The following is a 56255-nucleotide window of genomic DNA, read 5'->3' as shown; positions in this document are numbered from 1 at the left end:
TGGGGTTGAGCCCAAGCATGCCCAGCGAGCCTTCTTTGTTTGGGTCCGAGCCGATGCCAATCGTGTAAATCTTCACCTGTTGTTCGGCCGCCAGACGCGCGGCGGTGACCGGATCAATCTGCCCGCCATTGTTGGCGCCGTCGGTGACCAGCACCAGCACGCGGCTCTGCGCCGGGCGTAGGCGCAAGCGTTTCAAGGCCAGGCCAATGGCATCGCCGATAGCGGTATTTTTCCCGGCGATGCCGATCCGTGCTTCATCCAGCCAGACGCGCACCGTGTGGCGATCGAAGGTCAGCGGGGCTTGAACAAATGCCTGACTGCCAAACAGGATCAGACCGACTCGATCTCCTTTGCGGCCTTGCAGAAAGTCACCCAGCAAATGCTGCACCAGAACCAGCCGGCTGACTTCGTCGCTTTTCCATTCCATGTCCGGGTAATCCATGGAACCGGAAACATCCACGGCGACCAGAAGGTCCCGACCACTGGACGGCAATGGCAGCGGTTCTCCCAGCCATTGCGGGCGGGCAGCCGCGACCAGCAGCAGTAACCAGATCAGGATGAACGGCAGTTGCTGGCGCCAGCCGGGCAGGGCGACTTTGGCGCGCCGCCCGACCAGTTCTTCCAGATCACCCAGGAAGCTGACTTTGAGTGCTGCTTCGCCGCTGTCGGCACCAGGCAACAGCAGCCGCATCAGCCACGGCAGGGGCAGCAGAGCGAATACCCACGGCCAGGCGAACTCAAACATGTTTGCGAATCCAGGTTTCAACGGATTGCGTCAGGCCATTGATGGCCTTGTCGTCGAGTTTGCATTCGGGCTTGTACACGCCTTCCACCAGCACCATCCAGCGGGTCAAACCGGCAGCCGGGCAGCGGTTGTCGAGAAACGCCAGCCATTTGCGGCCATTCAGCGTATGGCTCTGGCTGTATGGATAGTGGTTACGGCACAGTCGTTTCAGCAAACCATTGATTTGTTGCAACCAGGCACCGGCCGGAGCGCCGTCATAAGGCTTGGGCATGTTGGCGAGTTCGGCCAGCGCGGCGACGCGTACAGGGTCCAGCGGCAGTTCGGCACGGCGAACCCGGGTTTTCACTGGCAGCACATGCCGCACTCGCCACAATCCCCAACCGGCCAGCGGAACCAGCAGCAACAGTAACCACCAGCCCGGAGCCAGCGGCCAGAAGCTCACGGCTTGCGGGGCGATCAGCGGTTGCAGTTGGTCCAGCGGGTTCATTTGCGTTTCACCGGGCGCTGAGCGTTCAGGTATTCACGCAGTTGTTCGACCATTTCCTGCTGGGTGCTCAGCGGCATCAACAGCACGCGCAGTTTCTTCGCGAGCATTTCCCAGCGATCTTTACGCGCCTCGCCCTGGGCGCGATAGGCCTGGCGCAGTTCGGGGTTCAGGGTGTCCATTTCCAGCTGCGCGCCGCGTTCTGCAAAGCGCAGCAGGCCGGAGGCGGGAAGGGCATGATCCAGCGGGTCGGACAATGGCAAGAGCAGCAGGTCGCAATGCCGCGACAACAGACTCAGCTGTTGTTCAGCGGCATCGGACAGTGCGCGCTCATCACACAGAACAATTACCAGACTGCCCGGCCGCAGCACCTCGCGTGCACGGCGCAAGGCGATGCCGAGTGCGTCGCGGTCGGCAGCAATTTCGGTGTGCAGCGACTGATTGACCCTGACCATCCGGTTGAGCAATTGCAGCAGACTCTGCTTGCTGCGCCGTGGCTTGATCTCGTAATGCTCGTTGTCGCCAAATACCAGCCCGCCCACCCGGTCGTTGTGGATCAACGCGGCCCAGCCGATCAGCGCCGCAGCCTGGGCGGCGAGCACTGATTTGAACATCAGCCCTGAGCCGAAGAACAGGCGGCGGCTTTGCTCGACCAGGATGAAAATCGGGCGTTCGCGTTCTTCGTGAAACAGCTTGGTGTGTGGCTCCTGAGTACGAGCCGTCACGCGCCAGTCGATGCTGCGTACGTCGTCGCCTGCCTGATAGACCCGGACCTGATCAAAATCCACACCCCGGCCGCGCAGCTTGGAATGGTGCAAGCCAATCAACGGGCTGCGCTGGCTTGGGGTGGAGAACAGCTGGACTTCGCGGACGCGATGACGCATCTCGATCAGCTCGGTGAGGCTGACACGAATACCCGGCTGGGGGATCAGGTAGGGTTGCATGGCTTCACGCAACAGCCACGACATCAAGAATGCGCTGGATCACCCGGTCCTGATCGATCCCCGCGGCTTCAGCTTCGAACGACAGGATGATCCGGTGACGCAGCACGTCGAACAGCACGGCCTGAATGTCCTCCGGGCTCACAAAATCACGCCCGGCGAGCCACGCATGAGCACGGGCGCAACGATCAAGCGCGATGGAACCGCGAGGGCTAGCGCCGTAGGAAATCCATTCAGCCATTTCCGCATCGAACTTGGCCGGGGTGCGAGTCGCCATGACCAACTGCACCAGGTATTCCTCCACGGCATCGGCCATGTACAGGCCGAGGATTTCCTTGCGTGCGGCGAAAATCGCCTGCTGGCTGACCCGGCGCTCCGGCTTGGTTTCGCCGTTCAGCGCTTCACCACGGGCCTGAGCAAGGATCTTGCGTTCTACCGAGGCGTCAGGGAAACCGATCTTGACGTGCATCAGGAAACGGTCGAGCTGCGCTTCAGGCAGCGGGTAGGTGCCTTCCTGCTCGATAGGGTTCTGGGTGGCCATGACCAGAAACAGTGGCGACAGGTCGTAGGTACTGCGACCGACGCTGACCTGGCGCTCGGCCATGGCTTCAAGCAGCGCGGACTGGACCTTGGCCGGTGCGCGGTTGATTTCGTCCGCCAGCACTAGGTTGTGGAAGATCGGCCCTTGCTGGAAGACGAAGCTGCCGGTTTCCGGACGATAAATCTCGGTGCCGGTGATGTCGGCGGGCAGCAGGTCGGGGGTGAATTGAATACGATGAAATTGCGCTTCGATGCCTTCTGCCAGTTCTTTGATCGCTTTGGTCTTTGCCAGACCCGGAGCACCTTCGACCAGCATGTGGCCATCGGCGAGCAGGGCGATCAGGAGACGTTCGATCAGTTTTTCCTGGCCGAGAATCTGCGTGGAAAGAAAGGTTCGCAGCGCAATCAGCGCTTCACGATGTTCCATCGGTGACTGTTCCTGGCAGGTAATCAGCGGCGTCATGTGACACCGAAGCTGGGGGCGTTACTTTAATCCATAGAGGGGGGTGGCGACTAACGGCTGTGGGGTTTTTTGTGAGGTTTTGAGGAAAATGCTACAAAGAGTTAGGAGTTGTCCTACAGGAATGGGGTTGCATTGGCGTTGGTGCGTTGGTGCGTTGGTGCGTTGTTGTGTACATATCCATTGTTGGGTAACGGCTGATAGTGGTTGCGCTTTTACAGCGCGTCACTTTTGAACATCCGGAAGCCGGCCCAGACAAAAGTAACCAAAACGCTCTTGCCCCATCACTCGGTCCCTCGCCTAGGCTCGGGATGCCCGCCCGCAGATCTGAAACCGTGGGCCGCCGCAATGGGCCATCCATGGCCCGGTGCGGCTAACCCGGCGTCCTGCCGGGTTGCCCACGGTTTCAGATCTACGTTCGGCCAGCGTGATTTAACGGGGCGCCTCAGATCAAAAGCACGGCGGCCTGATAGCCGACCTGATTTGTAAGTTTGCCGGGCTTCTGTAGGAGCTGCCGAAGGCTGCGAGGCGGTGTGTCAGATAACGAATGCGTTGGCCGTGGTGGCGTCTCGCGAACAAGTTCGCTCCTACCAGTCCGAGGCGTTACCGCCGTTTTCGCTCTGCTTTTGATCTGCTTTTGATCTGCTTTTGATTTTGATCTTAAGCGCCCCGTTAAACCACGCCGGCCGGAATTCGACATTACTGTGTGGGGCAAGCCGGCAGGGATGCCGGTTTAGCCGCCTCAGGCCATGGATGGCCGGTGGCGGCGGCCCCACGCAGTAATGTCGGATTACGGGTATGCCGAGCGACAGCGAGGGACCCAGTGGTGGGGCAAGAGCCTTTTGGTTACTTTTGGGCCCCAAAAGTGACGCGCTGTAAAAGCGCAACCGATGTAAGCCGTCACCGCAAAAATGGATATGTACGCCCAATCATCAAGCCCCGGCCAGCTCACTCACATAAACCCCAACACCCTCAAGAATAATCACCAGCGTCTCTTCAACCTCCTGCAACTCATCAGCCGCCATGCCATGGCTGATTTCATACAGATGATGCCCATCAAGCGCCTTGCCATCGGCCGGATCAAGCTCGACCAGCAGACGCTCTGCACTGAACGTCACCTTGAGCTGCGAAACCGTAAGCACCTTGTCATCACGCACAGTGATTTCAACTTCCTGCTCATCCGGAAAGCGCGTCAGCGAAAGCAGATCGCCGTTTTCACCGTGGCAGCAGAGCAGCGCCATGTCGTCGTATTCGTCATCGCACGGGTTGACGATGAAACTGGCAGTCTTGATTTGCATGAGCGTTCCTGGCTGTAAAAACGGGCGAGCAGCAATTTTGCCAGCGATTGGCAGGCAATGCCCAAGAGTTTCCTGCAACCAGATGACCGAATATGTCGCAGCACGACAAGTAACTGCCCGTCGGCTCTCGTTAAGCTGAGGGGGCGGATGAACGGTAGTGGGAGAAATCCTGCCCTGCGTGTTTTTTTCGGCACCGGCTTCAGAAAAGCAAATGTGACGAGTCGTTCGCGGCAAGCGTTAGTTCTTTGGCTTATGCTGTGCCTCTGCCGTTTCATCCAGGCACAGCATGTGCAGGCAACACTTCCTTCAAGCTTCCTTCTAAAAAAGCACAAGCGGAGTACCTCAGATGGCGTTCTTCACCGCAGCCAGCAAGTCTGACTTTCAGCATCAACTGCAAGCAGCACTGGCGCAGCACATCAGTGAACAGGCACTGCCACAAGTGGCGCTGTTCGCTGAGCAATTCTTCGGCATCATTTCCCTTGATGAACTCACCCAGCGCCGCTTGTCCGACCTGGCAGGCTGCACACTGTCAGCCTGGCGTCTGCTTGAGCGTTTCGAACACGATACTCCGCAGGTCCGCGTTTATAACCCCGATTACGAACGCCACGGCTGGCAGTCGACGCACACGGCGGTCGAAGTGCTGCACCATGACCTGCCATTCCTGGTGGACTCGGTACGTACTGAACTGAACCGTCGCGGTTACAGCATCCATACGCTGCAAACCACCGTCCTGAGCGTGCGACGTGGTAGCAAAGGCGAACTGCTGGAATTGCTGCCCAAGGGCACCAGTGGCGAAGGCGTGCTGCAAGAATCCCTGATGTACCTCGAAATCGACCGCTGCGCCAACGCCAGCGAGTTGAATGTGCTGGCTCGCGAGCTGGAGCAAGTGCTCGGTGAAGTGCGGGTTGCGGTAGAAGATTTCGAACCGATGAAAGCCAAGCTGCACGAGCTGCTGGCCGGTATCGATTCAGTGCAATACAGCGTTGAAGAAGGTGAAAAGTCCGAGGTCAAAGCGTTTCTGCAATGGCTGGTAGATAACCACTTCACCTTCCTGGGTTATGAAGAGTTTCAAGTCAGCAGCGAGGCCGACGGCGGCCAGCTGGTGTATGACGAATCGTCTTTTCTGGGCCTGACCAAGCGCCTGCGCGCCGGCTTGACCCGCGAAGACCTGCACATCGAAGACTACGCCGTCAGCTACCTGCAAGAGCCGATGCTGCTGTCGTTCGCCAAGGCTGCACACCCAAGCCGTGTGCACCGTCCGGCGTATCCCGACTATGTGTCGATCCGCCAGATCGACGCGTCGGGCAAGGTCATCAAGGAATGCCGTTTCATGGGCTTGTACACCTCGTCGGTGTATGGCGAAAGCGTACGTGTCATCCCGTATATCCGTCGCAAGGTCGCGGAGATAGAGCGTCGCTCCGGTTTCCATCCCAAGGCGCACCTTGGCAAGGAACTGGCTCAGGTGGTGGAAGTGCTGCCGCGTGATGACCTGTTCCAGACCCCGGTGGATGAACTGTTCAACACCGTGATGTCGATTGTGCAGATCCAGGAGCGCAACAAGATTCGCGTGTTCCTGCGCAAAGACCCTTATGGCCGCTTCTGCTACTGCCTGGCCTACGTGCCACGCGATGTTTACTCCACTGAAGTGCGACAGAAGATCCAGCAGGTCTTGATGGAGCGCCTCAAGGCCAGCGATTGCGAATTCTGGACCTTCTTCTCTGAATCCGTGCTGGCCCGCGTGCAGTTGATTCTACGGGTCGACCCGAAAGTCACCCTCAACATCGACCCGGTGCAGCTGGAAAACGAAGTTGTCCAGGCCTGCCGTTCGTGGAAAGACGACTACGCCAGTCTGGTCGTGGAAAGCTTCGGCGAAGCCCACGGCACCAATGTGCTGGCGGATTTCCCGAAAGGTTTCCCGGCCGGTTATCGCGAGCGTTTTGCCGCGCATTCGGCCGTGGTCGATATGCAGCACCTGTTGAACCTGAGCGAAGCCAAGCCGCTGGTGATGAGCTTCTATCAGCCGTTGTCCGGCGACAAGGCGCAGCTGCATTGCAAGCTGTACCACGCCGACACGCCGCTGGCCCTGTCTGACGTCTTGCCGATCCTGGAAAACCTGGGCCTGCGTGTGCTGGGTGAGTTCCCGTATCGTTTGCGCCACACCAATGGCCGTGAGTTCTGGATTCATGACTTCGCGTTCACGGCCGCTGAAGGTCTGGAAATCGACATCCAGCAACTTAACGACACCTTGCAGGATGCGTTCGTGCACATCGTGCGCGGCGACGCCGAAAACGATGCATTCAACCGTCTGGTGTTGACCGCTGGCCTGCCGTGGCGCGACGTGGCGCTGCTGCGTGCTTACGCCCGTTACCTGAAACAGATTCGTCTGGGCTTCGACCTTGGCTACATCGCCACCACCCTGAACAACCACACGGACATCGCCCGTGAGCTGACCCGGTTGTTCAAGACCCGCTTCTATCTGGCGCGCAAGCTGACCACTGAAGACCTGGATGACAAGCAACTGCGTCTGGAACAGGCGATTCTGACCGCGCTGGACGATGTTCAGGTGCTCAACGAAGACCGCATCCTGCGTCGTTATCTGGACTTGATCAAAGCCACGCAGCGCACCAACTTCTACCAGACCGACGCCAATGGCCAGAACAAAAGCTACTTCAGCTTCAAGTTCAACCCGCGCCTGATTCCAGAACTGCCCAAGCCGGTGCCGAAGTTTGAAATCTTCGTTTACTCACCGCGCGTTGAAGGCGTGCACCTGCGCTTCGGCAACGTGGCCCGTGGCGGCTTGCGTTGGTCTGACCGTGAAGAAGACTTCCGCACTGAAGTGCTCGGGCTGGTAAAAGCACAACACGTGAAGAACTCGGTGATCGTCCCGGTGGGCGCCAAAGGCGGCTTCCTGCCGCGTCGCTTGCCGTTGGGTGGCAGCCGTGACGATATCCAGGCCGAAGGTATTGCCTGCTATCGCATCTTCATTTCCGGCTTGCTGGACATCACCGACAACCTCAAAGAAGGCGAACTGGTTCCGCCCGCCAACGTGGTGCGTCACGACGACGATGACCCGTACCTGGTGGTGGCAGCGGACAAGGGCACTGCGACCTTCTCCGACATCGCCAACGGTATCGCCATCGACTACGGTTTCTGGCTGGGCGATGCCTTTGCTTCCGGTGGTTCGGCCGGTTATGACCACAAGAAAATGGGCATTACCGCCAAAGGCGCGTGGGTTGGCGTGCAACGTCATTTCCGCGAGCGTGACATCAACGTTCAGCAGGACAGCATCAGCGTCATCGGTATCGGCGACATGGCCGGGGACGTGTTCGGCAATGGCTTGCTGATGTCCGACAAGCTGCAACTGGTGGCTGCGTTCAACCACCTGCACATCTTTATCGATCCAAACCCGGAGCCAGCCAGCAGCTTCGTTGAGCGCAAGCGTCTGTACGACCTGCCGCGTTCGGCCTGGACCGATTACGACACCAGCATCATGTCGGCGGGCGGCGGGATTTTTCCGCGCAGCGCGAAAAGCATCACCATCACGCCGCAGATGAAAGAACGCTTCGACATCAAGGCTGACAAGCTGACCCCGACCGAACTGCTCAATGCGTTGCTCAAGGCACCGGTGGATCTGTTGTGGAACGGCGGCATCGGCACTTACGTCAAGTCCAGCGAAGAAAGCCACGCCGACGTGGGCGACAAGGCCAACGACGCGCACCGGGTCAATGGTGACGAGTTGCGCTGCAAGGTGGTGGGTGAGGGCGGTAACCTCGGGATGACCCAGCTGGGTCGTGTCGAGTTCGCGCTCAATGGTGGCAGCTCCAACACTGACTTCATCGACAACGCGGCTGGCGTTGACTGCTCCGACCACGAAGTGAACATCAAAATCCTGCTCAACGAAGTGGTGCAGGCCGGCGACATGACTGAAAAGCAGCGTAACCAGCTGCTGGAAAGCATGACCGACGAAGTTGGCAATCTGGTGTTGGGCAACAACTACAAGCAGACCCAGGCGTTGTCCCTGGCAACGCGTCGTGCTTACGAGCGCATTGCCGAGTACAAGCGCCTGATGGCGGATCTGGAAGCCCGTGGCAAGCTCGACCGCGCCATTGAGTTCCTGCCTGCTGAAGAGCGGGTCAGCGAGCGTGTGGCGGCCGGTCATGGCCTGACGCGTCCAGAGCTGTCGGTGTTGATCTCCTACAGCAAGATCGATCTGAACGAAGCGTTGCTGGAGTCTCGCGTACCGGATGACGATTATCTGGCTCGCGACATGGAAACCGCGTTCCCGCCATCGCTGGGGGCCAAGTACTCCGGCGCCATGCGTCAGCACCGTCTGAAGCGCGAAATTGTCAGCACGCAGATCGCCAACGATCTGGTCAACCACATGGGCATCACCTTCGTGCAGCGGCTCAAAGAGTCCACCGGCATGAGTGCGGCCAACGTGGCGGGCGCATACGTTATCGTGCGGGACATCTTCCATCTGCCGCACTGGTTCCGTCAGATCGAAGCGCTGGACTACAAGGTCCCGGCTGAGATCCAGTTGGCGTTGATGGACGAACTGATGCGTCTGGGTCGTCGCGCAACACGCTGGTTCCTGCGCAGCCGCCGTAACGAGCTGGACGCGGGACGTGATGTGGCGCACTTCGGTCCGCACATCGCAGCGTTGGGTCTCAAGCTCGACGAACTGCTGGAAGGTCCGACGCGTGAGGTCTGGCAGACCCGCTATCAGGCTTACGTCGAGGCCGGTGTGCCCGAGTTGCTGGCACGTATGGTTGCCGGTACCAGCCACTTGTACACGCTGTTGCCGATCATCGAAGCGTCTGACGTCACCGGGCAGAATGCTGCCGACGTGGCCAAGGCTTACTTTGCCGTGGGCAGCGCGCTGGACGTGACCTGGTACTTGCAACAGATCAGCAGCCTGCCGGTGGAAAACAACTGGCAAGCACTGGCCCGTGAAGCGTTCCGTGACGACATCGACTGGCAGCAACGGGCGATCACCATCTCGGTTCTGCAGATGGTTGATGGGCCTGCTGATATCGAAGAGCGCCTGAACCTGTGGCTTGAACAGCACAGCGCCATGGTCGACCGCTGGCGTGCCATGCTGGTGGACATCCGCGCAGCAAGCGGCACGGACTACGCGATGTACGCCGTAGCCAACCGCGAGCTGCTGGACCTGGCCATGAGTGGGCAGGCCATCACTGTTTGATGGTTTAGTCCGGCTGTGATGAAAAACCCTGCATCGTGAGATGTGGGGTTTTTTATTGGGTGGCACGAATGCCTGTTGGAGCGAGGCTTGGTCTGGGCGGCATTCCGACGATAAATGTGACGCAGCGAGAAGTCACACCGCGTTATCGTTCATCGCGAGCAAGCTCGGCTCCTACAGGGGATCGCCGATATCTGTGGGAGCGAGGCTTGGTCTGGGCGGCATTCCGACGATACATGTCGCAGCGAGAAGTCACACCGCGTTATCGTTCATCGCGAGCAAGCTCGGCTCCTACAGGGGATTGCCGATATCTGTGGGAGCGAGGCTTGCCCGCGATACATGAGACACAGCCAGAAGTCACACCGCGTTATCGTTTATCGTCGGAATGCCGCCCAGACCAGGCTCGGCTCCTATAGATATTGCGGCGATTATGGGGCTGGATGAATGCGATCCTGTGGGAGCGGTGCTTGCCCGCGATAAGAACACCGCGATTATCCTTCAGACCGCGTCGCCTTTATCGTCGGAATGCCGCCCAGACCAAGCACCGCTCCCACATGAACCGGGTTTGCCGCGCGACAGCGGGACGCTTTGGTTCAGGTCGGCTTCTAAGGGGCCAAGTTTCGCTCCAACGGGAACCGTAGACGATTCTCGAACTTTGGGTAGGCTTGGAGTTTCGCGCAGGAGTGAGGCGATCTCAACGATTGGCCAATGTCTTGGGACCGGCTTTAGCCGGGGAGACATTGTTGTAACCCATCAATCAGGCAAGATACCTGGCGATTTCATAATGTTGATCACCGCTTATCCTCTGAGTGATGACGACAATATTCGTATTGTTATCATTCGTCCTATTGTGAATGATAGCGCTGCGCATTGGCCCCAGCTCTTCGAACACTGCAATGCCTTTGTCACCGAACCCGTCATCCATTATGCCGAAGGGCATACACCTCGATAGAAAACCTGTGGTATAGATTGTTTGATCTTCAAATAGTATGCGGTAGCCTGAAATGACGATGCGGTTCCCTGCGTCTATCGTAATAGCGGTGGCCAAGGTTTCGTAGTGCTCACCAAGATCGATGTATAAAGGGTTGCTATTATTGAAAGATTGATCAAGGTTGCCATTGGCAAGCAGCTTGACCAGGCCGCAGTGTTGCCTGGTGGTTGGCGGTGGGGCGGTAGAGTCAAAAAAAGCACTCGAAATAATCGTACTTCCGTCTTCAAAAACTTGAACCTGCCTAGGGTAAATGATTTTGTCCGGTGCAGAAAAATGGGCAACTCCCAGCTTGCCAAAGGTTCGATCCAGCGTACCTTCGGCGTCATACCTGACAACAATTCCAAGCCTGCGACCGTCTTCGGCACTCTCACCGTATGAGACAACAGTAATGCCCCCTTTTCGATCAATGCTGTAGTCACGACAAGTCAGGGTTTGATCCACCCCGTCGGGGTCTTTGATTAACACAAGGCCGCTTGTTCCAAACGTTGTATCGAGTGATCCATCAATGTTCATTCTTGCAAGGTATGAAAATGAGTTACCTTGGCGTGAGTGCGCGTAGGCAAGGAACAGTAATTTTCCATCTTCCACGGTAGTCACTTTGTTGCAGTGGGGCCCTTGTCCATTACGAAGGTCGACCCCATTCCAGGAAAACGCATGCTTGATTCCCGGATGTCCAGAATGAATGTCGTCATTGCTGCGGGCCGGGATAGGCAGAGAATACAGGATTGATCCGCTGTTTCCGAAGCTCGTATCCAGCTGTCCTGATGGTGTGATGCGGGCTGCTCCCGTGTAGGTGAGCTGTATTCCGTTGATAACGACGTATGAATATCCCAAACAGGTGATCGCTCCGCTTTCGCTGAACACGAAGTGTTCAATCCATAATGGGTTTGGAAAGATCTCGGTGTCTGACTTTGGTACGGGAATGAATACATATCCATTGCTCCCAAAGCGGGTGTCGACTGAGCCATCTGCCAACAGGCGAGTCACATGAGTTGTATAGCTGGCGCCGTCGCTGATGTAAGCATAAGTTCGCTGATCGGTATTTTTTGTCAGAGGGTCTGCTGCCAGGACCACAGGCGATGCGGGGGCCGAATAGTCAGGGTGTGGAACAGTCACCCTGCCGCCTTCACCAAAACTCAAGTCCAGCTCAGGGGTAGTGAATTTCTTCTTGTTCGTCCTCGATGTTTTGTTGCTCATGATTGCTTTCCATTGCGTTTACCCTGCTTGACTTAGAAGCGTAATAGGAACACACGTTATTTTCCAATGGTGCCGGGCAGGCGGTCTATGGCTTACTTCTGTCGTGTAGGATTAATAATCAACCAGTTAAGAGTGCTTGTAGCGAAGCGTTATATTCATAATCGAGAAATAATCTAGAGATCCTGGGTCCTACTACCTGGCTATAGCCGTTGCATTTAAGCCGGCTGATTTCTAATGGACACTCTTCTTCCGCGTTATCGTTTATCGTCGGAATGCCGCCCAGAAATTGTATTATTCCAGCCCAATAAAAAACCCCGTCACAAGGACGGGGTTCTTTTAACGCTGTGTTTCGTTATTACGCTTGAACAACCGGGATGTTGGCGCTCGCTGCGATGTCACGGAACTCGGCGATCTGATCGAAGCTCAGGTAGCGGTATACGTCCGCTGCCATGGTGTCGATCTGTTTCGCGTATTCCATGTACTCCTCGACGGTCGGCAGGCGACCCAGGATAGACGCAACGGATGCCAGTTCGGCCGAGGCCAGGTAGACATTCGCGCCGTCGCCCAGACGGTTCGGGAAGTTACGGGTCGAAGTCGACACAACTGTCGAGTTCGGCTCAACACGTGCCTGGTTACCCATGCACAGCGAGCAACCCGGCATTTCCATGCGCGCGCCGGCCTTGCCGTAGATGCCGTAGTAGCCTTCTTCCGTCAGCTGGTGGGCATCCATCTTGGTCGGCGGCGACAGCCACAGACGTGTCGGCAACTGGCCCTTGACCTTGTCGAGCAACTTGCCCGCAGCGCGGAAGTGGCCGATGTTGGTCATGCACGAACCGATGAACACTTCGTCGATCTTCTCGCCAGCAACGCTGGACAGCAGACGGGCGTCGTCCGGATCGTTTGGTGCGCAGAGCACTGGCTCGTTGATGTCGTTGAGGTCGATTTCAATGATTTCCGCGTATTCCGCGTCAGCATCGGCAACCATCAGCTCAGGGTTGGCAACCCAGGCTTCCATCGCTTGAGCACGACGTTCCAGCGTACGAACATCGCCGTAACCTTCACCGATCATCCAGCGCAGCAGGGTGATGTTGGAGTTCAGGTACTCGGTGATCGACTCTTTCGACAGCTTGATGGTGCAACCGGCAGCAGAGCGCTCGGCCGAGGCGTCGGACAGTTCGAAAGCCTGTTCGATGCTCAGGTCATCAAGGCCTTCGATCTCCAGGATGCGACCGGAGAAGGCGTTCTTCTTGCCTTTCTTCTCAACAGTCAGCAAGCCCGACTGAATGGCGAAGTAAGGAATCGCATGAACCAGGTCACGCAGGGTGATGCCAGGCTTCATCTTGCCTTTGAAACGCACCAGAATCGATTCCGGCATGTCCAGCGGCATAACACCGGTAGCAGCAGCAAACGCAACCAGACCAGAACCGGCCGGGAACGAAATGCCCATCGGGAAGCGGGTGTGGGAGTCACCACCGGTACCGACGGTATCCGGCAGCAGCATGCGGTTCAGCCAGCTATGGATGATGCCGTCGCCCGGACGCAGGGAAACGCCGCCACGGGTCATGATGAAGTCAGGCAGCGTGTGGTGCGTAGTGACGTCGATCGGTTTTGGATAAGCAGCGGTGTGGCAGAAGGACTGCATGACCAGATCAGCGGAGAAGCCCAGGCACGCCAGGTCTTTCAGCTCGTCACGGGTCATCGGGCCAGTAGTGTCCTGGGAACCGACGGTAGTCATCTTCGGTTCGCAGTACGTGCCTGGACGAACGCCTTTGCCTTCCGGCAGGCCGCAGGCCTTGCCGACCATTTTTTGCGCCAGGGTGTAGCCTTTGCCGGTATCGACAGGGGCTTCTGGCAGCTTGAANAGATCGGTAGGGCCCAGACCCAGCTCTGCACGAGCCTTGTCGGTCAGGCCGCGGCCGATGATCAGCGGGATACGGCCGCCAGCACGCACTTCGTCCAACAGAACCGGCGTCTTCATTTCGAAGGTGGTCAGGACTTCGTCAGTGCCGTGTTTGCAGACTTTGCCAGCATGCGGATACAGGTCGATCACGTCGCCCATGTTCATGTTGCTGACGTCGAATTCGATTGGCAGTGCGCCGGCATCTTCCATGGTGTTGTAGAAGATCGGAGCGATTTTGCTGCCGAAGCAGAAACCGCCAGCGCGCTTGTTCGGCACGTAAGGAACGTCGTCGCCGAAGAACCACAGTACCGAGTTGGTAGCGGACTTACGCGAAGAACCGGTACCGACCACGTCGCCAACATAGGCAATCGGGAAGCCCTGGCCGCGCATTTCTTCGATTTGCTTCATCGGACCGATGGAGCCTTGTACGTCCGGAACGATCCCTTCACGGGCCATTTTCAGCATGGCCAGGGCGTGCAGAGGGATGTCAGGGCGGGACCATGCGTCCGGCGCAGGGGAGAGGTCGTCGGTGTTGGTTTCGCCAGTCACCTTGAAAACGCGCAGGCTGATCTTGTCGGCCAGAGTAGGGCGCTTCTTGAACCATTCGCCATCAGCCCAGGACTGCATGACGCCCTTGGCGTGAGCGTTGCCGCTCTTGGCTTTTTCGGCTACGTCGTGGAAGGCATCGAACATCAGCAGCGTGTGCTTCAGTTGTTCGGCGGCCACCGGGGCCAGCGTTGCGTCATCCAGCATGTCGACCAGCGTGACGATGTTGTAGCCACCCTGCATGGTGCCGAGCAGTTCAACGGCGCGCTTTTTGTCGATCAGGGGAGAAGTGGCTTCGCCCTTGGCCAGGGCAGACAGGAAACCGGCTTTGACGTAGGCAGCTTCGTCAACGCCAGGTGGAATGCGATTGGTGATCAGGTCAACGAGAAAAGCTTCTTCGCCAGCCGGGGGATTCTTCAGCAGTTCGATCAAGCCGGCAGTTTGTTCGGCGTTAAGCGGCTGGGGCACGATACCCTGGGCGGCACGCTCTTCGATGTGTTTACGGTAGGCTTCAAGCACAGTATTACCCTCATCAGTGGTCCCAAATGGGTGTCCGGGACGCTCATCCAGGAATTGCCCGAAAAACCTGCACGACGAAACTTTTTGAGTTCCTTGGCCAGGGTTTTCGGCAATTCCTTACAGAAGCTGTTTTCAAAGTTTTACGCCTGCAGGACGGCTGATGAGTGTTGACGAGGGCTTGAATCCTGCGTCAACACCGGACTGCGGGGTTACTTTGACTGTGCTCGTGACGCTTTGAAAACAGCTTCCAACGGACATTGGCGCCTTAAAAGGCTCGCTGATTCTACGGCAAATCTTCCGTAAAGGTAAGTTAGCCCTACACGTTCGGGGGTGATCGTTGTTAGACAAAGGGCTAATATGCGGGCTCGTTCTCGCCTGTCGTTGCCCTGTTTGCCATGCCCAATCAAATCATCAAAACGCCCTGCGTCGGCCTTTGTTCCACTGTTTACGGGGACCTGGTGTGCCGTGGCTGCAAGCGTTTTCACCATGAAGTGATCCACTGGAACGGTTACGACGAAGACCAGAAGCGCGCGGTGTGGCTTAGGCTCGAACAGCTGTTGGTTCAGGTGATGACCGCCAAGCTGGAAGTGTTCGATGCGGGCAAACTGCGCCTGCAACTTGAACAACGCAAAATCCGTTTTGTGCCCGCGCAGTCCGAGTATTGCTGGGCTTATCAACTGATTGCGCGGGGTGCGCGGGTCATCACCAATATTGAAGCCTACGGTATGGTGTTGATGCCGGAGTTCCGCGATTGGGCATTGCCTGACTTGCGCGATGCCATTGATCGGGAATTTTTCCTGCTGTCCGAAGCTCACTATGAACGCTACATCGCACCGGGCTTTCTAAAGGATGCGTTTGGCAGTTAGGCGCGGGTCTGGATGCCGTTCTTGGATGCCGTTGGTAAACAGGTGATAATGCCCGCCAGTTTCTGGAGTGCTTATGTCTGAACCCATCCAAAGTCAGCCTGTCGACGCCGTTCTCGATGCCACCGGCCTCAATTGCCCCGAGCCGGTGATGATGCTGCATCAGAAAGTCCGCGACCTGCCGGCTGGCGGCCTGCTCAAGGTCATCGCCACTGACCCGTCCACACGCCGCGACATTCCCAAGTTCTGTGTTTTCCTGGGCCATGATCTGGTCGATCAAGAGGCTGCAGACGGGACGTTTCTGTACTGGATTCGCAAGAAGCTGGATTGAGCCCGAAGGATTAGCATCTGCCACAGGACTTTTGTGGGAGCAGAGCTTGCTCGCGATAAGGCCGGATGCGGTTTGATTTGAATCGCATCCGGCCTTATCGCGAGCAAGCTCTGCTCCCACAACGACTGCATTCCACATCAACTTGCTCGTTGACCTTCCTATCCCTCCCGATCAATGCCTAAACTGCCGCCGACCCCAGGGAGTACACCATGCGAATTGTTGCTGACGAAAATATTCCGCTGCTCGACGCCTTCTTTGCCGGTTTCGGCGAGATTCAGCGCTTGCCCGGCCGTTCCATTGACCGAGCTGCGGTAGCGGATGCGGACATTCTATTGGTGCGCTCGGTGACGCCAGTGACCCGCGATTTGCTCGAAGGAAGCCCGGTACGCTTTGTCGGCACCTGCACCATCGGCACCGATCACCTGGACCTGGATTATTTTCAACAGGCGGGTATTCAGTGGTCCAGTGCGCCGGGCTGTAATGCCCGTGGCGTAGTCGATTATGTGCTCGGCAGCCTGTTGACCCTGGCAGAGATCGAAGGCGTGGATCTGACGCAGCGTACTTATGGCGTAGTCGGCGCGGGGCAGGTGGGCGGGCGGTTGATCAAGGTTCTGAAGGCGCTGGGCTGGAATGTACTGGTCTGCGATCCTCCCCGGCAGGCGGCAGAAGGCGGCGACTTTGTCAGCCTCGATGAAATCCTGCAGCGCTGCGATGTGATCAGCCTGCACACCCCGCTGGACAAGGGGGGGGAGCACCCTACCTGGCATCTGCTCGATAAATCGCGCTTGCAGCAGCTTAAACACGGCAGTTGGTTGATCAATGCCAGCCGTGGTGCAGTCGTCGACAACGCCGCCTTGCACGACACGCTGCTTGATCGCGAAGACCTGCAAGCCGTGCTGGACGTATGGGAAGGCGAACCGGTGGTCAACACCGCACTGGCCGACTTGTGCGTGATAGGCACGCCGCATATCGCGGGTTATAGCCTTGACGGACGGCAGCGGGGCACTGCGCAGATTTATCAGGCCTTGTGTGGCTTTCTGGAGCAGGAAGCCTCGATCAGCCTTGCTGACCTGCTGCCTAAACCGTGGCTGGCTGAAGTCACCCTGGACGAGCACACCGATCCGGTCTGGGCTTTGAACACCCTGTGTCGGGGCGTCTACGACCCGCGCCGTGACGATGCCGACTTCCGGCGTAGCCTCGTCGGTTCGGTGAGCCAGCCAGTGGCATTCGATCTGTTGCGCAAACACTACCCGCCGCGTCGCGAGATAGAAGGGTTGAAGGTGCGTATCAATGGCCAGTCCGATGCGTTGCAGCAACTGGTCACTGCACTGGGCGCAGTTGTTGTCCCTGCCTGAATGGTCGAATTCCGGACAGAAAAAACCCGACGGTGACGTCGGGTTCTAAAAAATCGGGTTTTGCTTAATCTTGTTTTTCAGGGGTGACCCAGTTGTTGTCGCATTCCTGACAGGCGGCCTGAACCATCTCTTCAGTAATCACGACTTCACGCCCGTCCTTGTCCAGGATTGCGCCGCCCACGGGCAGCTGCGGGTTGGCTCGTACCACCGGAACTTCATTACTGTTTGCTTGCAAGCTCATGGCCTGTCTCCTTCATCAGGTGTTTGTGCCCAGACTAATCGCGTTCAATGACTCTGCCGTGACATCCCTCGACAACATCAAGCGCGCTTTTAGTCCACCAGAAACCGCACGTAACCGCCAGCTTTCGCTTAGATCATTCCTCTCTAGGGGACTGTATCAGCGGTCATAACTATCCAGACTAAGGCTTATCGCCAGAGTTCATCAGGACCTGCCAGGCGGTAAAAGCACAGAAATCCTTTCTTTAACCGGTGTAGGCTCTGGCTTCAGCCTTTCATGCGGGTTCAGCTTTCATGGCTTCATTGCTTTCCAGTCGTCAGCGTCAGGCCATTCGTCTGGCAGCGCAGTTCATGGCTCCTTATCGCTGGCAAACCGTGGGTGCCTTGCTGGCGTTGATCGTGACGGCGGGTATTACCCTGTCGATCGGGCAAGGCATCAAGATGCTGGTCGATCAGGGTTTCGTGACGCGTTCACCGCATCTGCTCAACCAGTCCATTGGCCTGTTCATGCTGCTGGTGCTGGGTTTGGCAGCAGGCACCTTTGTACGGTTCTATCTGGTGTCGTGGATTGGCGAGCGGGTAGTGGCGGACTTGCGTAAAAAAGTCTTCGATCACCTGATCAACCTGCATCCGGGCTTTTACGAAAATAATCGCAGTTCGGAAATCCAGTCACGGCTGACCGCTGATACCACGTTGCTGCAGTCGGTGATCGGTTCGTCGCTGTCGATGTTCCTGCGTAATGCCCTGATGGTCATCGGCGGCATCGTCCTGCTGTTCATCACCAACCCCAAGCTCACCAGTATTGTGGTTGTGGCGCTGCCGTTAGTGGTCGCGCCAATCCTGATTTTTGGTCGTCGTGTGCGCAGCCTTTCCCGGGAAAGCCAGGACCGTGTCGCCGATGTCGGCAGTTACGTTTCCGAAGCATTGGGCCAGATCAAGACGGTTCAGGCCTACAACCATCAGCAGCAGGACAAGGCGCGCTTTGCCAAGACTGCCGAAGATGCGTTTCAGACCGCTCGCAAGCGTATCTTGCAGCGTTCGTGGCTGATTACTCTGGTGATCGTGTTGGTATTAGGCGCTGTGGCGGTGATGTTGTGGGTGGGTGGCATGGACGTCATCGACGGCACGATCTCCAGCGGTGAACTGGCGGCCTTCGTGTTTTACGCGCTGATTGTGGGGAGCGCGTTCGGCACCTTGAGCGAGGTGATTGGCGAACTCCAGCGAGCGGCGGGGGCGGCCGAGCGGATCTCTGAGTTGCTGCGGGCGAGAAGCGAGATCACGCCTCCCGCCACTGATCTGCTGCAATTGCCGGAGCGGGTCACCGGGCGTCTGGACTTACAGGGCGTGAGCTTCAGCTATCCGTCTCGTCCGGAGCACAAGGCCGTGGACAACCTGACGCTGAGCATTGAGCCTGGAGAGACCCTGGCGCTGGTTGGCCCTTCGGGCGCGGGTAAATCGACGCTGTTCGATCTGCTGCTGCGCTTCTACGATCCGCAGCAAGGTCAGATCTGTATTGACGGTATGCCCATTGCCCAGCTTGATCCGCTGGATTTGCGCCGGTGCTTTGCTTTGGTGTCGCAAACCCCGGCGCTGTTTTTCGGCAGTGTCGAAGACAATATCCGCTACGGGAATGCCAATGCCACGACAGAACAGGTAGAAGCCGCTGCGCGGATTGCTCATGCACATGAATTCATTCTGCAGATGGCTGAGGGTTATCAGACTCATCTGGGTGATGGTGGGCTTGGATTGTCCGGAGGGCAGCGTCAACGCCTGGCTATTGCTCGGGCGTTGTTAGTGGATGCACCAATTCTGTTGCTGGACGAAGCAACCAGCGCGCTGGATGCCCAGAGTGAACATCTGATTCAGGAAGCGTTACCGGGCTTGATGAAAGGCCGAACCACGCTGGTCATCGCCCATCGCCTGGCCACGGTGCAAAACGCCGATCGGATTGCGGTTATCGATCAAGGACGGTTGGTTGCGGTGGGCACGCATCAGCAACTCATCGTCAGCAACCCGCTGTATGCCAGGCTCGCTGCGTTGCAGTTCAATGCGCGGGGGGAAGAGGTGGTTTGAGACGGGTAATGCTAGCTCCGTGGGAGCGAATTTATTCGCGAAGGGGTCAGTACTGTCGACACTTATCTGCCGTCAGGAAAAACCATTCGCGAATGAATTCGCTCCCACAGGATTTCTTGTTTTCTTAGCGATACTCACACAGATAAGCAGTATCAACAGCCACTTTCAGCTGGAACTTGCTATTGGCCGGGACGTTGAACTGGCTCCCGGTGGCGAAGGTTTCCCAATCGGTGCTGTCTGGCAGTTTCACGCTCAGGCTGCCGGAGATGACGTGCATGATTTCGCGCTGTGCAGTACCGAACTCGTATTCACCCGCGGCCATCACACCAATCGTGGCTTGCCCTTCAGCTTGAGTGAAAGCAATGGATTTAACGGTGCCGTCGAAGTACTCGTTGACTTTGAACATGGCGATTCCTCGATAAGGGCTGGAAATTTGGGCGGCCAGTATGCCCAAGCCTGTTCAAGCCGTCACCCGCTTTAGAACGCGAGTGCCAATCAATTAGGAAGAATCAGCGGCAACAGGCGAGCGGTGTTCCGGGCGTCAACCAGGGCCCGGTGTTGCTGACCGTTGAATTGCATACCCGCCAGTTGCAGGGCACCGTTCAGTCCCATGGGCCGCTGCAATTGACGCTCCTTGGCGAAGCGTTGCTTGAGGTTCACGTGGGGCACCGTGCTCAGAAAACTGGTCAGGTTGTGCTGCCGCCACTCCTGCTCCAACTGCTGGCGATCATAGTCACCCCAGCTCGCCCAGCCCACGACTCGCGCCTGATGGTGGCTGATCCAGCGCTCGAACGCGGGCCACACGGTGGTCAGCGGCGCAGCGCTGTCGATGTTGCTTTGGCTGATGTGAGTCAGTTCCTTGCAAAAGTGCGTCAGCAACGGCCGACGTACCGGGCGCACAAAACGCTCGAAATGGTCCAGTTCACGCCCGTCCTGATTGACCAGCGTCGCCCCGATTTCGATGATCTCCATTTCTGCTACCGGCCAGCCGCCTTCTTCGGTCGTGGCCTCCAGATCAATCACCAACCAGTGCGGCATCTGAAGCTCCTGTCCAAAATCATTGATCCATTTCGGATCAAGCGTAGCCACATTCAACCGGATCCGTCCATCGGTGCGACTTCCAGCAAAACTTGTCGCCCTTTGACCTGATCACCGGGTACCACTTGTATCTGGCGAATCACGCCGTCAATCGCAGCGTTGAGCGGGTGCTCCATTTTCATCGCTTCGAGCACCATCAGTAGTTGCCCCTGGCTGACGGTGGCGCCCTCACTGACTAATACATCGACAATCGATCCGTCCATCGGTGCCCTGATCGTGCCGGAACGGGTCACATTCGGACCAGCGACCGCGTCATGCGTGCGATCGGTCAGTTGTAACGCTCCGGAATCGTCGTGCAGCCACAGGTGCTTGCCCAGCAGATAGCACGCCTGTTGGCTGCGCACGCCATCGACCTCGACCCAGGCCGAACGCGCGTCGTAGCTGAGCACATGGACGCTGATCAGCGTGTTCTGAACCTTGAGGTCCAGGCGTGCGCCGTTGCGGGTGAGTTCGACCTCGTGAACCTGCTCGCCCAGCCCCAGCAGATAGCGGCGCTGTTCCGGGCCAGTATTACTCCAGCCTGCCAGTTTGGAAGGGTGACTGCTGGCAGAGCCTTGATAGAACAATGCCGCCGCCACGGCCAGTTGACTGGCGCGGGCCGTCGCGGGGCGCAGGCAAGGGTCGTTGTGCAGGTGCTGCGCGATGAAACCGGTGTCGACGTGGGAGTCAATAAACGCGGGGTGCTTGAGAATGCTGGTCAGCAACCGTTGATTGGTGTTAACGCCCAGCAGCACGCAGCCCTGTATCGCCCGCAGTAATTTGCGCCTGGCCTCTTCCCGCGTGGCGCCGTGGGCGATGATTTTGCCGAGCATGGGGTCGTAGAAAGGGCTGACAGTCTGGTCCTCGCTCAAGCCGTGATCGACCCTGATGCCGTCGAACAGCAAAGGCTGCCACCGCAAGACCCGGCCAGTCTGGGGCAGAAAGCCCTGCGCCGGGTCTTCGGCATACAGGCGCGCTTCAATAGCGTGGCCGTTGAGCTGGATCTGTTCTTGCTGCAAGGGCAGGGCTTCACCAGAGGCCACCTTGATTTGCCAGGCCACCAGGTCCAGACCAGTGATCATCTCTGTAACGGGATGCTCCACCTGCAAGCGGGTGTTCATTTCCAGAAAGTAAAACTGGCCGTCACTGGCCAGCAGGAATTCTACGGTGCCAGCGCCCAAATAGCTCACGGCCCGCCCGGCTTGCAAGGCGGCCGCACCCATGGCCTCACGCAGCCCCGCGTCGACCACGGGGCAGGGCGCTTCCTCGATGACTTTCTGGTGGCGGCGCTGAACCGAGCAATCACGTTCGCCGAGATAAACCAGGTTGCCGTGGCTGTCGCCGAAAATCTGCATTTCCACGTGGCGCGGATTGATCAGTGCCTGCTCCAGGATCAGCTCGCCTGAACCGAAGGCGTTCTGCGCCTCGGAGCGCGCAGTGTTGATCCGTTCGAGCAATTGGTCCGGGTGCTCGACCAGACGCATACCGCGACCGCCGCCACCCGCGCTGGCCTTGATCATCAGCGGATAACCGATGCGTTCGGCTTCGCGGCTCAAGGTCACGTCGTCCTGCTCTGCACCCTGATATCCGTCGATGCAGGGCACCCCGGCCTTAAGCATGGCCAGTTTTGACAGGCGCTTGCTGCCCATCAGTTCAATGGCCTCGGCGCTGGGGCCGATGAACACCAGATTGGCTGCTGCGCAGGCGCGGGCAAACTCAGCGTTTTCTGAGAGAAAACCATAGCCGGGATGAATGGCATCGGCTCCGCTGCGCCGGGCCGCGTCCAGGATGACGTCGATGTTCAGATACGACTGCTGCACCGTCGGCGCGCCGATGCACACCGCTTCGTCGGCCATTTGCACGTGCCGGGCATCACTGTCGGCGGCGCTGAAAACGGCCACCGTGCGATAGCCCAGATTGCGCGCAGTGCTGATCACGCGGCAGGCGATTTCGCCACGGTTGGCAATAAGGATCTTGTTGAATGCGGGCATGGTGTGCTCCCTCGGTCAGCATCGTTAGCGTTGGGGGATCCAGACAGGGTCGCGTTTTTGCATGAACGCCAGCGTCCCCTCCATTCCTTCCGGGCTGCCGACCGCGGCACTGAATGCTTCTGCAGCCTGATCCAGCAATTGAGTCATTGGCGTATGTTCAGTCGCCAGCAGCAACGCCTTGGTAGCGGCATTGGCTCCCGGTGCACAGCGCAGCACTTGATCCAGGACCTCACTCAGACGTTCGGCCATGGCCTGATTATCGCGTTCCACAAAATGCACCAGCCCCAGACGTGCGGCCTGTTCCCCGTCGAAACGGGCGGCGGTCAGCGCCAGCCGTCGGGTTTGCGAAAGGCCGATGCGCTTGACCATGAACGGTGCGATCTGCGCGGGCAGCAGGCCGAGGCTGGTTTCCGGCAGGCCAAATTGCGCCTGTTGATGAGCAATCGCGATATCGCTGACGCACGCCAGCCCCATGCCGCCGCCCAGCACCGCACCGTCGAGCACGACGATCAAGGTTTGCGGCAGGTTTTGCGCGTCTTCAAGCAGGCTGCCGAATGCGCGATTCAGGCTTTTATAAGCGTGCGGGCCGTGTTGCCGGGCCTGCGCCATGTCCTTGATGTCGGCCCCGGCGCAAAAATGCCCGCCCGCGCCTGCCATGACGATGACCCGGGTCAGGCCATCGTCGCGTACAGCGCTGAAAACCGCACGTAACTCGCTGACCATTTGCAGGCTCATGGCATTACGGGCCTGGGGGCGGTTGAGGGTGATGTGCAAAACGCCTCTATGCCGATCGAGTATCAGCGTTTCGTACTCTGGCAGCAGGCTCATGGTTTTTTCCCCGGCAGAATGCCCATCAGCTTGCAGATGATGCCCAGCATGATTTCGTCAGCGCCGCCGCCAATCGACACCAGACGTACATCGCGGTACGCCCGGGACACCGGGTTTTCCCACATGAAGCCCATGCCGCCCCAGTATTGCAGGCAACTGTCGGTGACCTCCCGTCCCAGACGCCCGGCCTTGAGCTTGGCCATGGACGCCAGGCGAGTCACGTCGCGACCTTTGATGTACAGCTCGGTGGCTTGATAGACCAGTGCCCGCAAGCACTCGATTTCGGTTTGCAGCTCGGCCAGGCGGAAATGAATGACCTGATTGTCGATCAGCGCCTTGCCGAACGTGTGGCGCTCGCGGCAGTACTCGATGGTGCTGTCTATGCAGTGCTCCAGGCCTTTAAGCATGTTCGCGGCACCGAACAGGCGTTCTTCCTGAAACTGCAGCATTTGCATCATGAACCCGGCACCCTCATGACCGATCCGGTTACGTTGCGGAATGCGCACTTCATCGAAAAACACCTGAGCCGTTTCCGAACTGCGCATGCCCAGCTTGTCCAGAGGCTGGCTCAGGCTGATGCCGGGGGTATTCATGGGCAGCATGATCAGCGACTTGTTGACGTGGGGTTTGTCATCCGATGTGTTGGCCAGCAGGCAGATGAAGTCGGCACTGGGCGAATTGGTGATCCACATCTTGCTGCCATTGATCACATAGTCGTCGCCGTCTTTACGGGCGCTGGTCTTGAGGCCCGCGACATCCGAGCCCGCCCCGACTTCGGATACGCCGATGCAACCTACCTGTTCGCCCGCGATGGCGGGGCGCAGAAATTCGTCACGCAACTCGTCGGAGCCGAAGCGGGCCAGCGCCGGGGTGCACATGTCAGTCTGCACGCCAATGGCCATGGGGATGCCACCGCAATGCACCGTGCCGAATTCTTCGGCAGCGACAATCGAGTAGCTGTAATCCAGTGCCATGCCGCCGAACTGTTCGGGCTTGGAAATCCCCAGCAACCCCAACTCACCGGCTTTACGGAAAATCTCGTGGATGGGAAAGCGACCGGCTTTCTCCCATTCATCGACATGGGGGTTGATGTCGTTATCGACAAAACTGCGCACCGTACGGCGCAGGGCTTCGTGTTCGGATGTGATGAGCATTTTTTATTGTTCTCCTTACGATTGTTTTCACAGCAATGGCTGACAAACAACTCATCCAATGAACAGCTATCTCCCTGTAGGAGATTGACCTTGGTCCCTGATACGAACACTGGGCCTGTAGGAGCTGCCGAAGGCTGCGATGGCGGTGTGGCAGGATCAATGTCTCGCAGCCTTCGGCAGCTCCTACAGAAAATGCATTTCAATTCAGTGGTTAGTATGTTGTTTGTCTGGCGCGATTCCAGAGCGGTTCTAAAACCGCGCCACCCCAAAACTGTTGCCCTGCAACGGCCTGACCGCCGCTTCTTCACAGATATCCAGCAGGAAACCCAGCAGCGTGCGGCTGTCTCGCGGGTCGATCAGGCCGTCGTCCCACAGGCTGGCGGTGCCGTAAAGCGCGCTGGACTGGCTGTCGAGCTTCTGCGCGGTGACCTGCTCCAGCATATCGAGCATCTTGGGATCAACTTCGATGCCGGCCTTGAGCTGCTTGGCCTCGGTGACGATACGCAGCACCTTGCCCGCTTGTGCGCCGCCCATGACGGCCGTACGGCTGTTGGGCCAGGCGAAGATGAACCGTGGGTCCAGCCCCCGCCCGCACATGGCGTAATTGCCTGCCCCGTAGGAACCGCCGACCACCAGGGTGAGTTTCGGCACTCTGGCGTTGGCCACCGCCTGAATCATCTTCGCCCCGTGCTTGATCACGCCTTGCTGCTCGGACTCGGTACCGACCATGAACCCCGTGGTGTTATGCAGAAATAACAATGGCGTCTGACTCTGGTCGCACAACTGAATGAACTGCGCCGCTTTGCTCGCGCCCTTGGCGGTGATCGGGCCGTTGTTACCGATCACACCGCAAGGCCGACCCTGGATGTGCAAATGGCCACACATCGTCTGGCTGTCGTACTCGCCCTTGAACTCCAGAAACTGCGAGCCATCGGCCAGCCGGGCAAGTATTTCCCGGACGTCGTAAGGCTTTTTCGGGTCGTTGGGGATCAAGCCGAGCAGGTCATCGATGGGGTACAGCGGCTCCTGATAGACCTTGGGCGGACGCACTGGCAGCTGTGCATTCCACGGTAGCAGGCTAATGATTTCGCGCACGATGCGCAGACCGTCGGCGTCGTCCTCTGCCAGATACTCTGCGGTGCCCGCCACCTGAGCGTGCATCTCGGCGCCGCCCAGTTCTTCATCCGTGGCAATTTCCCCGGTAGCAGCCTTGAGCAGCGGTGGCCCCGCCAAAAACAGGCGAGCCTTGCCGCGTACGACCACGACGTAATCGGAAAGCCCCGGTTGATAAGCGCCGCCCGCCGTGGACGAGCCGTGAACCACGGTGATCTGCGGCAAGCCCATGGCCGACATGCGCGCCTGATTGGCAAAGCCTCGTGCGCCTTCAACGAAAATCTCGGCGGCATAGTTAAGGTTGGCGCCGCCACTTTCCGCCAGCGTGACCACTGGCAGACGATTTTCGACAGCGATTTGCTGCAGCCGCAGGGACTTTTTCAGACCGCTCGGGGAAATGGTCCCGCCCCGAATCGCGCTGTTATTGGCCACCACCAACACCCGCACTCCGGACACGTAACCAATCCCGGCGATCAGGCCGCCGCCTGCCTGGCTGCCGTCCTTGTCGTCATGCAGCTTGTAGCCCGCCAGCGAGGACAGTTCCAGGAATGGCGCGCCGGGGTCCAGCAGCAGGTTCAGGCGCTCGCGAGGCAACAGCTGGCCGCGCTGGCGGAATTTGTCTTTGGCCGCGGCGGCTTTATCCAGCAGCACCTGCTCCAGTTGCCTGACTTGAGCAATCCCGATCAGCATCGCCTCACGGTTGGTGGCGAAGCTTGAACTGTGGGTGTCCAGTTGTGACTCAATCACCGGCATGGCTTATTCCTCCCCTTTGAGCACGTCAGGCAAGGTGGCACGATGAAAACCGTTATAAGCCTCGCTACGGGCCGCCGGATAAAGCGGCCAGGTGCGATTGCCCAGACTGGCACCGCCGTCGATACGCAACGTGCTGCCGTTGATAAACGCGGCTGCCGGGCTGAGCAGAAAGACGATGGCGGCGCTGACTTCGGATTCGCTGCCGATGCGTTTGAGCGGCACGTGCTCGCGCAAGGTCGGGATCACTGCTTTGAACGCGCCTTGATAGGTGTCCATGCCACTGGAAGCAATCCAGCCCGGCGCGACGGCATTCACGCGCACTCCCGCGTGGCCCCATTCGAAGGCGGCGGTCTTGGTCAGGTTGTCCATGCCTGAGCGCGCTGCGCCCGAGTGCCCCATGCCCGGCATGCCGCCCCACATATCGGCCAGCATGTTGACGATGGCGCCGCCGTGCTTGCTCATGCTCTGGTTGAAGACTTCCCGGGCCATCAGGAAACCGCCCACCAGATTACTGCGCAGTACGGTTTCAAAACCTTTTTGATTGATCGCCGACAAGGGGGAGGGGAACTGGCCGCCAGCGTTATTGACCAGGCCATGCAGCGGGCCGTGAGCGTCGATGAGTGTGCTGATCAGCGCTTGCACCGACGCCTCCTCGCGGATGTCGCAGCTGTAGCCGTGGGCCTGGCCGCCGTCCTGCTGAATTTCGGTGCAGACCTGCTCGAGCTTTTCCGGCTTGCGCCCGACCAGCAATACATGAGCACCCAGCGCTGCCAGTTCGTGGGCGGTGCAGCGACCAATGCCACTGCCGCCACCGGTGATCAAAATCGTCCGCCCGGCGAAGAGGTCAGGTTTGAACACGGAGTTGTAAGCCATTGATCACCTCTTTTTATAGTTCTCTGTGGGAACTGAGCTTGCTCGCGACAAGAGCACTGCAGATGGCAGGTCAATCACGTCTGGCCTTCTGGACTGAAAGGCATTTTTTGTAGGAGCTGCCGAAGGCTGCGAAGCATTTATCCTGATACACCGCGATCGCAGCCTTCGGCAGCTCCTACAGGTCCTGTGTTTGCCGCGAGGCAGCGCGGTGCTATGACACCGGGCCATCAACTAACCTCATCCGCCACCCATTGCGGCACTGCGATTTCTATCTCCAGCAATTGCTGGGCAAATGCCTTGCCTTGCGGGTCAATACGCAGGCTGGCAACACCGCCGCCACCCAGAGCGTTTTCCAGCAGAAAGTTCAAGCTGTGGCTGCCCGGCAGATACCAGCGCTCGACGCGGCCCTGTATCGGGTCCAGCACATGGCGCATCCAGTCCACCACCACTGCGGTCGTCAGGCTTTCGGCGATCCATGGCAGGTACTCCGCACGCCGCGCCATGACCCCGATATTGCTGTGGTTGCCTTTGTCCCCGGAGCGCGCCACCGCCAAGCGAATCAATGGCACGCTGGCGTCGGCCTGGCCTTGTGGCGCGGGCGGTTGCAGGTCTTCGGCCAGTTCCAGCGGGTCGAGCCGGTGAACATCGGGTAAACAGCAGGGCAGAGCCTGACCGCTCATCTCGACGCTCAGGCTGCAAACCGACTTATCCACCAGAAACGAAAACAGCCGGATCACCGGGTACACCGTGGGCCGGCCACCGACAATGCCGGTCAGTCCCGGGGCCATGCCGGTGGCGGCCTGGGCAATTTCCCGGGAGAACAGAATCAGTGCTTCTTTTTGCGGATGACGGACGGCCAGCTTGATCACCACTTCACGGCTGTCCTGGCGTTTGCCGTGGGGGCCGTAAGTCGCCTCACTGCCCAGTAACTCGATGTTTACTTCGCTGTAAGGCGCCCAGCCGCGTTGCTCGAACATCTCACTGGTCTTGCTGATGATCGCCTGACCGACTCTCTGTGCCTTGGCGACTGCGTCGATGCCCGCCAGCAGGCAACTGGCGGTGCAGCGAAAGCCATCGGGCCAGGTCGCCGAAACCTTGTATTGATCACTGGGTGAAAAACCGCGAGCGCCCTTGATCCGGACCCGGTTCTCGCCGGACTGTTCGAGGTGCACTTGAGTGAAGTCGCACACCACATCGGGCAGCTGATAAGCGCGTGGGTCGCCGATTTCGTACAGCAACTGTTCGCCAACGCTCAACGGCGAAATCAGCCCGCCGGGGCCTTCTGGTTTGCAGACGACGAATGTCCCGTCTTCGCTGACCTCAACAATAGGGAAACCGATGTGCTCGTAGTCCGGCACATCCTGCCAGTCAGTGAAGTTGCCGCCCGTACATTGCGCGCCGCACTCGATGATGTGGCCAGCCAGTGCCGCTTGCGCCAGGCGGTCGTAATCGTCCCACTGCCAGCCGAACTCGTGAACCAGCGCCGCGCTGACCACCGCACTGTCGACCACACGGCCGGTGATCACGATGTCGGCACCTTGTTGCAGGGCGGCGACGATGCCAGGAGCGCCGAGGTAGGCGTTGATCGACACGCACATAGCGGGTAGCGGGGCGCCGCTGAACATCTCGCGGATATCGGCTTTCTTGAGATGTGCGAACTGTGGTTGCAGGTTATCGCCGTTTAAAACGGCGATCTTCAGGGCCACGCCTGAGGTGTCACAGGCCCTTTGCAGCGCAGCGGCGCAAGCGGCGGGATTGATGCCGCCTGCGTTGCTGATCACGCGGATCTTCTGTTCGGCAATGCTGCCGAGGAGCGGTGTCAGGACATCGATGAAGTCTGTCGCATAGCCTGCGTCCGGGTTTTTTATCCGTGCCCCGGCCATCAATGACAGGGTGATCTCGGCCAGATAATCAAATACCAGATAATCCAGCTTGCCGGCTTCAACCAGTTGCGCGGCGGCCGTGCTGGTATCTCCCCAGAAGGCGCTCGCACAGCCGATGCGCAGATGCTTGCTCATGGTCGACCTCCGTGGTCCCGAGACAGTCAGGCGAGACTACCAAGCAAGCGCTTGGTTGTGGAAGTGCTGAAAACGATTTGAGGCGACCGTTGATCAGCCAGCGCGTGATTTATTTATTGGCCTAGCGCTTGCTTGGTTGTGCGGGCAGGCATAGATTGCTGGGCATGTGAGATTGCTTAAAGCGTAATGATTGATTGCGGTCTTGGTTCGGTGTCGTCTGGGCCATGCAGGATCGACTTTTCATGTTGGAGCGAGGCTTGCCCGCGAAGAACGATAACGCGGTGTAGCTGGGTTCATCTCGTCGCCTGATTCGCGGGCAAGCCTCGCTCCAACAGCGATCACGTCGCAAGTTCAGAAGTTCGAGTGCTGTTTGGAGAGAAACCACCGTGAACGAGCAGCAAGCTCTATTGGTCATGCGTGAGTTGGTCGACGCAGGCCAGCTCACTGATCCGGAAAGCGCCCGGGGCAAGTTGTTGCAGGTCTCGGCGCACCTGTTCCGCAACAAGGGGTATGAGCGCACTACCGTGCGTGATCTGGCCAGTGCAGTCGGTATCCAGTCAGGCAGCATCTTCCATCACTTCAAAAGCAAGGACGAGATCCTGCGCGCCGTGATGGAAGAAACCATCATCTACAACACCGCGTTGATGCGTGCCGCACTGGTTGAAGTCAGCACTGTGCGCGAGCGCGTGCTGGCGTTGATTCGCTGTGAGTTGCAATCGATCATGGGCGGCAGTGGTGAGGCCATGGCCGTGCTGGTTTATGAATGGCGGTCGCTGTCAGCTGAAGGTCAGGCACACGTTCTGGCGTTGCGTGATCTCTATGAACAACTCTGGCTAAAAGTGCTGGGGGAGGCCAAGGACGCCGGTTTCATCAAAGGAGATGTGTTCGTGACGCGGCGCTTTTTGACAGGTGCGTTGTCCTGGACGACGACCTGGTTCAGGCCTCAAGGCAGCATGACGCTGGATCAATTAGCGGATGAAGCGCTAATGATGGCACTTAGGGATAATTAACCCCGCTTTGCACTATTTGCTCATTGTTTTAAAACCAAAAAACACCTAGGGTTGATCAATTTCAGGGGTGCGCAGTCTTGAAGTTTTTGTCTGTGCGAATGGCTTCGCGAGCCTTGTGGGTAAGCGCTGCAGCACTACTCGCCATGCCGGTGAGTGCTGCGCAGGTAGTAAGAATTGGTGCGGCGCATTTCCCGCCTTACACCATCCGGCCGGAAAAAGGTGCAGACACCGGGCTGTTGCCTGAGCTGGTGGCGGCCCTGAATGCTGCCCAGCGTGATTATCAGTTCGTGCTGGTACCGACTTCTATTCCGCGCCGGTTTCGTGATTTCGAGCAAGGTCGCATCGACATGGCGATATTTGAAAATCCCGATTGGGATTGGCAGAGCATCCCCCATGAAGCGGTCGACATGAAGCTCGAAGATGCCGAGATCTTTGTTGCTCGGAAGGTGGAAGGTCGTACCCAGAGCTATTTTGATGATCTGCACGGCAAGCGGTTAGCCCTGTTCAGCGGCTATCACTACGCGTTTGCGCAGTTCAACGCAGACCCGAAGTACCTCAGCGAGCATTTTGAATCCACGCTGACCTATTCCCATGACAGCAATCTGTTGATGGTCATGCGCGACCGTGCGGACATTGCGCTGGTAACGCGTTCGTACCTCAGCGACTTCATGGCGCGCAACCGGACGGAAGCTGCTCAGTTACTGGTCTCGGAGCGAGTCGATCAAACCTACCGGCATTTCGCCCTGCTGCGCCCCAAGGCACCTATCAGCGGCGCGCAGTTCGATCTGCTGCTCCAGCAACTGCGGGACAACGGGCAGATGCTGAAAATCTTTCAGCCGTTTCGAATCGCCGTACTGCCATTGACCAGCCACCGCGCCGTGGCTACCGAGCGCACTCAGGCAAACGCCCAATAAAAAAGACGGTGCCAATGGCACCGTCTTTTTTCAGTTCTAGCGATCCTTGGCTTCTTTGGCATCCATCTCGGCATTGCGCTCGTGGACACGTTTGAGTTGCTCATCGGTCAGTGGCAGCTTCTGCGCAGATTGGCGCAAGACCATCAAACCGCCCACGATCGAACCAATTGCAACCAGCAGAATTAACCAGGCATACCAGGGCATAGGGCTCTCCTTTCTTATGTAACCGTTTGAGCAGCCGCGCCGCCCAATGGTTCAAGTCTAGCCCTGTGCCCTGATCGCGTCGTTATTTAAAGCCCGGTCAGCATCGCGTCAGCCGGAGCGTCGGCGCGTGATTGCGCCGTCAGGCTGAAGTAGACGAAGCCCACCACCATAAAGGCAAGGAAGATCAGGCCGATCAGTGCGTTGAACCAGGCCATCGCAATCAGGCACACCACCGCCAGCGCCAGGGCAATGCCCGGCACGATCGGGTAACCCGGTGCACGGAAGGTGCGCTCCAGCGACGGTTCGGTTTTACGCAGTTTGAACAGGCTGAGCATGCTCATGATGTACATCACGATGGCGCCGAAGACCGCCATGGTGATCATGGCTGCTGTCAGGGTCATGCCGCCGAGATTGACCAGGCCGTCGCTGTAGATCGCCGCGATACCAATCAGGCCGCCCGCGATGATGGCGCGGTGTGGTGTCTGGAAACGCGACAGTTTGGCCAGCGAGGAGGGCAGGTAACCCGCGCGAGCCAGTGCGAAGAACTGGCGGGAGTAGCCCATGATGATGCCGTGGAAACTGGCTACAAGACCGAAAAGGCCGATCCAGACCAGCATGTGCAACCAGCCGGAGTTCTCGCCAACCACGGTTTTCATCGCTTGTGGCAGAGGGTCGTTGATGTTCGACAGGGTGCGCCAGTCGCCCACGCCGCCCGCAAAAAGCATGACGCCCATGGCTAGAATCACCAAGGTCAGGATGCCGCTGACATAAGCTTTTGGAATCGTGCGCTTGGGGTCCTTGGCTTCTTCGGCGGCCATGGCCGCGCCTTCAATGGCCAGGAAGAACCAGATCGCAAAGGGGATCGCCGCAAACATACCGGCAATCGCCGGAGCACCAAAGGTGTCGGAACCGGCCCAGCCGTTGAGCGCGAAATTACTGAAGCTGAACGCCGGAGCGACCACGCCCATAAACACCAGCAACTCGGCCACTGCAAGAATGCAGACCACCAGCTCGAAGGTCGCAGCCAGTTTCACGCCCAGAATATTCAGGGTCATGAACACGATGTAAGCGCCGACCGCCGCCAGCTTGGGATCAAGCCCCGGAAACTGCACGTTCAGATAGGCGCCGATGGCCATCGCAATCGCTGGCGGCGCAAATACAAATTCAATCAAGGTGGCCAGGCCTGCAATCAGCCCGCCTTTTTCACCGAAGGCCCGACGGCTGTAGGCAAAAGGCCCACCCGCGTGAGGGATGGCCGTGGTCAGTTCGGTAAAACTGAAGATGAAACAGGTGTACATCAACGCAACCATCAACGAAGTGACCAGAAAGCCCAATGTCCCGGCCACGCCCCAGCCGTAACTCCAGCCGAAGTATTCGCCGGAAATCACCAGCCCTACCGCAATCCCCCATAAATGCAGCGTACCCAGCGTGGGTTTGAGTTGTGTGTTCATGAGCAGCTCCCTGAAGTCTGTGGAATCATCGAAACATCCTGTTGCAGTCGCCATGCCACTCAATGAACCATAGTCGTATTGGTCCCAAACGCGTCGTTTGCAGAACGGTTCTCGTTTGTGCGCGCCAAGAGGGTGCGGCTTTGGTGCGGGCAGGGCAGGGTTATGTCCGCTTTAGGGCGTATTCATTGGGGAGAATCGATTCAGTTGGGCGGTTCGAATACCGTCTGCTGTAAGGTTCGGATACAATGCGCGCCGATTTCGACTTACCAGAGAACCCGCTCATGTCCGTCTGCCAGACTCCTGTCATCGTCGCCCTGGATTTCCCGACCCGTGACGCCGCTTTGAAGCTGGCTGACCAGCTGGATCCCAAGCTCTGCCGCGTTAAAGTCGGTAAGGAGCTGTTTACCAGTTGCGCTTCGGACATCGTCGAAACCCTGCGTGACAAGGGCTTCGAAGTGTTCCTTGATCTCAAATTCCACGACATCCCCAACACCACCGCCATGGCGGTCAAAGCGGCGGCCGAGATGGGGGTGTGGATGGTCAACGTCCATTGTTCCGGCGGCCTGCGCATGATGGCGGCCTGCCGTGAAGTGCTCGACCAGCGCACTGGCCCGCAGCCTTTGCTGATCGGCGTGACCGTGCTGACCAGCATGGAGCGCGAAGACCTGGCCGGGATCGGCCTGGACGTCGACCCGCAAGTGCAAGTACTGCGCCTGGCTGCATTGGCTGAAAAGGCTGGTATGGACGGTCTGGTGTGTTCTGCGCTGGAAGCCCAGGCCCTGAAAGCTGCACACCCGGCCTTGCAATTGGTTACCCCAGGCATCCGCCCGAGCGGCAGCGCCCAGGACGACCAACGCCGCATCCTGACTCCGCGTCAGGCGCTGGACGCAGGCTCCGACTACCTCGTCATCGGCCGCCCGATCAGCCAGGCCGCCGACCCGGCCAAAGCGCTGGCAGCGGTTGTGGCTGAGTTGGCGCTCTAAAAACCTCATTGACCTATAGGTTTTTTTAAATCCTATAGGTCTGACGGCGCAGTGGTACTGGCTGTACGCCTGTTCTCTGTGGGGGTTCTATGTTGGCCTGCAAGGGTTGATCCCGGTGGGAGCGAATTCATTCGCGAATGCGTCTTGTCAGGCGACAGAAGTGTTGAATCTGCCGGCCCTTTCCCGAATAAATTCGGTCCCACAGGTCCTGCATGAGCTTGATGCTCCCACAGGTGATCTACGTCTACAGGTCTAACACCAATCGCCGCTCATACCCGATCCGCCCCTTGTACGCCTCACCGGTATCCACCCAACCTTGGCCGACATACAAATTCAGCGCCGCCAGATTATCCGCATCCACCGACAACATTAGTTGCCCGATATCCGGCCACGTCGTGCGCGCCACCTGCGGCAACCCCTGCAAAAACACCTTGCCCAGACCTTTCCCCTGAACCCGATGATCTATCTGCAGCGCATGCAACGTCGCCGAGCCTTCCACCGCCCAGTGCGGTAAGAACTCCCCGCGCTTGAGCAGTAAAAAGCCCACCGGCTTGTCATCCGCCAGCAACGCCACACCCTGAATATTCGGACTTGGCCGGACCAGCAAGGTATTCAACGCGCAGTAAATATCCCCGGAAAACGGCAGCTGCTCCGGCAAAATCTCCAGCGCATCCAGTTGCTGGCGCTGCACTTCGTTCAGTGTTTCGTAGCTCACAACTTGCGTTTTCATCACTGCTAAATCGCACCGTCTGACGAGAAAAGTAGGCGGTGCGCAGTATGGCTCAGTGTCTGACAGAAGTGCATGGAGAGGGCGGGCTAAATATCTGCTTCTCAACGACTGTTAACGCATCACAGCCATCGCTCAACAGCATCAATGCGGCATTGGCGATGCAACGCACGTCGCACTCGTCTGCGCCGTCCAGCGTTTCCAATAAATGCCGCGCCATGCGAAGGCGCCGGTCTGCGCTGGCAAACAGAAAATCCAGCGGTGCCTGGGTGTCCATGTGCATCACCGGGCTGTCTGTGTTGTTGCTCTTGAGGGGGACGAAGCGATTCATGCTGCACCTCCCCGAACGGATGGGGCAGGAGGATTTGGAGTGATCTTGAACATTAATGGCATTCTCTTTGTGAGGTGGAGCTGCCAAAAACTCACTTCCACATGAGTGGGTGGCAGCTGTGCGCGGGTGTGGAAGACCGGTCAAAGAGAACCCGGCGCACCCGAAGGTGCCCCAGCGCACAGCCGCCATAACACAGCCATCGGACACCTTATGGCCCCGATGATTGGTAAAAGCTTCTGTACTCTTTGAACAGCCGGGCTTCCACACCCGATCACTGATGTGCAGTGACGGCGCGACTATAAGCCCCGATTCCGAGCGCTGCAAGCTACCCAGCCCCCGTCACACAAGTGCTTGAGCGCTATCGAATTTTTATCCCGCATTACGGGTTGTAACTTCGCGCCAGACCGGTACAATGGCGCGGCTCGCCGACAGGTGAGTGTCGTTATGGTGACCCCATCGGTCCCCCCGCAACGATTACCCGTGAACCTGGTCAGATCCGGAAGGAAGCAGCCACAGCGGGAACATTGTGTGCCGGGGTGTGGCTGGTGGGGTTACCACCTATCTCTAAAGCTCGCCAGCTCTGGCGGGTTTAGCAAAAAATCCAATTCTGATCAGCGTTCAGGTTTTCCTGAATATCGTGCTGCATCGTCTGTGAATCTATTTACGCCGCTATCTCCTTAAACATACACCTGCTTTGTTATCTTCCCCGGAAAGTATTTATCCACCAGTGCATACAGCGCCGCCGCCGTTTCAGCGTCCACCACGCCGTCATATTTTTTCGGGCGGAAATGCAGCTGGAATGCCCGGATCAGCTTCTTGTATCCACTTTCAGTCATCGCAGCGGTTGTGTCATACCCGTAAAGGCCTAGTTTCGCGATCATGTCGGCTTTGGCGGGCATGGCGCAGCTGAACTGTGCCTGATAGTTTTGTTTGGTTGCCTCGTCATACCAGGCGCCAATACCGGCATCGTGAAGTTCTTTCCAGGGGAATGCGGCACCGGGGTCGCTTTTTCTGCCGATGGAGATATCACTGTGGCCGACGACGTTAACCGGCGATATGTCCGGGTAACGCTGGAGAATGTTCTTTGCCAGCTCTTTGACTGCCTCTATTTGCGTGGAGTTGTACGGCGGGAACGTGAAAACGCCTTTGTCTTCGGTGGCCACATAAACGATTTCTACCCCGATGGCAGTGTCGTTAAGGTTGTAACGCTTCGCCCATCCGCTGACGCCTGCATGCCATGCGCGTTCGCCTTCATCGACGAGGTTGAAGATGCGCATGTCGGTGAAACCCGCGTCGGTGTAGGTTTTATCGCTTGGGTCCGGGACAAGATAATGCGAACTGACTGACGGGCCGGTGAGCGCAGCGACTGATTGTCGGAAGTTACAGGCGGTGTAATGCATGACCAGAAAACGGGTGCGGTGATTGAAGCTTTTTGTGGCTCTGTAGCTGTTGTAATCGATAGCGTACATCGGTGAATCCTGCTGAACGTGAATGAGAAATCACGCTAGCATCGGGTGTTTTTTGTATGGCTTTAGATATGTATTACATGTTGGTTTTTTGGGTGTTTAAGATATCCGCACGCTCTCTGTAGGAGCTGCCGAAGGCTGCGAATCGGTAAAGACTGACACACCGCTTTCGCAGCCTTCGGCAGCTCCTACAATTGATTATTTTCGCCGTCGGAATCAGTGCTACGAGAGACCATAAAACTTATTCACGAACACCGGGATGCAATTGCGTATGCGGGTTGAAACCATCAGCTACCTGAGGAAAAACGCGGCGACGCTTGACGTATCCGAGCCGATTGTAATAACGAAACATGGTCTTCCAGCCTATGTAATTGAGTCCTGCGCAGCGCGCAAGCACCGAGATGAAACCATCGCGTTGATCAAACTCATGGCCTTGGCATCTCGGGACAAAGAGCAAGGCAAGCTCATCTCTGTTGATGCCCTTATGAGTCGGCTAGCCCTGCATGACTTATAGTGATTGCTCCTTCAAGAGCGCCTGAGGTTGGGTTCACCGGTTGAATCTCGATATTTTGGCTCTTTGAATATTTGTGACCCCTCAAGCGTTTCGAACCTGAGCAAAGTATCTGAATGACTGACCCCCATACCACTCAAGTCATCACCCGTGCCGCCACCCCACAGGACGCACTGTCTATCGGTGTGCTCGGCATGCAGGTTTTTCTCGATACGTATTCCACCGAAGGAATCCGGGACGCAATTGCTCAGGAAGCGCTTGATGCCTTCTTGCCGGATACGATTTCAAAAATCATTGCCCAGCCCGATACGTTGATCGTTGTGGCTGAGGTTAATCATCATCTTGTCGGTTTCGCACAGGTTGCCTTGCGAACTGATCATGAGGTGATTGGCGATTCGAGTGCCGCGGAGTTAAAGCGTCTGTACGTACAGGAAAGGTTTACCGGACGAGGCGTGGGCTACAAGTTGCTTCAACGCGCCGAAGAATATGCGCGGCTTGGAGGTGCGTCATTGCTATGGGCCACGGTCTGGGTTGGCAATGAGTGAGCGGTCGGCTTTTATCCTCGGCAAGGCTACGAATGTCTGGGTTCGACGTCTTTCACTTTTCAAAATGAAACCCATGAAAACCGCTTGTTCGCTAAAAATATAATTTAATGAGTTGAAACGCATCTGAGCTCACCGAGGTCACGAGGCCAGCGATGGCGGTTTGTCTGACACTCCGCCATCGCTGGCCTCGTAACCTCGGTGAGCTCCTACAGGCTACGCGTTTCAGGGCACAATTGATGCGATGTTTGAAAGAGTCACCTTCAAGCAATACCGCCTTCAAACCGCAGATCCTGGCGCAGCGCCTCGACACAGAAATCCACAAAGGAGCGTACTTTGGACGAGCCGCGTCGGCCCTCCAGATACACCACGTGGACCGGCTCCGGTTCGATCTCGAATGCTTCCAGCACACAGGCCAGTTTCCCATCCCGCAGGTGCTCGCGTATCTGGTAATACGGCACCTGGGTCAGCCCCCAATCCTGCACGGCTGCGCCGATGGCAGCCTGGAATGACGTAAGGCTGAGCCTTGAGCCGACGTCTACTGAGTAGTCGTGGCCATCAACTCGAAACTGCCACTGAGGTGCTCGTTCTGATGCGGAGGTCGAGATGGTCGAGTGGTGGCGCAAGTCGTCCGGGTGCTGTGGCGTGCCATGTTCGGCGATGTAGGCGGGGGAGGCGCACACCATGCGCCGCACGCTGCCGACGGGGATTGCCGTCAACGAGGAATCGGGCAGGGGGCCAATGCGCACGGCGACATCAACCCCTTCATCCAGCATCGACACCACCCGATCAACCAGAATTGCGCGAATCTCCACTGCCGGGTACTGACTGAGGAAGCGCGTCAGAACCGGTGTGACGTGCAGCGCACCAAACATCTGAGGCGCCGTGACGGTGAGCAAGCCGCCAGGCAGTGCGTGCAAACCACCCGCTGCGTTTTCCGCTTCAGCAAGGTCGGCCAGCAAACGATGGCAGTCAACGGCAAACCGTTGCCCGGCTTCAGTGAGACGCATGTTGCGAGTGTTGCGCACCACCAGCAACACCCCCAGGCGACTCTCCAGGCTGGCCACTGCCCGCGTGACCGTAGCGGTGGACAACCCAAAGTGCCGTGCGACTCCGGCGAAGCTGGTCTGGTCGGCCAGAGCAGCGAACACTGTCATTTCCTGAATTCGGTCCATGTCCTGCCTGCAGCGTAATGAGTGTTGCGGGAATGCTACCAGCATTGCAGAAATAGAAATGGTGAATTGAGTTTTGTGGTGATTCTCTACAATAGAAGCAGGGAATAGGATAGACCTCAATTCATTCAGAACAGGGTCTCGCCATGAACCATTCCGATCCAGCGTTCGGCATCAGTCGGCGCAAAGTTTTGCAGGCATCTGCGGTAGGCGCAGCGTCTGCTATCGGCGCATCTTTTGTGAGTGCGGCCAGCAAAGGACCAACAACAGGAGGAGCAACTATGGCACTCGACGATAACTTCCGCGTCACCTTCCACACGCAGAAAGTTGGCGAGGTGGAGGTCTTCTATCGCGAAGTCGGCCGCAAGGACGCGCCGGTGCTCCTGTTGCTGCACGGCTTTCCGAGCGCCAGCCACATGTTCCGCGACCTGATGCCATTGCTGGCAAACCAGTACCGTCTCATCGCACCGGATTTACCGGGTTTCGGAAACACTAAAGCGCCGCCGCGCGGGCAGTTCGATTACACCTTCGAAAACCTCTACAAAGTGATCGAAGGCTTTACTGAAGCGTTGGGCCTGAACAAATACGCGCTGTACATATTCGATTACGGCGCCCCAACCGGTTTGCGTCTTGCCGCTGCGAATCCGGAAAAAGTGACGGCAATCATCAGCCAGAACGGCAACGCCTATCTGGAAGGTTTCAGTGATCAGTGGGACCCGTGGCAAGCCTACTGGCGCGACCCTTCGGCAGCCAATCGCGAAGCTTGCCGCCCATCGTTATCGCCGGAAACCATTCGTGACTGGCAGTACGGCACAGGCGCTGACCCGCAGAAGCTTTCACCGGATGGTTACAACCTGGACATCCAGTACATGGCGCGGCCAGGTGCCGAAGAAATCCAGCTGGACCTGATTCTCGACTACCGCACCAACGTGGCGGCATACCCGGCGTTTCAGGCGTACTTGCGCAAACACCAACCGCCGCTGCTGGCCGTGTGGGGCAAGCATGACCCGGCGTTTATCCCGCCGGGAGCAGAGGCTTATCGTAAAGACATTCCGAATGCGGAAGTGCATCTGCTGGACGCGGGCCACTTCGCACTGGAGACCCATGCGCCGGAAGTGGCTGAGTACATCCGCGAATTTCTTTCAAGGAAACTGAACAAGTAAGCAGTCCGCGTACCCGAACAGCGTCCGCTCAACAGACCCCTCTTGCTCGGGCGGACGCACGTTCAACATGACCGCAAGAAAACCCTCGATCTCATGGCAGTAAAGACCAGCCATGGATTTTCCTCTCGTATCGCGGCGATACACCGGCCATCATGGAGCGCTCGTTATCCGGTTCACACAATCTGGATGGCGAAGAGACCCAACGCCATGTGGATGTGTATTGATGGATTTACGCGACCTCTACTATTTCGAAACCATCGCTGATCTGGGCAACCTGGGGCGCGCCGGTGACAAGTTGCATCGCACCCAGCCGGCGCTGTCGAAAAGCATTCAGCGACTGGAAGAAACCCTCGGCACTGCGTTGTTTTTTCGTGAAGGGCGGCGCATGCGGCTCACTCCAGCGGGTGAACTGCTGTTGATGCGCGCCCGGCTTCTGCGTCAGGGCGTGCAGGAAACCCGTCGGGAAATTCAGGACTTTGCCAAAGGTACGGTGGGCAATGTACGCCTCGGCTGCGGCCCGACGGCTGCGGAATATTTGTTGCCGAGTCTGGTGTCGTTGTTACTGGACACTGCCCCTGATCTGACGCTGGAACTCGTCACCGGTCAGAACGACATATTGCTCAACTCGCTGCGAACCGGGCAGCTGGATCTGCTGATCTGCCCGCTGTCGGCGGTGGATGTCGCCCAGTTCGAAACCTTCGCACTGCTGCAGGATGAAGTCGTGGTGGTTGCCAGCGCCGACCATGCTTTGTTCGAGCGCCCGATTGTAATGGCGGATCTGTGCGAATGGCGCTGGGTGCTGGCGGCGCCAACGGTGGCCACCCGGCGCTGGCTGGACAATACGTTTTTCAATCATCAACTGGACACGCCGCAGATTCAGATCCAGACCAACTCCATCAACATGATGCCGCGGCTGATTGCTCACACACCGCTGCTGAGTTTCATTTCCAGGCATAACCTCGGCGTGGGCAAAATTGGCGCGCACCTGCGCGAGGTACCACTGGCAGAAACCACCATGAAGCGCAGCTTCGGTCTGGTGATGCGCCGCGAAGCTTACATCTCGCCACCTACCGCTTACGTCGTCGATCTGCTCAAGCGAGAAGGTACGGCGTTGTTTACCGATCATTCCGATCTGACCTGAGTATTTTCCCAAGTGTTACCCGTCGCCCCAACGAGGGACACAATCGGGTCGATGTATCAATTAAATTCATAGTTGAATAAAAAAGCGGAAATAGATTTATACGAGGAATAGGTTAACCATGGAGGCCATAGCGGTAGATGTCGCGAGCGATGTCTGAACCGATGCCAATAATGAAAACAAGGCACCCTCCATGACGTACACCATTCTTGTCACCGCCGAACGCCTTGCACCCGCGGGGCTGAACATCCTCATGCAACGCGGCTGTCGAGTGCTGTTTGTCAGCGCAGGGCAGGAAGTTGCTGACATCGAACGGCTGATGGCTAGCGAACCGATTGATGCAGTGATCTCGCGGACTTTCGACCTCAGTGAACAGGCGATCGGCGCATGCCCGACCCTGAAAGTCATTTCCAAACACGGCGTTGGCGTCAGCAATATCAATGTTGCTGCGGCGACTGCCCGTGGCGTTCCGGTCTACGTCACGCCCGGTGCCAACGCGCAATCGGTGTGTGAGATGACCCTGGCTCTGATGTTCGCAGCCGCGCGCAAAGTCAGCTGGATGGACAGCGAAATCCGCGCTGGTCGCTGGTCCCGTGCGCAGGACGGTCTGGAACTGAGCGGGCGTACGCTGGGCCTGGTCGGTTTTGGTCAAGTGGCGCGCAAAGTCGCGACGGTATGCCAGGCGCTCGGTATGCCGGTACGGGTTTACGACCCGTTTCTCAAAACCGACAGCGGCCTGCTGGGCGCTGTGGCCGTGGACTCATTGGCAGCATTGCTCAGCGAAAGTTATGTTTTGAGCCTGCATGTGCCGCTCACCGCACAGACCCGCAACCTCATTGGCGCTGCCGAGCTGGCAATGCTTCCCGAAGGCGCGCTGTTGATCAATACCGCGCGCGGCGAGGTGGTAGACGAAGCCGCCCTGGTCCAGGCACTGCGCAGCGGCCAGTTGTACGCGGCAGGACTGGACACCATGGCCATCGAACCTCTGCCGTCCAGCAGCCCTTTATTGGATCTGGGCAACGTTGTGCTGACCCCTCATGTCGGCGGTTCGACCCCGGCGGCACTGGCCGCAATGGCCCGGGATGCTGCGAACAACGTACTGGATTTCCTCGACGGCAAGCCTGTGCCTCGTACGTCGTGCGTCAACGCTGACCTGCTTCCCCTTTGACCGGAGATTTACCATGACCGCTTCTGCTCTCAATGACTGGCCAACCGGCTACCGTATCAATCCGCGTAACGACAATCTTGGCGCTGACCTGATCGAGGCGTTCCGCAGCGTCCCGGTGGCGGTTGCGGGGGATTGTCTGGGGCGCGGCATCGGCGCCAGAGGCCTGCACGTTTATCACGGCGATCTGTCGCTCAAGTTGTGTGGCCCCGCGTTCACGTTGCGGGTGCGTCCCGGTGACAACCTGATGGTGCACAAGGCCCTGATGATGGTTCAACCCGGCGATGTGCTGGTTATTGATGGCGCGGGTGACGTCAGCCAGGCGGTCATCGGCGGTCTTGTCCGCACCACGGCATTACGGGTCAGGCTTGGCGGCATTGTCATCGACGGCGCGGTTCGTGATCTCGAAGAACTGGCCGAAGGCATCCTGCCGGTGTTCGCGGCGGGCCACACGCACCGTGGCCCGAGCAAGGACGGCCCCGGCGAAATCAATGTGCCGATAGCCTGCGCAGGACTCTGCGTCATGCCCGGCGATTTGATGCTGGGCGATGCTGACGGCGTACTCGCAGTGCCGCAGGCGGATGTTGCGGCCCTGCTACCCAAAGCCATCGCCCACCTTGAGCGCGAGGCCGCGATCCGCGAAACCAATCGCCTTGGCACTGCCGACCCGGAACGCTTCGACGCACTGCTGCGCGCCAAAGGCCTGCCGGTCTGAGTACCTTGCACTGACTCTCATTAACCCACTGCACGGGCTATCCATGCCGGTAGCTGGCGCTTCGCATCCGTAAAAAGTCACCCAGATAAAACTAAAAAAAAGAGGGAACCCATGCTGACGATCCTCAGCTATACGATGATCACTTGCTTCATGTATCTGGTCATGAGCCGCCGTCTTTCGCCGTTGGTGGCGTTGATGCTGGTGCCCGTGGTGTTTGCCTGTATCGGTGGGTTCGCCGCAGGGCTTGGCCCGATGATGATCGACGGTGTGAAGATGCTCGCACCGACCGGGATCATGCTGACCTTTGCGATCCTGTACTTTTCGATGATGACCGATGCCGGGCTGTTCAACCCACTGGTCAAAATGATCCTGAAAGTGGTCAAGGGCGATCCGCAGAAGATCGTGATTGGCAGCGCGATTCTCGGTATCTGCGTTGGCCTGGATGGTGACGGCGCGACAACTTACATCATCACCACCGCCGCGCTGTTACCGCTGTACCGGCGCACCGGGATTCGCCTGCAAGTCATGGCGACGGTGTTGTTGCTCAGCAATGGCGTGATGAACATGCTGCCTTGGGCCGGGCCGTTTTCTCGCGCCGCCAGCGCCATGCATGTGGACGTTGCCGACCTGTTCATGGAAATGCTGCCGATGATGCTTGCCGCGCTGGCGTGGGTGGTGTTTGTCGCGTTTCTGCTGGGGCGTATGGAGAAGCGTCGCCTGGGCGTGATCGAACTACGCGAAGGCGAGGGCATGGATCACTTCAAGGAGTCCGCACCGGGCGACTGGCGCTTTGTGTTTAACGCCGTGCTGACGACTGCTCTGATTACCTGCATGGTCATGAGTGTATTGCCGCTGCCGATTCTGTTCATGCTCGCATTCGGCATTGGCGCAGTCGCCAACTTCCCCAAAATCGAGGACCAGAAGGCCCTTGTCTCACGCCATGCGGGCAACGTGATGCTGGTGTCCCTGCTGATTTTTGCCGCCGGTATCTTCGTCGGCATCATGACCGGCACCGGCATGATCAAGGCCATTTCCGAAAGCCTCATTTACGTCATTCCGCAATGGGCGGGGCAGTACATGTCGTTGATCACCGCGCTGATCAGCATGCCGGGCACTTATGTACTGACTAACGACGCGTTCTACTTCGGCATCCTGCCAATCCTTGCCGACACCGCCAGCCATTACGGCATCGGGCCCATGGAAATGGCCGTCGCCGGGCTGATCGGCCAACCGGTTCATGTGCTGAGTCCGCTGGTGGCATCGACGTATCTGCTGTGCGGCTTGCTGGATGTCGACTATGCGAACAACCAGCGTATTTCTTTCAAATGGTCGGTGGGTACGGTCGGCGTGATGTTTGTGATGTCGCTGCTGATCGGCGCGCTTTCCATCCTCCACTAAGCCACGTCCGCTGGCTCAGTGCCGGCGGTCTGCACCCGAGGTCATTTCATGCACAACAATCACGACATAGATATTTTGATCAGCGAGGTCGGCCCCCGCGACGGGCTGCAAAGCGTCAAGGCGAGCATGCCTACCGCGCTCAAAATCGAGTGGCTGACGGCACTGGCAGCGTCCGGTTTGCGCGAGATCGAAATCGGTTCGTTCGTTTCGCCGAAACTGCTTCCACAAATGGCCGATGCGGCACAATTGGTCGCTCACGCGAGAACCCTGCCGGGGCTGTTTGTCACCGCTCTGGTGCCCAATCTCAAAGGCGCGCAGGCAGCGTTCGAAGCCGGAGTGCAAAAAATCACCCTGCCGATTTCGGTCAGCGAGCCGCACTCGTTGGCAAACATCCGCAAGACGCATGCGCAGGTTTTTGAAGAAGTCCGCTCAGTCGTTGCGTTACGCGATCAGCAGTACCCGCACATCCAGATCGAGGCGGGTCTCTCCACGGTATTCGGCTGCACGCTGCAAGGTGTAGTGCCGGCCGATGACGTCATTCGTATGGCCCTCACCATGGCCGGGCTCGGGGTCGATGAGGTGGGGCTGGCCGATACGGTGGGCTATGCCAACCCGACTCAGGTACGTCAATTGTTCACCCGATTGCGTCATGAGCTGGGGCCTGTCGCGGGCAGTGCCCACTTTCACAACACCCGGGGGCAGGGGTTGGCGAACGTCGTGGCCGCGCTGGATGTCGGGGTCACGACCATCGACGCCTCTCAGGGTGGGTTGGGCGGCTGTCCCTATGCCCCCGGCGCCTCGGGAAACATCGTCACCGAAGATCTGGTTTACCTGCTCGAATCCATGGGCCTGCGCACTGGCGTTGACATCGACCGTCTGGTCGCCGCGCGCGAATGGCTGCAGAAGGGGCTGCCGGAGGAGCCGCTTTATGGATTCATCCCTGATGCCGGTGTGGGCAAGAATTTTCGTTATGCAAGCAAGGACCAATGAACATGCAGTCGACTGATGAAAAGACGCTGCCACTGGCAGGCATTCGTGTGATCGAGTTCGTACACATGGTCATGGGGCCGACCTGCGGTTTGGTATTGGCTGACCTCGGTGCAGAGGTGATCAAGGTTGAGCCGGCGCCTGCGGGGGACAATACGCGGCGCTTGCGAGGCTCCGGCGCAGGTTACTGGATGACCTATAACCGCAATAAAAAAAGCTTTGCCGTCGACATGAAAACCGAAGAGGGCATGCTGGCCGTCCGCAAGCTCATCGCCAGTGCTGACGTGGTCACCGAAAACTTTCGTCCCGGTGCCATGGGAAAACTGGCGCTGGGTTATGAGCAGGTCAAGGCGATCAAGCCTTCCATCATCTACAGCTCAATGAAAGGTTTTCTGCCCGGCCCTTACGATCAACGCACAGCGCTCGATGAAGTTGTGCAGATGATGACCGGCCTTGCTTATATGACTGGCCCGGTGGGTCGGCCTTTGCGGGCTGGGGCTTCGGTAAATGATGTAATGGGCGGCATGTTCAGCGCTATCTCAATCCTCGCCGCTTTGCATCAGCGCAACGCTACCGGGCTGGGCCAGTTTGTACAGACCGGCCTGTTTGAAAACTCGGCCTTCCTCGTGGCGCAACACATGATGCAGAAAGTCGTCACGGGTAAGGCCGCCGCGCCGATGCCCAACCGGGTCTCCGCCTGGGCAATCTACGATGTATTCACCACCGCCGACGATGAGCAGGTTTTCCTCGGGGTCGTCAGCGACGGCCAATGGCAAAGTTTCTGCAAAGCCTTTGATTTCAGCGAGTGGGCCTTAGACCCCGCGCTGGCTCTCAATAACCAGCGGGTGCAGGCGCGCGAAGACCTTCTGCCGCAGGTGAGTCAGTGTTTGGGCGGCATGAGTAAGGTCGAAGTGATGGCGCGCTGCGAAGCCGCGGGCCTTCCATTCTCACCGATCCAGCGTCCAGAGGATCTGTTTGAGGATAGGCACCTGAATGATTCGGGCGGCATGGCCGCGCTGACGGCTGACGACGGCACCGCTGTAAAAGTGCCGATGTTGCCTTTCGAAATGGATGGCCAGCGTTTCGGCACGCGGCTTAATGTGCCTGAGCTTGGCAGCCATTCGACTGAGCTGCTGAGCCAGTTGGGCTACAGCGATGAGGAGATTCGGGTGTTAGAGGCTGCTGGTGTGGTTAAAGGTTAATGGCATGATGGGGCGCTGCTCGCGCCTGAGCTAAGGACGCCTGCTGATCCCACTACAGTACTCAGAGTAAACGACGTATGCCCGATACATCCCGGACCCATTCTGCCGTGACTCTGAGCCCGGCCCAGCAAACCGACCTCGACGACTTGGTCGCTATCCGGATTGAAGCGATGCGCGAAAGTCTGGAGCGCGTAGGGCGCTTTGATCCGGTGCGTGCTCGCGAACGTTTTGTCAGCGGTTTCGATGCGCGTAATACACGCTATATCGAAGTGGCTGGAGAGCGGGTTGGCTTTGTCGTGATCAAGCGTCACGAGCATGAGTGGGTGCTTGATCATCTTTATCTGAGGCTGAATGCGCAGGGCTCGGGCATAGGCTCGGCGGTGCTGGCGTTGATTTTCAAAGAGGCAGATGCCGCGGGGCTTCCGATTAAAGTCGGCGCGCTTAAAGAGAGCGCGTCGAATCGGTTTTACCTGCGCCATGGGTTTCAGTTTCTAGAGAGCGGCGAGTTCGATCATTACTATGTTCGCCGGTGCATTGGGGGCTGAACGTTTGCCCTTGAAACGCTGCACCAGCTCAACAGCCAACCCGCAAAGCCGCGAGCAGTGACGCTAACGACTCGGTAGCCCCGTCAAATGTGTTTTCCGACTTCACCGTGTCCCATTGCATTGCGTCACTCAGGCAGTAGTCGCCTATGCATTTCATGGGGGGCGTTTGCGGGTCCAGCAGACCTAATGGAATCCACATGTACGGCGAGCCACGCAGGGCGTTGGGGACTGTCGAACCGCACTGTTTGCAGAAGTCATTTCTGTAACCGCTGGGTTTGACCCAAGTGCTGATTTCGGACTCTCCCGCCTCCCACTGGAAAGTGGATTGCGGGACAATTGTCGCGCAGTTGTAACCCGTGCCTGTTTGTTTCCGGCAGAGAGAGCAGTGGCATCGGTAGAAATACAGTGGTTCTGTTTTAAGGGTAAAAACCACGCTTGCGCAGAGGCATTGTCCTGTCAGCATGTATACATTCCTTTTCGAGAGGCTCGTTCTGCTTGACCATTGTCAGGTGCCTTAGCGACCACTAAACCCTGACAGAAATCGCTCGGTGATTATCGCTACCGCCTCAGCCGCAGGCATTAGCGCTGTGTCGACAGTAAACGGCGTGTCATCCCACGCTTCATATTCGTGGTCCAGCACCGACTGCCAACTGGGCGGAGTCAGGTCCGGAATATCACTTATTCTGTTTTCAACCCGGCGTTGGTGTTCCTGTTTGTCGGAGCACACCACCTGAATATTCACCAACTGAGCGCCAACGCTTGTGGCAATGTTGCTCCAGGCATTTCGGCTTTCCAGCACCGGGTTAACGCAATCGACGATGACTGAATTACCAAGTTCAAGGTTGCCCAGCGCAAGCTCATTCGCGACCCGGTAACCGGCAGGCCCGATATCGTGTGCAAGCTCGCCGGAGTTACGCATAGCCTGTTCAATTGAATCAATACGCAGATACACCGCCTGTGTTCGGCGAACGAGTTCACGTGCAATCGTCGTTTTACCTGTGCCGGGAAGACCACTAAAGACAATGAGCATTCGAAGTTCGCTGTGGCTGGCAATAATCAATCAAGCACGGGGCGCATAAAACTACGCTCGTAGCTGACAATGAATTTCTTCTCGACCGCCAGTGCCACCGCTTCAATGCATTCGGCATCGGTTTCGGCTTCTTTGCGATAGCGCTCATAGTCCGCAAGGCTCTGAAAACTGAACAGGCAATAGGCGACGTTGTTTGCACCTTCGGCCGGCAGGAAATAGCCATGGTGCAAACCGCCCATTCGCGTCACCAGGCGGATCCATAAGCGTGAATAGATTTCAAAGGCCGGGATTTGGTACGGATCAATCAGATACTTCACGTGGCAGGTGATCATTACGAGCTGTCCTTGTTCGAGAGGCACAGAGGTTAGCAATTAAGTATCGGTGTGAATATTACTGCGCTGTGTATGACGTTTTGTTCCTGAATCTGTATCTAACGCCTTTCGCTCCTGCGCTTTACGCTTGCCTCCAAGAACCGGCCCAGCCGAACGCCAGCGATTCCAGGAGTTATACCGTGCCCGAACTGTCCAGCCTGTTGGCCTATGGTCTGATTTCACTCGGGATGGTACTGACTCCCGGCCCGAACATGATTTACCTCATATCACGCTCGATCTGTCAGGGGCGTAAGGCCGGGTTGATTTCACTGGGCGGTGTTGCGTTGGGTTTTGTTGTTTATATGGTGTTCGCCGCTCTGGGTATTACCGCCCTGGTGATGGCGGTGCCTTATGCGTATGACGCATTGCGAGTGGGCGGCGCGTTGTATCTGGTTTATCTGGCCTGGCAGGCGGTCAAGCCGGGTGGCCGTTCGCCGTTTCAAGTCAAAGACCTGCCCAGGGACAGCCCGCGCAAGTTGTTCATGATGGGCTTTGTCACCAACCTGCTGAATCCCAAAGTGGCAGTCATGTATTTATCGTTACTGCCCCAGTTCATCGATCCAGGGCATGGCAGCGTTCTGCTGCAATCGCTGGTGCTGGGCTTTACGCAGATTGTCATCAGCGTGAGCGTCAACGCGATGATTGCGATCATGGCGGGTTCAATCGCAGCGTTTTTTGTCGGCAGGCCGTTTTGGCAGGTCGTACAGCGCTGGTTAATGGGCACAGTGCTCATGGGGCTGGCGGTGCGGATGGTGATTGAAGGGCGGCGTTGATTGTGGCGTGCGGTCCTGCGACATTGCGGGATCGCAGCCAGACCGCGTCATCGTTCATCGCGAGCAAGCTCGGCTCCCACAGGTGAGCGGTTGCCAGTGAATCCCGCGTCGTTACCGTATGCCGCGCGACACTTCAATGCCCGTGTACGGTCCACGCCACCAGCCGGGCGACCATCGGGCGTACCACGAGCACACAGATGAATGCAGATGGCATCGCCACTCGATACGCATTCATCACATTCCTCATGTAATGTTCATCAAAACCAAATTCAGCCAGAGTAATCACCAGGCACATGAGAAACGCCATGATGGTCGCCATGTACAGTGCAAACACATAAGGTGTGGCGCGTTTTGGAAAGCGTAGGCGCAAGGTGTTCTGGGTGCTTCCGGCAGTCATCGGTTAACCTCGTCAAGAGTGGGTATCGCAGGAGCCGCTAACCTAACAAGCTGCTGCATGTGCCGGTAGCCACGTAATGCTTGAATCACTGTTAAGTAAAATCAACGAATGGAGCGCTGGGAGTTCGATGGATATTCTGGGGTTGATCAGTACGTTCATTCGCGTCGTGGAGGTTGGCAGCATTGCCGCAGCGGCCAGAGCCCAGGGTATGAGCGCGGCAGCGGTGAGTCAGAGCATCAGTCGGCTGGAAAAACATTTGGGCACGCAATTGCTTTCCCGAACCACACGCAGGATGGCGCTGACTGAAAGCGGGACGCGGTACTACGAAAAAGTGCGCCACATCCCACGCGATATCGAACTGGCTTCCCAGGCTGCTGGCGTCGCTACCGAACCTCAGGGGCCGCTACGGATTGCGACGACGGCAGCGTTCGGTCGGCATGTGCTGGCACCACTCATGCCTGCGTTCAAGGCGGCTTACCCGCGCATCAGCGTCGAGCTGATCAGTGCCGACCGGCGTGTCGATCATCGTCTGGAAGGTGTAGACGTCAGTATTCGTATCGAGGCGCAATTGAACGATCAGTTGGTCGTGCGACGTATCACGTCACTTCCATTCGTATTCTGCGCATCGCCTGCCTACCTCGACCGGGCGGGCGTGCCCACTACCCCGGAAGAACTGAAAGAACACGACTGCCTGGTGTTTCGCTACCCCACTGACGGACGTTTTCTGCCGTGGAATTTCATACGCGGCGGCAAGCGTTTCGAGGCGAAGGTCAACCCGGGTTTTGTCTGTGATGACATCGACATGCTCACCCAGATTGCCCTGAACGGCGGTGGCATAGCCCGTCTGGCAAGCTTCATTGCGCAGCCTCTGATCGACAGCGGGCGCTTGCTGCCCTTGTTCGAATCAGGCAATCGCAGCGATGCCTTTGCAGAGTCTGAACCGATGGATATTTACGCCTGTGTCACGGAACGGTCGGCATTGAATGCGAAGGTACGAGCGTTCATCGAGTTTCTTGAGGGTGCGCTGCACTCGTAGCAGATCCGGCGCTCTATTGAATGATCCGCAGGATGGTTTAAACCGAAACTTATTGTGTTGGCGAGGGGCAAAATATTGGATATCCACGAGCTTGAGCCTTTTAGCGAGCATGAAGTCGCAGAAATGCAGCGTTTCAACAAAAAGCTCGGCTGGTTGCCGCGTTTTCGAATCCGCAACCGCCTGACGCCCCGGGTTATTCAGACACTGCTGCGCGCAGGGCAAATCGGCGGCGCGAACAAGCTGGCCAAACAGGGGCTGCTGGCTGAAAAGCGTTTGGTTGGTGTCGACGGTTTATCGGTACCCGTACGGATCTTGCGGCCCAAAGGTAAAGCCCGAGGCGTGGTGTTTGATATCCATGGCGGAGGGTGGGTAATCGGCAATGCGCAGATGAACGACGACCTCAACGTTGCCATGGTCAATGCGTGTGATGTGGTGGTGGTTTCGGTGGACTACCGACTCGCCGTGTCGACGCCCGTTGAAGGCCTGATGGATGACTGTCTTTCGGCGGCGCGCTGGTTGTTGAGCGGTGCCTGCAAAGAGTTTGCGGATTTGCCTGTGATCATTGTCGGTGAGTCGGCGGGTGGGCATCTTGCAGCCGCGACGCTTCTACGGCTCAAGGCCTGGCCCGATTTGCTCCAACGGGTAAGCGGGGCGGTCCTTTACTACGGCGTTTATGACTTGACCGGCACGGCCAGCGTACGCACGGCCGGGCCAGAAACGCTGGTCCTGGACGGTCCAGGTATGGTCGAAGCACTGCGCCTGCTCACGCCCGGACTGAGCGACGAGGAACGCCGCGTGCCGCCATTGTCGCCTTTGTATGGCGACCTTGAAGGTTTACCTCCAGCGCTGATGTTCGCCGGTGAGCTGGACCCACTGCTGGACGACACCGTGGAGATGGCGGAGCGGTGGAAGAAGTCTGCGGATGTTGAGTTGCACGTGATGCCGGTTTGCGCACACGGGTTTATTCATTTCCCGACGGCGATGACTCAGCGAGTGCTTGCGCGCAGTCATCAGTGGATTGCCAGTCGAATCAATGCTGTGGCGACTGAGCCCGGTTCTGCTGACCGCCGCGCAGTAAAAGTAACGCTGAGTTAATCAATTTCTGGCTTTACGACCCAGCGGGCTTTTCACGGGCAAACTTTTTCCATGTTCGCTCCACCATGTGTTCAGTGCTTCCATGGTCGGCCCCAGCGCCCGTGCCTTGTCCGTGATCGCGTATTCGACGCGTGGCGGTACTTCTGCAAACACTGTGCGGGTAATCAGGCCATCGTTTTCAAGTTCGCGCAGTTGCGCCGTCAGCATGTGTTGGGTGACGCCGGTTATGGCTTTGCGCAGCTCGCCGAAGCGGTAGATCCGCTGATTCAACAGCCACATTATTTCCAGTTTCCATTTGCCTGAAAGCAACGCGAATGCCCGACGCATCTCTTCGTGCATGTTGACGTTTTCGCCGTCATTAGTCTGGTTTTCCATACTGACTGTCACTTTTTCATCCTACTTGTGGCTTTTCATCCAGGACGACATCTTTGCCGGAAATCGATGCCGCTGAACAGTGCGGCCGATCAAATTCCTACAGACTGACTGGAGAACAAAGATGGCCCGACTCAACGGTAAAGTTGCAATCGTCACAGGTGCCGGGCGCGGCATTGGCCGTGCCACTGCAAAGCTGTTTGCAGCAGAGGGCGCACGCGTGGCCGTAGTGTCACGCACGCCTGAAAATGTGGATCGTGTGGTTGCCGATATCAAGGCTGCTGGCGGTGTCGCGCTGGGCGTGGTCTGCGATATCGCCGACCCTGAACAGATCAAGGCTGCCGTCGACAAGGTGGTCGCTACCTATGGCCAGATCGACATTCTGGTCAACAATGCGTTTGATCCTTCGGCGGTGCTGTCATCGGTTCTCGATCTGTCGGTCGAGCAATTGCAGCGCAATTTCGAGATGGGCCCCATTGCTTACCTGCGCACCATGCAAGCCTGCTATCCGTACCTGAAAGCCAGTGGCGAGGGGCGAGTCATCAACTTCGGCTCGCTGGCCGGGGTCATCGGTCTGCCAGGCTATGTGCCTTACAACATGGCGAAAGAAGCAGTGCGCGCCTTGACCCGCTCAGCGGCGCGGGAGTGGGGACCTGACAACATCACCGTCAACAACCTGCTGCCAGTTGCCGACACCTGGGGCGCGGGAGCGGATGTACCTGCACCCGCCAACGCGCTGGCTCGCTATGGATCGCCAGAAGAGGACATTTCCCCGGTCGTGCTGTTTCTCGCCAGCAAGGATGCCCAATACCTGACCGGCTACAGCCTGACGCCGGATGGCGGGATGATTATTGATAGTGCTCGTTGATCATTGCGTGACTGAGTGGCAGCGTTAGCTGCTCAGTCCTGGCCTTAAATCGCATTCAGTTCTGCCAACGTGTCATCGGACAGAACCAGTTCGGCTACTACCAGGTTTTCACGCAGGTGAGTCACCGAGGAGGTGCCGGGGATCAGCAGGATGTTGGCCGAGCGACGCAGTAGCCATGCCAGCGCCAACTGCTTTGGCGTCACGTCCAGTCGCTGTGCAATCGTCGACAGTGCAGAGGACTGAATCGGTGTGAATCCACCCAGCGGGAAAAACGGCACGTAGGCGATGCCGTCACGGGCCAACTCGTCGATCATGGCGTTGTCGTGCTGCTGGGCAATGTTGTAGAGATTTTGCACGCAGACGAACTTGACCAGCTTGCGCGCTTCGGCGACTTGCGTCGGTGTGACGTTGCTGATGCCGATGTGGCGAATCAGCCCTTGCTGCTGCAGTTCTGCAACTGCGGTCAATTGTTCTTCGATCGACCCTTCAGCTGTTCCCATTGCATTGAACATGATCCGCACGTTCACAACATCCAGCACGTCCAGGCCAAGATTGCGCAAGTTGTCATGCACCGCCTGCGTCAGCTCTTGCTTTGAGGAGGCTCGAAGCCAGGCACCGTCTGCGCCGCGCAATGCACCGATTTTGGTGACGATGGTGAGGTCGTCCCGATACGGATGCAGCGCCTCGCGAATAATCTGATTGGTGATATGCGGCCCGTAGAAGTCGCTGGTGTCGATATGATTCACGCCAGACTCGACAGCCTCGCGCAGGACTGCGACCGCCGCCTGGCGATCCTTGGGTGGACCAAATACGCCGGGGCCTGCCAGTTGCATGGCGCCGTAGCCGATACGTTTTACCTGGCGGTCGCCGAGGTTGAATGTGCCGCTTTTAGTTAGATCCGTCATGTCCATCACTCTTGCGTGGCTTGAGGGAAACTATGGTATGAAGGAACCTTCAGGTTTTGAATTCGCATTCCATGACGACTGTTAAAGCTTCTTTAAAGCCAAGAAAATCAGCTGTTCAAGCCAGATCTGTCGCAACGGTAGATGCGCTTCACACCGCGACCCTTCAGGTTTTGACTCAGCACGGGCTAAAGCGCTGCACCACCACGCGGGTTGCCGAGCGCGCCGGAATGTCCGTGGGCAGCCTCTATCAGTACTATCCGAACCGTGACGCGCTGCTGGCAGCGGTGCTCGAAAAGCATCTGCTGGAAGTCGTCGAAACGGTGGAGCTGGCTTGTGCCCGTTATCACGGTAAGGCTGTTGCTGAAATGGCCGCGGGCTTTGTCTCGGCGTTTCTGGCCGTAAAGCTGCGAAACCCAACGGCTTCGAAAGCGCTTTACGCGATTGCGGCGGAGCGGGGCGGTGCCGAACTGATGGCTCGCATCGGCGAGCGCATGGTGGCCGCCATCGCCAACATGCTGGCAACCGCAGCGGATGCGCACTTCGAGGCTCCGGCTTTGGTCGCGCAAGTTTCTTTGCACGCGGTGATCGGGCCGGTACGAGCCATGCTTGAGGGGTTCTCGCCGCCTGATTTCACAGAGTGCCTTGAGCAGCAGTTGACCTTGTTACTGACGGCCTATCTTCAAGTTCATCAGAGCGTTAAAAGTCGCCCATGAAGCCATTTAAAATTCGTCAGTTAGACCGTTCCGACACTGATTCGCTGCTGGCATTTGAAGTCCGTAATCGTGAGTGGTTTGAATCTCACATTGATGCGCGAGATCCTTCGTTCTATTCGTCACAGGGTGTCGCAGAGCATATTCAAGGCTATCTGGCCGACTTTGCCATAGGTGTCTGGCATCCGTTTGTTATCGAAGATGACCATGGAGAAATAATAGGCCGGGCCAATCTGAAGGATATAGACCTGTCAGCGCGTTGCGCCGAAGTGGGTTATCGAATTGATCAAGGTGCTTGCGGGCAAGGGCTGGCAACACGGGCGCTGAAGCATCTGATTGAAGAGGCCAGGAGTCGGGGACTTACGCAACTGATTGCTTATGTCTTCAAGGAAAACCTCGGTTCGAGGAAGGTCCTTGAGCGATGCGGGTTTCAGTCTGAGCAGTCGGTGCATGACGAGGCGGCAGAGGGCAGGTTTGTGCTGCTTCTCTAGCTAGCAGCTATCAGGTCAGCGATAGAGGTGTGTCAGGCAGGCCGCCATCGGCGCCGTCGTAACCTCCGACAACTCCTACAGAACTGCGGTGTATCTGACGGAATACCAAACCTGTAGGAGCTGCCGAAGGCTGCGATTGGCACCCTCGTCTACTTCCGATCTGAACGCCTTAAAGGCTATACGTCCGCCCACATCAATCTGGCTTTTGCACCATCATGTACTGGCCGAAGTTGTTGATGTGATCGTCCAGGTTATCTTCAAGCATCAGCCTGTATTGATCACAGAAATACTTCAGCATCGCCTCACGCGCCTGAGCCATTTCCTCACCGGATTTAAAACTGCGCGCGCTGACCCAGGCATTGAATCGTGTGGTGCCAAACATCATGGATGCGTTGACTTGACCGATGTTTTCGAAAGTTTTGAGCTGTTCGTTGGACAGTTCAATGTGCGCGTCGGCGCGATCATAGAATGCTTGGTCTGTAGCGTCTGGCATTGCGGGTTACCTGGGTCGTTTTTGTTGAGTGCCTGGAGCATTAAAACATCTTTGTCTTTAGCTTGATGCAGAAGAGCAGCAGAGGGATGAACGCGCATGACTGAGTGGGACATTTTCGAAACCGAGCACTGGCGGGTCAGCCATCGGCGTGATGCTCGTTATAGCGGTTACCTGATGGTCAGTTCGGTGGCTTCTGCCACGGATTTCATGGACCTCAGTGACATGGCGCTGGCTTCGCTCGGAGGTGTATTACGCGAAACCGAGCAACTTCTTTTTCGCGCCTACGAACCCTGGAAAGTCATCGTTTACAAACTGGGTTTGTCCGCGGGTTTCAATCTGCATTTTCACGTTGCCCCCGTCACACAGGCGTTGTTGGCGCAAGTCGCGAGCCATCCGGATTATGCTGATGAGCCTGACGGTAACGATGCGATTGTTTTTTTGAGTCGCGTGTATTGCGAGCGACCATTGAATGAACAAGAGCGCGAAGCTCAGTATAAGACGGTGATGATTCTCCGCGAGCTGCTGGCCACGTCGGCGGTCGGTAATAAAACACCTGGTGTTCGATGAGCAGCCAGAGCGTTTCCCCAGGTACCTATTGGAAAC

53 protein-coding genes, 1 other RNA gene and 1 pseudogene (1 of these 55 only partly in view) are annotated in these 56255 nt (G+C 57.8%); 26 read left to right on the top strand and 29 right to left on the bottom strand.

Annotated elements, in window-relative coordinates:
* The 5 genes from EE949_RS14255 to EE949_RS14235 all read right to left on the bottom strand — a co-directional run.
* Window positions 1-745, bottom strand: the 5' portion of a protein-coding gene (locus tag EE949_RS14255) for a vWA domain-containing protein (protein ID WP_122664866.1). 338 nt of this gene lie to the left of the window's left edge; only the first 745 of its 1083 coding nucleotides appear in the window; the start codon lies at window positions 743-745; the stop codon falls past the left edge of the window.
* Complete coding sequence (locus EE949_RS14250) at window positions 738-1232, bottom strand: DUF4381 domain-containing protein (RefSeq protein ID WP_122664865.1); 495 nt, start codon at window positions 1230-1232, stop codon at window positions 738-740. Before EE949_RS14250 ends, EE949_RS14255 begins: the two co-directional genes overlap by 8 nt.
* Entirely contained in the window at window positions 1229-2173 is a 945-nt protein-coding gene (locus EE949_RS14245) for a DUF58 domain-containing protein (RefSeq protein ID WP_122664995.1), read from the bottom strand. Before EE949_RS14245 ends, EE949_RS14250 begins: the two co-directional genes overlap by 4 nt.
* Window positions 2174-2177: 4 nt before the next feature.
* The gene (locus EE949_RS14240; protein ID WP_027900522.1) at window positions 2178-3137 is read right to left on the bottom strand and encodes an AAA family ATPase; all 960 of its coding nucleotides are present in this window, start codon (window positions 3135-3137) and stop codon (window positions 2178-2180) included.
* 965 nt (window positions 3138-4102) lie between these two features.
* Entirely contained in the window at window positions 4103-4468 is a 366-nt protein-coding gene (locus tag EE949_RS14235) for a hypothetical protein (protein ID WP_122664864.1), read from the bottom strand.
* Window positions 4469-4814: 346 nt separating this feature from the next.
* Here EE949_RS14235 and EE949_RS14230 point away from each other — a divergent pair, with 346 nt between their 5' ends.
* Window positions 4815-9671, top strand: a complete 4857-nt coding sequence (locus EE949_RS14230) for an NAD-glutamate dehydrogenase (protein WP_122664863.1) — start codon at window positions 4815-4817, stop codon at window positions 9669-9671.
* 754 nt (window positions 9672-10425) lie between these two features.
* Here EE949_RS14230 and EE949_RS14225 read toward each other — a convergent pair.
* Complete coding sequence (locus tag EE949_RS14225) at window positions 10426-11856, bottom strand: delta-60 repeat domain-containing protein (RefSeq protein WP_122664862.1); 1431 nt, start codon at window positions 11854-11856, stop codon at window positions 10426-10428.
* Window positions 11857-12211: 355 nt separating this feature from the next.
* Window positions 12212-14821: a bifunctional aconitate hydratase 2/2-methylisocitrate dehydratase gene (acnB, locus tag EE949_RS14220; RefSeq protein ID WP_122664861.1), complete on the bottom strand. Its 2610-nt coding sequence runs from the start codon at window positions 14819-14821 to the stop codon at window positions 12212-12214.
* 395 nt (window positions 14822-15216) lie between these two features.
* Between acnB and EE949_RS14215 the strand changes: the two genes are divergently transcribed.
* The 3 genes from EE949_RS14215 to pdxB all read left to right on the top strand — a co-directional run bounded on the left by EE949_RS14215 (window position 15217) and on the right by pdxB (window position 17370).
* Window positions 15217-15687 (top strand): DUF1289 domain-containing protein, encoded by a 471-nt coding sequence (locus EE949_RS14215; protein ID WP_122664860.1) that lies wholly within the window; start codon window positions 15217-15219, stop codon window positions 15685-15687.
* 73 nt (window positions 15688-15760) lie between these two features.
* Window positions 15761-16015, top strand: coding sequence for a sulfurtransferase TusA (gene tusA / locus EE949_RS14210; protein WP_122664859.1), 255 nt, complete (start codon window positions 15761-15763; stop codon window positions 16013-16015).
* A 209-nt stretch (window positions 16016-16224) separates the two neighbouring features.
* Entirely contained in the window at window positions 16225-17370 is a 1146-nt protein-coding gene (gene pdxB / locus EE949_RS14205; protein WP_122664858.1) for a 4-phosphoerythronate dehydrogenase PdxB, read from the top strand.
* Window positions 17371-17434: 64 nt separating this feature from the next.
* Here pdxB and EE949_RS29460 read toward each other — a convergent pair whose 3' ends face one another.
* The gene (locus EE949_RS29460) at window positions 17435-17611 is read right to left on the bottom strand and encodes a PA1571 family protein (RefSeq protein WP_162874462.1); all 177 of its coding nucleotides are present in this window, start codon (window positions 17609-17611) and stop codon (window positions 17435-17437) included.
* Window positions 17612-17901: 290 nt separating this feature from the next.
* Between EE949_RS29460 and EE949_RS14200 the strand changes: the two genes are divergently transcribed.
* Window positions 17902-19680 (top strand): ABC transporter transmembrane domain-containing protein, encoded by a 1779-nt coding sequence (locus EE949_RS14200; protein WP_122664857.1) that lies wholly within the window; start codon window positions 17902-17904, stop codon window positions 19678-19680.
* Window positions 19681-19804: 124 nt separating this feature from the next.
* Here the strand turns inward: EE949_RS14200 and EE949_RS14195 are convergent, their stop codons facing one another.
* The 8 genes from EE949_RS14195 to EE949_RS14160 form a co-directional block, all read right to left on the bottom strand.
* On the bottom strand, window positions 19805-20086 hold the full coding sequence (locus EE949_RS14195) for a pyrimidine/purine nucleoside phosphorylase (protein WP_122664856.1): 282 nt from the start codon (window positions 20084-20086) through the stop codon (window positions 19805-19807).
* 89 nt (window positions 20087-20175) lie between these two features.
* Complete coding sequence (locus EE949_RS14190; protein WP_122664855.1) at window positions 20176-20718, bottom strand: exonuclease domain-containing protein; 543 nt, start codon at window positions 20716-20718, stop codon at window positions 20176-20178.
* Window positions 20719-20771: 53 nt separating this feature from the next.
* A complete protein-coding gene (locus EE949_RS14185) occupies window positions 20772-22748 on the bottom strand; it encodes an acetyl/propionyl/methylcrotonyl-CoA carboxylase subunit alpha (protein WP_122664854.1) in 1977 nt (658 codons plus the stop codon).
* 24 nt (window positions 22749-22772) lie between these two features.
* Window positions 22773-23576 carry an enoyl-CoA hydratase/isomerase family protein gene (locus EE949_RS14180; protein ID WP_122664853.1) on the bottom strand — a complete coding sequence of 268 codons (804 nt, stop codon included), beginning with the start codon at window positions 23574-23576 and terminating at the stop codon, window positions 22773-22775.
* Window positions 23573-24730, bottom strand: a complete 1158-nt coding sequence (atuD, locus tag EE949_RS14175) for a citronellyl-CoA dehydrogenase (protein ID WP_122664852.1) — start codon at window positions 24728-24730, stop codon at window positions 23573-23575. The genes EE949_RS14180 and atuD overlap by 4 nt, the downstream gene beginning before the upstream one ends.
* A 249-nt stretch (window positions 24731-24979) precedes the next feature.
* The gene (gene atuC, locus EE949_RS14170; RefSeq protein WP_122664851.1) at window positions 24980-26596 is read right to left on the bottom strand and encodes a geranyl-CoA carboxylase subunit beta; all 1617 of its coding nucleotides are present in this window, start codon (window positions 26594-26596) and stop codon (window positions 24980-24982) included.
* 3 nt (window positions 26597-26599) lie between these two features.
* Entirely contained in the window at window positions 26600-27469 is an 870-nt protein-coding gene (locus EE949_RS14165) for an SDR family oxidoreductase (RefSeq protein WP_122664850.1), read from the bottom strand.
* 227 nt (window positions 27470-27696) lie between these two features.
* Window positions 27697-29487, bottom strand: a complete 1791-nt coding sequence (locus tag EE949_RS14160) for an acyclic terpene utilization AtuA family protein (protein ID WP_122664849.1) — start codon at window positions 29485-29487, stop codon at window positions 27697-27699.
* Window positions 29488-29873: 386 nt separating this feature from the next.
* Here EE949_RS14160 and EE949_RS14155 point away from each other — a divergent pair, with 386 nt between their 5' ends.
* Window positions 29874-30497, top strand: a complete 624-nt coding sequence (locus EE949_RS14155; protein WP_122664848.1) for a TetR/AcrR family transcriptional regulator — start codon at window positions 29874-29876, stop codon at window positions 30495-30497.
* 98 nt (window positions 30498-30595) lie between these two features.
* Window positions 30596-31411 carry a substrate-binding periplasmic protein gene (locus EE949_RS14150; protein ID WP_122664847.1) on the top strand — a complete coding sequence of 272 codons (816 nt, stop codon included), beginning with the start codon at window positions 30596-30598 and terminating at the stop codon, window positions 31409-31411.
* A 36-nt stretch (window positions 31412-31447) separates the two neighbouring features.
* On the opposite strand, the gene EE949_RS14145 is transcribed toward EE949_RS14150, so the two are convergent.
* Complete coding sequence (locus tag EE949_RS14145) at window positions 31448-31615, bottom strand: DUF2897 family protein (protein ID WP_122664846.1); 168 nt, start codon at window positions 31613-31615, stop codon at window positions 31448-31450.
* A gap of 86 nt (window positions 31616-31701) precedes the next feature.
* Entirely contained in the window at window positions 31702-33066 is a 1365-nt protein-coding gene (eat, locus tag EE949_RS14140) for an ethanolamine permease (protein ID WP_122664845.1), read from the bottom strand.
* A 281-nt stretch (window positions 33067-33347) separates the two neighbouring features.
* On the opposite strand from eat, the gene pyrF reads away from it, so the two are divergent.
* The gene (gene pyrF / locus EE949_RS14135; protein ID WP_162874463.1) at window positions 33348-34049 is read left to right on the top strand and encodes an orotidine-5'-phosphate decarboxylase; all 702 of its coding nucleotides are present in this window, start codon (window positions 33348-33350) and stop codon (window positions 34047-34049) included.
* Between the two features lie 244 nt (window positions 34050-34293).
* Here the strand turns inward: pyrF and EE949_RS14130 are convergent, their stop codons facing one another.
* Together EE949_RS14130 and EE949_RS14125 are read right to left on the bottom strand one after the other, a co-directional pair.
* Window positions 34294-34779, bottom strand: a complete 486-nt coding sequence (locus tag EE949_RS14130; RefSeq protein WP_122664843.1) for a GNAT family N-acetyltransferase — start codon at window positions 34777-34779, stop codon at window positions 34294-34296.
* Between the two features lie 52 nt (window positions 34780-34831).
* Complete coding sequence (locus EE949_RS14125) at window positions 34832-35107, bottom strand: hypothetical protein (protein WP_122664842.1); 276 nt, start codon at window positions 35105-35107, stop codon at window positions 34832-34834.
* Window positions 35108-35561: 454 nt separating this feature from the next.
* Between EE949_RS14125 and ffs the strand changes: the two genes are divergently transcribed.
* Window positions 35562-35658, top strand: an RNA gene (ffs, locus tag EE949_RS14120) — signal recognition particle sRNA small type.
* 126 nt (window positions 35659-35784) lie between these two features.
* On the opposite strand, the gene EE949_RS14115 is transcribed toward ffs, so the two are convergent.
* A complete protein-coding gene (locus tag EE949_RS14115; protein ID WP_122664841.1) occupies window positions 35785-36576 on the bottom strand; it encodes an N-acetylmuramoyl-L-alanine amidase in 792 nt (263 codons plus the stop codon).
* A gap of 268 nt (window positions 36577-36844) precedes the next feature.
* On the opposite strand from EE949_RS14115, the gene EE949_RS14110 reads away from it, so the two are divergent.
* Window positions 36845-37087, top strand: a complete 243-nt coding sequence (locus EE949_RS14110) for a type II toxin-antitoxin system Phd/YefM family antitoxin (RefSeq protein WP_122664994.1) — start codon at window positions 36845-36847, stop codon at window positions 37085-37087.
* Window positions 37088-37200: 113 nt separating this feature from the next.
* Window positions 37201-37737 (top strand): annotated as a pseudogene (locus tag EE949_RS14105) (GNAT family N-acetyltransferase).
* A 152-nt stretch (window positions 37738-37889) separates the two neighbouring features.
* Here EE949_RS14105 and EE949_RS14100 read toward each other — a convergent pair.
* Window positions 37890-38801 carry a LysR family transcriptional regulator gene (locus EE949_RS14100; RefSeq protein ID WP_122664840.1) on the bottom strand — a complete coding sequence of 304 codons (912 nt, stop codon included), beginning with the start codon at window positions 38799-38801 and terminating at the stop codon, window positions 37890-37892.
* A gap of 278 nt (window positions 38802-39079) precedes the next feature.
* Here EE949_RS14100 and EE949_RS14095 point away from each other — a divergent pair, with 278 nt between their 5' ends.
* From EE949_RS14095 to EE949_RS14060, 8 genes are all read left to right on the top strand, one after another.
* Window positions 39080-39961 (top strand): alpha/beta fold hydrolase, encoded by an 882-nt coding sequence (locus EE949_RS14095; protein WP_122664839.1) that lies wholly within the window; start codon window positions 39080-39082, stop codon window positions 39959-39961.
* Window positions 39962-40184: 223 nt separating this feature from the next.
* The gene (locus tag EE949_RS14090; RefSeq protein WP_122664838.1) at window positions 40185-41102 is read left to right on the top strand and encodes a LysR family transcriptional regulator; all 918 of its coding nucleotides are present in this window, start codon (window positions 40185-40187) and stop codon (window positions 41100-41102) included.
* A 190-nt stretch (window positions 41103-41292) separates the two neighbouring features.
* The gene (locus tag EE949_RS14085; protein ID WP_122664837.1) at window positions 41293-42267 is read left to right on the top strand and encodes a hydroxyacid dehydrogenase; all 975 of its coding nucleotides are present in this window, start codon (window positions 41293-41295) and stop codon (window positions 42265-42267) included.
* Window positions 42268-42280: 13 nt separating this feature from the next.
* On the top strand, window positions 42281-42979 hold the full coding sequence (locus EE949_RS14080; RefSeq protein WP_122664836.1) for an RraA family protein: 699 nt from the start codon (window positions 42281-42283) through the stop codon (window positions 42977-42979).
* A 111-nt stretch (window positions 42980-43090) separates the two neighbouring features.
* Window positions 43091-44377 (top strand): CitMHS family transporter, encoded by a 1287-nt coding sequence (locus EE949_RS14075; RefSeq protein ID WP_122664835.1) that lies wholly within the window; start codon window positions 43091-43093, stop codon window positions 44375-44377.
* Window positions 44378-44425: 48 nt separating this feature from the next.
* Window positions 44426-45367, top strand: a complete 942-nt coding sequence (locus tag EE949_RS14070) for a hydroxymethylglutaryl-CoA lyase (protein ID WP_122664834.1) — start codon at window positions 44426-44428, stop codon at window positions 45365-45367.
* Window positions 45368-45369: 2 nt separating this feature from the next.
* Window positions 45370-46566, top strand: a complete 1197-nt coding sequence (locus EE949_RS14065; protein WP_122664833.1) for a CaiB/BaiF CoA transferase family protein — start codon at window positions 45370-45372, stop codon at window positions 46564-46566.
* 77 nt (window positions 46567-46643) lie between these two features.
* Window positions 46644-47111 (top strand): GNAT family N-acetyltransferase, encoded by a 468-nt coding sequence (locus tag EE949_RS14060; protein WP_162874464.1) that lies wholly within the window; start codon window positions 46644-46646, stop codon window positions 47109-47111.
* Between the two features lie 28 nt (window positions 47112-47139).
* Here the strand turns inward: EE949_RS14060 and EE949_RS14055 are convergent, their stop codons facing one another.
* From EE949_RS14055 to EE949_RS14045, 3 genes are read right to left on the bottom strand one after another with little or no spacing between them, the layout of a single operon-like run.
* Entirely contained in the window at window positions 47140-47574 is a 435-nt protein-coding gene (locus EE949_RS14055; protein WP_122664832.1) for a GFA family protein, read from the bottom strand.
* 51 nt (window positions 47575-47625) lie between these two features.
* Window positions 47626-48141, bottom strand: a complete 516-nt coding sequence (locus EE949_RS14050; RefSeq protein WP_122664831.1) for an AAA family ATPase — start codon at window positions 48139-48141, stop codon at window positions 47626-47628.
* Between the two features lie 26 nt (window positions 48142-48167).
* Window positions 48168-48473, bottom strand: a complete 306-nt coding sequence (locus tag EE949_RS14045) for an NIPSNAP family protein (protein ID WP_122664830.1) — start codon at window positions 48471-48473, stop codon at window positions 48168-48170.
* 179 nt (window positions 48474-48652) lie between these two features.
* On the opposite strand from EE949_RS14045, the gene EE949_RS14040 reads away from it, so the two are divergent.
* Entirely contained in the window at window positions 48653-49285 is a 633-nt protein-coding gene (locus EE949_RS14040) for a LysE family translocator (protein ID WP_122664829.1), read from the top strand.
* Between the two features lie 133 nt (window positions 49286-49418).
* Here the strand turns inward: EE949_RS14040 and EE949_RS14035 are convergent, their stop codons facing one another.
* Window positions 49419-49682 (bottom strand): DUF2798 domain-containing protein, encoded by a 264-nt coding sequence (locus EE949_RS14035; protein ID WP_122664828.1) that lies wholly within the window; start codon window positions 49680-49682, stop codon window positions 49419-49421.
* 127 nt (window positions 49683-49809) lie between these two features.
* Here EE949_RS14035 and EE949_RS14030 point away from each other — a divergent pair, with 127 nt between their 5' ends.
* Window positions 49810-50718, top strand: a complete 909-nt coding sequence (locus EE949_RS14030; protein WP_122664827.1) for a LysR family transcriptional regulator — start codon at window positions 49810-49812, stop codon at window positions 50716-50718.
* 75 nt (window positions 50719-50793) lie between these two features.
* Window positions 50794-51813: an alpha/beta hydrolase gene (locus EE949_RS14025; RefSeq protein ID WP_162874465.1), complete on the top strand. Its 1020-nt coding sequence runs from the start codon at window positions 50794-50796 to the stop codon at window positions 51811-51813.
* Here the strand turns inward: EE949_RS14025 and EE949_RS14020 are convergent, their stop codons facing one another.
* Window positions 51814-52140, bottom strand: a complete 327-nt coding sequence (locus EE949_RS14020; RefSeq protein WP_346010045.1) for a winged helix-turn-helix transcriptional regulator — start codon at window positions 52138-52140, stop codon at window positions 51814-51816.
* Window positions 52141-52309: 169 nt separating this feature from the next.
* Here EE949_RS14020 and EE949_RS14015 point away from each other — a divergent pair, with 169 nt between their 5' ends.
* Window positions 52310-53053 carry an SDR family NAD(P)-dependent oxidoreductase gene (locus EE949_RS14015; RefSeq protein ID WP_122664824.1) on the top strand — a complete coding sequence of 248 codons (744 nt, stop codon included), beginning with the start codon at window positions 52310-52312 and terminating at the stop codon, window positions 53051-53053.
* A 44-nt stretch (window positions 53054-53097) separates the two neighbouring features.
* Here the strand turns inward: EE949_RS14015 and EE949_RS14010 are convergent, their stop codons facing one another.
* Window positions 53098-53958: an aldo/keto reductase family oxidoreductase gene (locus EE949_RS14010; RefSeq protein ID WP_122664823.1), complete on the bottom strand. Its 861-nt coding sequence runs from the start codon at window positions 53956-53958 to the stop codon at window positions 53098-53100.
* A gap of 71 nt (window positions 53959-54029) precedes the next feature.
* Between EE949_RS14010 and EE949_RS14005 the strand changes: the two genes are divergently transcribed.
* The gene (locus EE949_RS14005; protein ID WP_122664822.1) at window positions 54030-54671 is read left to right on the top strand and encodes a TetR/AcrR family transcriptional regulator; all 642 of its coding nucleotides are present in this window, start codon (window positions 54030-54032) and stop codon (window positions 54669-54671) included.
* Window positions 54668-55159, top strand: a complete 492-nt coding sequence (locus EE949_RS14000) for a GNAT family N-acetyltransferase (RefSeq protein WP_122664821.1) — start codon at window positions 54668-54670, stop codon at window positions 55157-55159. Before EE949_RS14005 ends, EE949_RS14000 begins: the two co-directional genes overlap by 4 nt.
* A 193-nt stretch (window positions 55160-55352) precedes the next feature.
* Here EE949_RS14000 and EE949_RS13995 read toward each other — a convergent pair whose 3' ends face one another.
* Window positions 55353-55652 (bottom strand): DUF3144 domain-containing protein, encoded by a 300-nt coding sequence (locus tag EE949_RS13995; RefSeq protein WP_122664820.1) that lies wholly within the window; start codon window positions 55650-55652, stop codon window positions 55353-55355.
* A gap of 96 nt (window positions 55653-55748) precedes the next feature.
* Here EE949_RS13995 and EE949_RS13990 point away from each other — a divergent pair, with 96 nt between their 5' ends.
* Window positions 55749-56219: an HIT family protein gene (locus EE949_RS13990; RefSeq protein WP_122664819.1), complete on the top strand. Its 471-nt coding sequence runs from the start codon at window positions 55749-55751 to the stop codon at window positions 56217-56219.
* Window positions 56220-56255 lie beyond the last annotated feature (36 nt).

Origin of the sequence: Pseudomonas viridiflava (assembly GCF_900602065.1) — a bacterium.
In the GTDB taxonomy this organism is placed as follows: Bacteria; Pseudomonadota; Gammaproteobacteria; order Pseudomonadales; family Pseudomonadaceae; genus Aquipseudomonas.
This window is presented reverse-complemented; position numbering and strand designations above follow the sequence as displayed.

What these genes read in the sequence shown, in the direction of transcription:
- EE949_RS14250 (WP_122664865.1), bottom strand. Translation starts at nt 1,232, where the DNA reads ATGAACCCGCTGGACCAACTGCAACCGCTGATCGCCCCGCAAGCCGTG.
- EE949_RS14245 (WP_122664995.1), bottom strand. Translation starts at nt 2,173, where the DNA reads ATGCAACCCTACCTGATCCCCCAGCCGGGTATTCGTGTCAGCCTCACC.
- EE949_RS14240 (WP_027900522.1), bottom strand. Translation starts at nt 3,137, where the DNA reads ATGGAACATCGTGAAGCGCTGATTGCGCTGCGAACCTTTCTTTCCACG.
- EE949_RS14235 (WP_122664864.1), bottom strand. Translation starts at nt 4,468, where the DNA reads ATGCAAATCAAGACTGCCAGTTTCATCGTCAACCCGTGCGATGACGAA.
- EE949_RS14230 (WP_122664863.1), top strand. Translation starts at nt 4,815, where the DNA reads ATGGCGTTCTTCACCGCAGCCAGCAAGTCTGACTTTCAGCATCAACTG.
- EE949_RS14225 (WP_122664862.1), bottom strand. Translation starts at nt 11,856, where the DNA reads ATGAGCAACAAAACATCGAGGACGAACAAGAAGAAATTCACTACCCCT.
- EE949_RS14215 (WP_122664860.1), top strand. Translation starts at nt 15,217, where the DNA reads ATGCCCAATCAAATCATCAAAACGCCCTGCGTCGGCCTTTGTTCCACT.
- tusA (WP_122664859.1), top strand. Translation starts at nt 15,761, where the DNA reads ATGTCTGAACCCATCCAAAGTCAGCCTGTCGACGCCGTTCTCGATGCC.
- pdxB (WP_122664858.1), top strand. Translation starts at nt 16,225, where the DNA reads ATGCGAATTGTTGCTGACGAAAATATTCCGCTGCTCGACGCCTTCTTT.
- EE949_RS29460 (WP_162874462.1), bottom strand. Translation starts at nt 17,611, where the DNA reads ATGAGCTTGCAAGCAAACAGTAATGAAGTTCCGGTGGTACGAGCCAAC.
- EE949_RS14200 (WP_122664857.1), top strand. Translation starts at nt 17,902, where the DNA reads ATGGCTTCATTGCTTTCCAGTCGTCAGCGTCAGGCCATTCGTCTGGCA.
- EE949_RS14195 (WP_122664856.1), bottom strand. Translation starts at nt 20,086, where the DNA reads ATGTTCAAAGTCAACGAGTACTTCGACGGCACCGTTAAATCCATTGCT.
- EE949_RS14190 (WP_122664855.1), bottom strand. Translation starts at nt 20,718, where the DNA reads ATGCCGCACTGGTTGGTGATTGATCTGGAGGCCACGACCGAAGAAGGC.
- EE949_RS14185 (WP_122664854.1), bottom strand. Translation starts at nt 22,748, where the DNA reads ATGCCCGCATTCAACAAGATCCTTATTGCCAACCGTGGCGAAATCGCC.
- EE949_RS14180 (WP_122664853.1), bottom strand. Translation starts at nt 23,576, where the DNA reads ATGAGCCTGCTGCCAGAGTACGAAACGCTGATACTCGATCGGCATAGA.
- atuD (WP_122664852.1), bottom strand. Translation starts at nt 24,730, where the DNA reads ATGCTCATCACATCCGAACACGAAGCCCTGCGCCGTACGGTGCGCAGT.
- atuC (WP_122664851.1), bottom strand. Translation starts at nt 26,596, where the DNA reads ATGCCGGTGATTGAGTCACAACTGGACACCCACAGTTCAAGCTTCGCC.
- EE949_RS14165 (WP_122664850.1), bottom strand. Translation starts at nt 27,469, where the DNA reads ATGGCTTACAACTCCGTGTTCAAACCTGACCTCTTCGCCGGGCGGACG.
- EE949_RS14160 (WP_122664849.1), bottom strand. Translation starts at nt 29,487, where the DNA reads ATGAGCAAGCATCTGCGCATCGGCTGTGCGAGCGCCTTCTGGGGAGAT.
- EE949_RS14150 (WP_122664847.1), top strand. Translation starts at nt 30,596, where the DNA reads ATGGCTTCGCGAGCCTTGTGGGTAAGCGCTGCAGCACTACTCGCCATG.
- EE949_RS14145 (WP_122664846.1), bottom strand. Translation starts at nt 31,615, where the DNA reads ATGCCCTGGTATGCCTGGTTAATTCTGCTGGTTGCAATTGGTTCGATC.
- eat (WP_122664845.1), bottom strand. Translation starts at nt 33,066, where the DNA reads ATGAACACACAACTCAAACCCACGCTGGGTACGCTGCATTTATGGGGG.
- pyrF (WP_162874463.1), top strand. Translation starts at nt 33,348, where the DNA reads ATGTCCGTCTGCCAGACTCCTGTCATCGTCGCCCTGGATTTCCCGACC.
- EE949_RS14130 (WP_122664843.1), bottom strand. Translation starts at nt 34,779, where the DNA reads ATGAAAACGCAAGTTGTGAGCTACGAAACACTGAACGAAGTGCAGCGC.
- EE949_RS14125 (WP_122664842.1), bottom strand. Translation starts at nt 35,107, where the DNA reads ATGAATCGCTTCGTCCCCCTCAAGAGCAACAACACAGACAGCCCGGTG.
- EE949_RS14115 (WP_122664841.1), bottom strand. Translation starts at nt 36,576, where the DNA reads ATGTACGCTATCGATTACAACAGCTACAGAGCCACAAAAAGCTTCAAT.
- EE949_RS14110 (WP_122664994.1), top strand. Translation starts at nt 36,845, where the DNA reads ATGCGGGTTGAAACCATCAGCTACCTGAGGAAAAACGCGGCGACGCTT.
- EE949_RS14100 (WP_122664840.1), bottom strand. Translation starts at nt 38,801, where the DNA reads ATGGACCGAATTCAGGAAATGACAGTGTTCGCTGCTCTGGCCGACCAG.
- EE949_RS14095 (WP_122664839.1), top strand. Translation starts at nt 39,080, where the DNA reads ATGGCACTCGACGATAACTTCCGCGTCACCTTCCACACGCAGAAAGTT.
- EE949_RS14090 (WP_122664838.1), top strand. Translation starts at nt 40,185, where the DNA reads ATGGATTTACGCGACCTCTACTATTTCGAAACCATCGCTGATCTGGGC.
- EE949_RS14085 (WP_122664837.1), top strand. Translation starts at nt 41,293, where the DNA reads ATGACGTACACCATTCTTGTCACCGCCGAACGCCTTGCACCCGCGGGG.
- EE949_RS14080 (WP_122664836.1), top strand. Translation starts at nt 42,281, where the DNA reads ATGACCGCTTCTGCTCTCAATGACTGGCCAACCGGCTACCGTATCAAT.
- EE949_RS14075 (WP_122664835.1), top strand. Translation starts at nt 43,091, where the DNA reads ATGCTGACGATCCTCAGCTATACGATGATCACTTGCTTCATGTATCTG.
- EE949_RS14070 (WP_122664834.1), top strand. Translation starts at nt 44,426, where the DNA reads ATGCACAACAATCACGACATAGATATTTTGATCAGCGAGGTCGGCCCC.
- EE949_RS14065 (WP_122664833.1), top strand. Translation starts at nt 45,370, where the DNA reads ATGCAGTCGACTGATGAAAAGACGCTGCCACTGGCAGGCATTCGTGTG.
- EE949_RS14060 (WP_162874464.1), top strand. Translation starts at nt 46,644, where the DNA reads ATGCCCGATACATCCCGGACCCATTCTGCCGTGACTCTGAGCCCGGCC.
- EE949_RS14055 (WP_122664832.1), bottom strand. Translation starts at nt 47,574, where the DNA reads ATGCTGACAGGACAATGCCTCTGCGCAAGCGTGGTTTTTACCCTTAAA.
- EE949_RS14050 (WP_122664831.1), bottom strand. Translation starts at nt 48,141, where the DNA reads ATGCTCATTGTCTTTAGTGGTCTTCCCGGCACAGGTAAAACGACGATT.
- EE949_RS14045 (WP_122664830.1), bottom strand. Translation starts at nt 48,473, where the DNA reads ATGATCACCTGCCACGTGAAGTATCTGATTGATCCGTACCAAATCCCG.
- EE949_RS14035 (WP_122664828.1), bottom strand. Translation starts at nt 49,682, where the DNA reads ATGACTGCCGGAAGCACCCAGAACACCTTGCGCCTACGCTTTCCAAAA.
- EE949_RS14030 (WP_122664827.1), top strand. Translation starts at nt 49,810, where the DNA reads ATGGATATTCTGGGGTTGATCAGTACGTTCATTCGCGTCGTGGAGGTT.
- EE949_RS14020 (WP_346010045.1), bottom strand. Translation starts at nt 52,140, where the DNA reads ATGCGTCGGGCATTCGCGTTGCTTTCAGGCAAATGGAAACTGGAAATA.
- EE949_RS14015 (WP_122664824.1), top strand. Translation starts at nt 52,310, where the DNA reads ATGGCCCGACTCAACGGTAAAGTTGCAATCGTCACAGGTGCCGGGCGC.
- EE949_RS14010 (WP_122664823.1), bottom strand. Translation starts at nt 53,958, where the DNA reads ATGACGGATCTAACTAAAAGCGGCACATTCAACCTCGGCGACCGCCAG.
- EE949_RS14005 (WP_122664822.1), top strand. Translation starts at nt 54,030, where the DNA reads ATGACGACTGTTAAAGCTTCTTTAAAGCCAAGAAAATCAGCTGTTCAA.
- EE949_RS14000 (WP_122664821.1), top strand. Translation starts at nt 54,668, where the DNA reads ATGAAGCCATTTAAAATTCGTCAGTTAGACCGTTCCGACACTGATTCG.
- EE949_RS13995 (WP_122664820.1), bottom strand. Translation starts at nt 55,652, where the DNA reads ATGCCAGACGCTACAGACCAAGCATTCTATGATCGCGCCGACGCGCAC.
- EE949_RS13990 (WP_122664819.1), top strand. Translation starts at nt 55,749, where the DNA reads ATGACTGAGTGGGACATTTTCGAAACCGAGCACTGGCGGGTCAGCCAT.